General features: G+C 35.3%; 42 protein-coding genes, 1 tRNA gene and 2 pseudogenes. 12 read left to right on the forward strand and 33 right to left on the reverse strand.

Annotated features, from left to right (window positions below; translation table 11 throughout):
• Window positions 1-109 precede the first annotated feature (109 nt).
• The 7 genes from ADJ83_RS01130 to ADJ83_RS01160 all read right to left on the reverse strand — a co-directional run bounded on the left by ADJ83_RS01130 (window position 110) and on the right by ADJ83_RS01160 (window position 7,585).
• Entirely contained in the window at window positions 110-889 is a 780-nt protein-coding gene (locus ADJ83_RS01130; protein WP_048716540.1) for a LamB/YcsF family protein, read from the reverse strand.
• Window positions 890-1,113: 224 nt separating this feature from the next.
• Window positions 1,114-2,562 carry an N-acetylglucosamine-specific PTS transporter subunit IIBC gene (nagE, locus tag ADJ83_RS01135; RefSeq protein WP_031536832.1) on the reverse strand — a complete coding sequence of 483 codons (1,449 nt, stop codon included), beginning with the start codon at window positions 2,560-2,562 and terminating at the stop codon, window positions 1,114-1,116.
• Between the two features lie 124 nt (window positions 2,563-2,686).
• Entirely contained in the window at window positions 2,687-3,592 is a 906-nt protein-coding gene (gene murQ, locus ADJ83_RS01140; protein ID WP_048716543.1) for an N-acetylmuramic acid 6-phosphate etherase, read from the reverse strand.
• The gene (locus ADJ83_RS01145; protein ID WP_048716545.1) at window positions 3,589-4,314 is read right to left on the reverse strand and encodes a GntR family transcriptional regulator; all 726 of its coding nucleotides are present in this window, start codon (window positions 4,312-4,314) and stop codon (window positions 3,589-3,591) included. Before ADJ83_RS01145 ends, murQ begins: the two co-directional genes overlap by 4 nt.
• Window positions 4,311-5,063: a glucosamine-6-phosphate deaminase gene (gene nagB, locus ADJ83_RS01150; RefSeq protein ID WP_048716548.1), complete on the reverse strand. Its 753-nt coding sequence runs from the start codon at window positions 5,061-5,063 to the stop codon at window positions 4,311-4,313. The genes ADJ83_RS01145 and nagB overlap by 4 nt, the downstream gene beginning before the upstream one ends.
• Window positions 5,060-6,268 carry an N-acetylglucosamine-6-phosphate deacetylase gene (gene nagA / locus ADJ83_RS01155; protein ID WP_048716551.1) on the reverse strand — a complete coding sequence of 403 codons (1,209 nt, stop codon included), beginning with the start codon at window positions 6,266-6,268 and terminating at the stop codon, window positions 5,060-5,062. The genes nagB and nagA overlap by 4 nt, the downstream gene beginning before the upstream one ends.
• A gap of 336 nt (window positions 6,269-6,604) precedes the next feature.
• On the reverse strand, window positions 6,605-7,585 hold the full coding sequence (locus ADJ83_RS01160; protein ID WP_048716553.1) for a LacI family DNA-binding transcriptional regulator: 981 nt from the start codon (window positions 7,583-7,585) through the stop codon (window positions 6,605-6,607).
• A gap of 277 nt (window positions 7,586-7,862) precedes the next feature.
• On the opposite strand from ADJ83_RS01160, the gene ADJ83_RS01165 reads away from it, so the two are divergent.
• The gene (locus ADJ83_RS01165) at window positions 7,863-9,410 is read left to right on the forward strand and encodes a glycosyltransferase family 2 protein (protein ID WP_065429043.1); all 1,548 of its coding nucleotides are present in this window, start codon (window positions 7,863-7,865) and stop codon (window positions 9,408-9,410) included.
• 111 nt (window positions 9,411-9,521) lie between these two features.
• Here ADJ83_RS01165 and galT read toward each other — a convergent pair whose 3' ends face one another.
• From galT to ADJ83_RS01180, 3 genes are read right to left on the reverse strand one after another with little or no spacing between them, the layout of a single operon-like run.
• The gene (gene galT / locus ADJ83_RS01170; RefSeq protein WP_048716558.1) at window positions 9,522-11,051 is read right to left on the reverse strand and encodes a UDP-glucose--hexose-1-phosphate uridylyltransferase; all 1,530 of its coding nucleotides are present in this window, start codon (window positions 11,049-11,051) and stop codon (window positions 9,522-9,524) included.
• A 34-nt stretch (window positions 11,052-11,085) separates the two neighbouring features.
• Complete coding sequence (galE, locus tag ADJ83_RS01175; protein ID WP_031536823.1) at window positions 11,086-12,078, reverse strand: UDP-glucose 4-epimerase GalE; 993 nt, start codon at window positions 12,076-12,078, stop codon at window positions 11,086-11,088.
• Window positions 12,079-12,106: 28 nt separating this feature from the next.
• Complete coding sequence (locus ADJ83_RS01180) at window positions 12,107-13,282, reverse strand: galactokinase (RefSeq protein WP_031536822.1); 1,176 nt, start codon at window positions 13,280-13,282, stop codon at window positions 12,107-12,109.
• Window positions 13,283-13,530: 248 nt separating this feature from the next.
• Between ADJ83_RS01180 and ADJ83_RS01185 the strand changes: the two genes are divergently transcribed.
• Window positions 13,531-14,400 (forward strand): AraC family transcriptional regulator, encoded by an 870-nt coding sequence (locus tag ADJ83_RS01185; RefSeq protein WP_031536821.1) that lies wholly within the window; start codon window positions 13,531-13,533, stop codon window positions 14,398-14,400.
• A 3-nt stretch (window positions 14,401-14,403) separates the two neighbouring features.
• Here the strand turns inward: ADJ83_RS01185 and ADJ83_RS01190 are convergent, their stop codons facing one another.
• Window positions 14,404-14,655, reverse strand: coding sequence for a hypothetical protein (locus tag ADJ83_RS01190; protein WP_031536820.1), 252 nt, complete (start codon window positions 14,653-14,655; stop codon window positions 14,404-14,406).
• A 274-nt stretch (window positions 14,656-14,929) separates the two neighbouring features.
• Here ADJ83_RS01190 and gntK point away from each other — a divergent pair, with 274 nt between their 5' ends.
• Window positions 14,930-16,474, forward strand: a complete 1,545-nt coding sequence (gene gntK / locus ADJ83_RS01195) for a gluconokinase (protein WP_031536819.1) — start codon at window positions 14,930-14,932, stop codon at window positions 16,472-16,474.
• Between the two features lie 460 nt (window positions 16,475-16,934).
• Here gntK and ADJ83_RS01200 read toward each other — a convergent pair whose 3' ends face one another.
• Both ADJ83_RS01200 and gnd read right to left on the reverse strand, forming a co-directional pair.
• Window positions 16,935-17,969, reverse strand: coding sequence for a C45 family autoproteolytic acyltransferase/hydolase (locus tag ADJ83_RS01200; protein WP_031536818.1), 1,035 nt, complete (start codon window positions 17,967-17,969; stop codon window positions 16,935-16,937).
• Window positions 17,970-18,142: 173 nt separating this feature from the next.
• Window positions 18,143-19,039, reverse strand: a complete 897-nt coding sequence (gene gnd / locus ADJ83_RS01205) for a phosphogluconate dehydrogenase (NAD(+)-dependent, decarboxylating) (RefSeq protein WP_031536817.1) — start codon at window positions 19,037-19,039, stop codon at window positions 18,143-18,145.
• A gap of 180 nt (window positions 19,040-19,219) precedes the next feature.
• Between gnd and ADJ83_RS01210 the strand changes: the two genes are divergently transcribed.
• Window positions 19,220-20,065 carry a MurR/RpiR family transcriptional regulator gene (locus tag ADJ83_RS01210; RefSeq protein WP_031536815.1) on the forward strand — a complete coding sequence of 282 codons (846 nt, stop codon included), beginning with the start codon at window positions 19,220-19,222 and terminating at the stop codon, window positions 20,063-20,065.
• A gap of 100 nt (window positions 20,066-20,165) precedes the next feature.
• Here the strand turns inward: ADJ83_RS01210 and ADJ83_RS01215 are convergent, their stop codons facing one another.
• Together ADJ83_RS01215 and ADJ83_RS01220 are read right to left on the reverse strand one after the other, a co-directional pair.
• On the reverse strand, window positions 20,166-21,215 hold the full coding sequence (locus ADJ83_RS01215; protein ID WP_031536814.1) for a C45 family autoproteolytic acyltransferase/hydolase: 1,050 nt from the start codon (window positions 21,213-21,215) through the stop codon (window positions 20,166-20,168).
• 358 nt (window positions 21,216-21,573) lie between these two features.
• Window positions 21,574-22,905: a gluconate:H+ symporter gene (locus tag ADJ83_RS01220; RefSeq protein WP_031536813.1), complete on the reverse strand. Its 1,332-nt coding sequence runs from the start codon at window positions 22,903-22,905 to the stop codon at window positions 21,574-21,576.
• Between the two features lie 425 nt (window positions 22,906-23,330).
• Here ADJ83_RS01220 and ADJ83_RS01225 point away from each other — a divergent pair, with 425 nt between their 5' ends.
• Window positions 23,331-23,558, forward strand: a complete 228-nt coding sequence (locus tag ADJ83_RS01225) for a hypothetical protein (RefSeq protein ID WP_031536812.1) — start codon at window positions 23,331-23,333, stop codon at window positions 23,556-23,558.
• A 203-nt stretch (window positions 23,559-23,761) separates the two neighbouring features.
• On the opposite strand, the gene ADJ83_RS01230 is transcribed toward ADJ83_RS01225, so the two are convergent.
• Together ADJ83_RS01230 and ssuE are read right to left on the reverse strand one after the other, a co-directional pair.
• Window positions 23,762-23,833 (reverse strand) — tRNA-Val (locus ADJ83_RS01230).
• A 103-nt stretch (window positions 23,834-23,936) separates the two neighbouring features.
• Entirely contained in the window at window positions 23,937-24,464 is a 528-nt protein-coding gene (gene ssuE / locus ADJ83_RS01235) for an NADPH-dependent FMN reductase (RefSeq protein ID WP_031536811.1), read from the reverse strand.
• Between the two features lie 272 nt (window positions 24,465-24,736).
• On the opposite strand from ssuE, the gene ADJ83_RS01240 reads away from it, so the two are divergent.
• Complete coding sequence (locus ADJ83_RS01240) at window positions 24,737-25,267, forward strand: DoxX family protein (protein WP_031536810.1); 531 nt, start codon at window positions 24,737-24,739, stop codon at window positions 25,265-25,267.
• A gap of 45 nt (window positions 25,268-25,312) precedes the next feature.
• On the opposite strand, the gene nrdG is transcribed toward ADJ83_RS01240, so the two are convergent.
• The 5 genes and pseudogenes from nrdG to nrdD (ADJ83_RS01265) all read right to left on the reverse strand — a co-directional run.
• Window positions 25,313-25,801 carry an anaerobic ribonucleoside-triphosphate reductase activating protein gene (nrdG, locus tag ADJ83_RS01245; RefSeq protein WP_031536809.1) on the reverse strand — a complete coding sequence of 163 codons (489 nt, stop codon included), beginning with the start codon at window positions 25,799-25,801 and terminating at the stop codon, window positions 25,313-25,315.
• Between the two features lie 278 nt (window positions 25,802-26,079).
• Window positions 26,080-28,017: a group II intron reverse transcriptase/maturase gene (gene ltrA, locus ADJ83_RS01250; protein WP_109768565.1), complete on the reverse strand. Its 1,938-nt coding sequence runs from the start codon at window positions 28,015-28,017 to the stop codon at window positions 26,080-26,082.
• 726 nt (window positions 28,018-28,743) lie between these two features.
• Window positions 28,744-29,970, reverse strand: a pseudogene (nrdD, locus tag ADJ83_RS01255) (anaerobic ribonucleoside-triphosphate reductase); the annotation flags it as partial.
• Between the two features lie 88 nt (window positions 29,971-30,058).
• A complete protein-coding gene (ltrA, locus tag ADJ83_RS01260) occupies window positions 30,059-31,918 on the reverse strand; it encodes a group II intron reverse transcriptase/maturase (RefSeq protein WP_031536806.1) in 1,860 nt (619 codons plus the stop codon).
• A 693-nt stretch (window positions 31,919-32,611) separates the two neighbouring features.
• Window positions 32,612-33,187: pseudogene (gene nrdD, locus ADJ83_RS01265) on the reverse strand (anaerobic ribonucleoside-triphosphate reductase); the annotation flags it as partial.
• Window positions 33,188-33,398: 211 nt separating this feature from the next.
• Between nrdD (ADJ83_RS01265) and ADJ83_RS01270 the strand changes: the two are divergent.
• From ADJ83_RS01270 to ADJ83_RS01285, 4 genes are all read left to right on the forward strand, one after another.
• The gene (locus ADJ83_RS01270) at window positions 33,399-34,121 is read left to right on the forward strand and encodes an alpha/beta hydrolase (RefSeq protein ID WP_031536804.1); all 723 of its coding nucleotides are present in this window, start codon (window positions 33,399-33,401) and stop codon (window positions 34,119-34,121) included.
• A 227-nt stretch (window positions 34,122-34,348) separates the two neighbouring features.
• Window positions 34,349-34,861 carry a 2'-5' RNA ligase family protein gene (locus tag ADJ83_RS01275; RefSeq protein ID WP_031536803.1) on the forward strand — a complete coding sequence of 171 codons (513 nt, stop codon included), beginning with the start codon at window positions 34,349-34,351 and terminating at the stop codon, window positions 34,859-34,861.
• A gap of 4 nt (window positions 34,862-34,865) precedes the next feature.
• Window positions 34,866-35,291, forward strand: a complete 426-nt coding sequence (locus tag ADJ83_RS01280) for a GNAT family N-acetyltransferase (RefSeq protein ID WP_031536802.1) — start codon at window positions 34,866-34,868, stop codon at window positions 35,289-35,291.
• Between the two features lie 150 nt (window positions 35,292-35,441).
• On the forward strand, window positions 35,442-36,125 hold the full coding sequence (locus ADJ83_RS01285) for a YetF domain-containing protein (protein WP_031536801.1): 684 nt from the start codon (window positions 35,442-35,444) through the stop codon (window positions 36,123-36,125).
• Window positions 36,126-36,131: 6 nt separating this feature from the next.
• Here ADJ83_RS01285 and ADJ83_RS01290 read toward each other — a convergent pair whose 3' ends face one another.
• The gene (locus ADJ83_RS01290; RefSeq protein ID WP_031536800.1) at window positions 36,132-36,389 is read right to left on the reverse strand and encodes a hypothetical protein; all 258 of its coding nucleotides are present in this window, start codon (window positions 36,387-36,389) and stop codon (window positions 36,132-36,134) included.
• Window positions 36,390-36,549: 160 nt separating this feature from the next.
• Here ADJ83_RS01290 and ADJ83_RS01295 point away from each other — a divergent pair, with 160 nt between their 5' ends.
• Window positions 36,550-38,868: an ATP-dependent helicase gene (locus tag ADJ83_RS01295; protein ID WP_031536799.1), complete on the forward strand. Its 2,319-nt coding sequence runs from the start codon at window positions 36,550-36,552 to the stop codon at window positions 38,866-38,868.
• 92 nt (window positions 38,869-38,960) lie between these two features.
• Here ADJ83_RS01295 and ADJ83_RS01300 read toward each other — a convergent pair whose 3' ends face one another.
• The 7 genes from ADJ83_RS01300 to ADJ83_RS01325 all read right to left on the reverse strand — a co-directional run bounded on the left by ADJ83_RS01300 (window position 38,961) and on the right by ADJ83_RS01325 (window position 42,866).
• A complete protein-coding gene (locus ADJ83_RS01300) occupies window positions 38,961-39,215 on the reverse strand; it encodes a stage VI sporulation protein F (RefSeq protein ID WP_031536798.1) in 255 nt (84 codons plus the stop codon).
• 187 nt (window positions 39,216-39,402) lie between these two features.
• On the reverse strand, window positions 39,403-39,522 hold the full coding sequence (locus tag ADJ83_RS24685; RefSeq protein WP_081836596.1) for a YjcZ family sporulation protein: 120 nt from the start codon (window positions 39,520-39,522) through the stop codon (window positions 39,403-39,405).
• Window positions 39,523-39,713: 191 nt separating this feature from the next.
• Complete coding sequence (spoVAE, locus tag ADJ83_RS01305; RefSeq protein ID WP_031536797.1) at window positions 39,714-40,070, reverse strand: stage V sporulation protein AE; 357 nt, start codon at window positions 40,068-40,070, stop codon at window positions 39,714-39,716.
• A gap of 71 nt (window positions 40,071-40,141) precedes the next feature.
• Complete coding sequence (gene spoVAD / locus ADJ83_RS01310) at window positions 40,142-41,152, reverse strand: stage V sporulation protein AD (protein WP_031536796.1); 1,011 nt, start codon at window positions 41,150-41,152, stop codon at window positions 40,142-40,144.
• Window positions 41,152-41,634 (reverse strand): stage V sporulation protein AC, encoded by a 483-nt coding sequence (spoVAC, locus tag ADJ83_RS01315; RefSeq protein ID WP_031536795.1) that lies wholly within the window; start codon window positions 41,632-41,634, stop codon window positions 41,152-41,154. The genes spoVAD and spoVAC overlap by 1 nt, the downstream gene beginning before the upstream one ends.
• Window positions 41,635-41,646: 12 nt before the next feature.
• Window positions 41,647-42,129, reverse strand: coding sequence for a YhcN/YlaJ family sporulation lipoprotein (locus ADJ83_RS01320; protein ID WP_031536794.1), 483 nt, complete (start codon window positions 42,127-42,129; stop codon window positions 41,647-41,649).
• A 380-nt stretch (window positions 42,130-42,509) separates the two neighbouring features.
• A complete protein-coding gene (locus ADJ83_RS01325; protein ID WP_031536793.1) occupies window positions 42,510-42,866 on the reverse strand; it encodes a DUF1360 domain-containing protein in 357 nt (118 codons plus the stop codon).
• A 160-nt stretch (window positions 42,867-43,026) separates the two neighbouring features.
• Between ADJ83_RS01325 and ADJ83_RS01330 the strand changes: the two genes are divergently transcribed.
• Complete coding sequence (locus ADJ83_RS01330; RefSeq protein WP_031536792.1) at window positions 43,027-43,515, forward strand: CotY/CotZ family spore coat protein; 489 nt, start codon at window positions 43,027-43,029, stop codon at window positions 43,513-43,515.
• A gap of 394 nt (window positions 43,516-43,909) precedes the next feature.
• Here ADJ83_RS01330 and ADJ83_RS01340 read toward each other — a convergent pair whose 3' ends face one another.
• The 3 genes from ADJ83_RS01340 to fabI all read right to left on the reverse strand — a co-directional run bounded on the left by ADJ83_RS01340 (window position 43,910) and on the right by fabI (window position 45,971).
• Window positions 43,910-44,203 (reverse strand): RNA polymerase alpha subunit C-terminal domain-containing protein, encoded by a 294-nt coding sequence (locus tag ADJ83_RS01340; protein ID WP_031536791.1) that lies wholly within the window; start codon window positions 44,201-44,203, stop codon window positions 43,910-43,912.
• A gap of 305 nt (window positions 44,204-44,508) precedes the next feature.
• The gene (locus ADJ83_RS01345; protein WP_031536790.1) at window positions 44,509-45,018 is read right to left on the reverse strand and encodes a CotO family spore coat protein; all 510 of its coding nucleotides are present in this window, start codon (window positions 45,016-45,018) and stop codon (window positions 44,509-44,511) included.
• A gap of 179 nt (window positions 45,019-45,197) precedes the next feature.
• Window positions 45,198-45,971 (reverse strand): enoyl-ACP reductase FabI, encoded by a 774-nt coding sequence (fabI, locus tag ADJ83_RS01350; RefSeq protein WP_031536789.1) that lies wholly within the window; start codon window positions 45,969-45,971, stop codon window positions 45,198-45,200.
• Between the last annotated feature and the right edge of the window lie 226 nt (window positions 45,972-46,197).

Raw genomic sequence — 46,197 nt, forward strand, 5'->3', positions numbered from 1 at the left:
GTCCTCCGCTCCATTTCACTTCGTTTTTAAACCTTTTTCTAAAATAATAAACACGATCATTTATACAATAAATTACGTAAGTGTTCGTTTTTATTGTTAGTAGAAATACTTATATCCCAGCCTCTTCCGACTGTTTGAAATTTTGAATGCTTATATTAGACTGAAGGAGCGTTTTTCTGATTGTTTTTACGATAGATAAGCCCTCATTTGAATCTCCGTGAATACAAATTGTATCTGCTTGAATCGGTATCTCTTCTTCTTGAACTGAAACAACCTTTTTCTCCTTGACCATATGAAGTATTTGCTTTGCTGCATAATTTGGATCATGGATAAGCGCTTGTTCCTGTGTACGTGGAGTTAAGCTACCATCTGACTGATAGGTGCGGTCTGCAAATACCTCATTAGCAACATTTAAGCCATATCGCTTACCTGCCCTGATTATTTCACTATTCGCTAATCCAAAAAGGATATATTCAGGATTCACCTTATAAACCGCTTTAGCAATAGCCTCTGCTAAGTGGATATCCTTTGCTGCCATATTGTATAATGCACCATGGGGTTTTACGTGCTGCATGGCTCCCCCTTCTGATTTCACAATTGCCTCTAATGCCCCTATTTGATAAACAACAAGATCATAAATTTCATTAGGTGATATATTTATTTCTCTTCTTCCAAAGCCTAGTACATCATTAAAGCCTGGATGTGCTCCAATCGCAACTTTATTCTCAAGCGCAAGCTTTACCGTTTTTCTCATGGTCGTTGGATCTCCAGCATGAAAGCCACAGGCAATATTAACACTTGTCACAAATGGTATAATCCCTTCATCATTCCCAATACGATAAGCACCATAGCTTTCTCCTAAATCACAATTAATATCAATAGACGACATAATGGCTCGCTCCTTCCACTTTTATATTCAACATTTAATGTATTTTCCTATCTATGGTGATTCTAGATAACCGACAGTTAAACCTGCTAATTTCTCAGTTTTCTTAAGTCTACAAAAAATGCGGTAGTCCTAAAAAAGAGGGACCACCGCATTTGAATTTCCATTAGAAGATTCTTCTTTAGACTATTATTTTCAACTAGGGCTGTTTCACCTTCTAATGTTTATTACTCTCTAATCTTTTCAATCTCATCTGCAACAAATTGAACTTGTGTTCCTACAATTACTTGAATGCTTGTTTTTCCCACTATATTGATCCCTGGTACACCGGTTGCTTTAATTTTCTGTTGATCAACAGCATCCATGTCCTTCACTTCAACCCGTAAACGTGTTACACAATTATCAACAGAAGTGACATTATTGTCGCCACCAAGACCTTTATAAATTTCAGAAGCCATCACAGCAAATTTATTATCTGTAGTCACTGCAACCTGATCTAATGATTCATTCACTAACTCATCATCTTCTCTACCAGGTGTTTTAAAATTAAATTTAGTAATAAGAAAACGGAATAATGTATAGTAGATAACGGCAAATACTAGTCCTTGAACCATTAGCATATATGGATTATTTGCTAGCGGCAAACGTGAACTTAAGAAGAAATCAATAAATCCACCACTAAATCCGAAGCCTGCTGTCCAATGAAAACTTGCGGCAATAAAAAGAGAGAGACCTGTTAATGCTGCATGAACTACATAAAGGGCAGGTGCTGCAAACATAAATGCAAATTCAATTGGTTCTGTAACTCCTGTTATAAACGCTGCTACCCCTGCTGCAAGCATCAAGGAAGCCACTTGTTTTTTTCTTTTTGTTTTTGCAGTATGATACATAGCAAGCGCTGCTGCTGGAAGTCCAAACATCATCACTGGGAAGAAGCCAGCTTGATACATACCAGTTACACCTTTTACCCCATTATTAGACCAGAAATTATTAATATCGTTAATTCCTGCAATATCAAACCAGAATACAGCATTTAAGGCATGATGCAACCCTGTTGGAATAAGTAGACGGTTAAAGAAACCATATATACCAGCACCTACTGCTCCAAGCTTACTAATTGCTTCACCAAAAGAAACAAGCCCTGAAAAAATTGCTGGCCAAACAAATAATAAAATGACGGAAATGATTAGCATCGAAACAGCACTAAGTATAGGAACAAGCCTTTTTCCGCTAAAGAAGGCAAATGCTGTCGGGAGCTGTGTCTTACTAAAACGATTATATAAAGCTGCAGCAACAGCACCTGCTAATATACCGATAAATGCATTTTCAATTTTAGAGAAAGCCAAGTTCACCTCTTCTACAGGAATCCCTTGTAACATTGCTACAGAGGCAGGAGATAGCAAAGTTTTCACAACCAAATAGGAAACTAAACCACTCATAGCAGATGCGCCATCTTTATCTTTTGATAACCCTAGTGCAACACCTATTGCAAATAAGATTGCTATATTATCTAATATGGACGAACCAGCTTTAATAAAAAAGGAAGCAATTGGGCTTTCGGCTCCCCATCCACTTGGATCAATTGCATAACCAATACCCATTAATAACGCTGCTGCTGGTAAAACAGCCACTGGCAGCATTAATGCACGCCCGAGCTTTTGTAAGTATGATTTCATTTAACTTCCCCCTAAAAAATAATTAAATAAGTTAAAATAATGCCACCAACTACTGCAGTTTTATAAGATTAAATCTCTCGATTACTTTCTCTTTTTAGGCATCCCTCCTTTAAATAGTCATTCTCTAATTTTTTTGATAATACAATTGAATAGCATGCTTAATATGCCCGTCAGCTTCACCAAGATAATGAAGCGAATCCTCCTTTGTTCCACCTGTTAAAACACGAAAAATAGATACTTTCAAATTGTGATCATTCTCTTTTAGTATTCTTGCAGCATCTGCCTCACTAAGATCTGTCGCATTCATCAATGTTTGTACAGCCCGATATACAAGCTTATTATTAATGAGCTTCATATCCACCATTTCATTGCGGTATACCTTCCCTACTCTCACCATTGACGCGGTTGATAGCATATTCAACACCATTTTTTGAGCTGTTCCCGCTTTTAAACGTGTAGATCCTCTAATAACTTCTGGACCTGTTATCGCTTCAATTCCATAATCACAAATAGAGGAGAGCTTTGTATTTTCATTATTGCTTATCCCGATTGTCAATCCATTTCTTTCTTTTCCATAATGAATGGCTGCAAGGACAAACGGTGTGGACCCACTAGCGGTCACACCAATTAATACATCTCTCTCTGAAAAATCATGATTTTCCAAGGTTGATTGTATAAGCTGTTCGTCATCTTCTGTCTCTTCTAAAGAGGTCCACATTGCCTCATAACCACCTGCTAAGATTCCTATCCATCGATCCTCTTCAATCGAAAAAGTAGGAACAAGCTCAACAGCGTCTACTACTCCTAACCTTCCACTAGTACCTGCACCAATCACAAAAATTCTCCCGCCAAGCTTCCATCGATCTACCATTCCATCAACAGCTAAGGCAATCATTGGCAATGCTTCTTTTACCGCATTTGTAATTCCGTCATCTTCTTGGTTCATAAACTGAACAATTTCAAAAGAACTCCATTCATCTAATAACAGGCTTTTTTCATTACTGGTTTCTGTCGTTCTATGCTTCTTCATGATTGGGACCTCTTCATATCAATCACAAATTTATAACGATCGCCACGATAAATAGATTTAACATATTCAAAAGGCGTACCATTTTCCAAATAACTATATCGTTCCATCAATAATGCAGGTGCTCCTTCTTTAATCCCAAGAGGTATACTTTCATTTTTTTGAGACAAGGTTGACTCTATTGTCTGGGTGGCATGACTAATCTTTAATTGTAAAGTCTTTTCCACATACTCATAAATAGAACCATGCAAAGTTTCTTCCTGAAGCTCTTTAATCAAAGCTGTCGGAATATACGAGGTTTCAAGTGCCATAGGAATTTCATCTGCTATTCGCAAGCGACTAAACTCATAGACCATCTCTTCCTCTTCTATCCTTAATTTAGAAGCAACCCTTCTTGGACAAGGTATCGTCTTAAAATCTAAAATTTTTGTTTTCGGAGTTAATCCTCTTGAACGCATATCTTCTGAAAAACTTGTCAGCCCAGAAAGCTCCTGTTCTACTTTAGGAGTAGCAACAAAAGTTCCTTTTCCTCTTTGACGAACAAGAACACCTTCTGCTACTAAATTATTTATTGCTTGACGTACCGTCATCCTGCTAATCCCGTATTTTTCCGAAAATTCCCGTTCTGAACTAATCGGATCCCCTGGTGTTAATTCTTTAATGATTTCTTTTATTTCCATCTCTAATTGATAATAAATGGGGATATGCGAATCTTTTATGATCAACTAAACACACTCCCTTTTTTTTCTTTTAAAATCGAAAGTGCTTCCTGATCAGCAATTACCGTAACATCCGGATGTTTTTTCAAAATAGATGCAGGTAGATTCTCGTTCACATCTGTTTGGAATAACTGATTTAAAATTGGAGCTTTTTTCACTCCGGAAACAAGTAACACGATTTGTCGACTTTTCATGATGGTGGATATCCCCATAGAGATGGCATGTGTTGGCACGTCTTCCATTTTAGTAAAATAGCGTGCATTTGCTTCTCTTGTAGAGTCAGCTAGTTTTACAATACCTGTAGTAGAAGAAAAAGAAGTCCCCGGCTCATTAAAACCGATATGCCCATTCTCCCCAATTCCTAAAATTTGCATATCTATTCCACCTACTGATTCAATAAGCTTTTCATAATTTCTACCTGCCTCTTCATCGTGAACACTTTTAGCAGATGGCAAGTATGTTTGATTTTCTGGAATATTAATATGGTTAAATAAGTGCTCTTTCATAAAATAGCTATAGCTTTGTGGATTGTCCTTGTCCAACCCAATATATTCATCTAAATTGAGCGTAATAACTTGCTCATAAGAAGTTTTATTTTGGGTGAAATCCTTCATTAAATATTGATACATACCTACCGGAGTACCACCAGTTGCAAGTCCTAAAACACTATTTGTCTTCGTTTGGACTTGCTCAATAATTATTTCCGCAGCTAATTTGCTCATTTCATCATAATTTTGTACTTCAATTAGTTTCATGCTGTTACTCCTCCATTTGAATAAACGATTTGTCCATTGCAAATTGTTAATGCAACTTGATTATTTTCATCTAATACGACTAAATCTGCATCCTTGCCTTTTGCAATACTTCCTTTTCTATCTAAAATTCCTATTTGCTTAGCTGGATTATAAGAAGCCATCTTTACTACATCCTGTAATGTACATCCTGTAAAATTCATCATATTATTGATAGCATCATTCATTTTTAGAGTACTTCCAGCAAGGGCACCATTTTCCAATAAAGCCTTCCCATCCTTCACAATTACCTTTTGTCCGCCTAATGAGGAAATACCATCGTCAAGCCATTTTGCACGCATACTATCTGTAATTAGAATGATATGATTAACACCCTTTTGGAAAAAAGCAAGCTTAACGATTTCTGGATGAATATGTACACCATCAACAATCATTTCTGCCACTAACTCTGAATGAAGCAAAGCTGCACCTGCAACTCCAGGATCACGATGATGGAGGCCTCTCATGCCATTAAAAAGATGTGTAACATGATTAACTCCCGCTTGAATGCTTGATAGTACTTGATCGTAAACAGCATCTGAATGCCCCATTGATGGGACAATATTTTCACCCTTTAAATAGCGAACAAGTTCGAAGTTTTCATCTTCCTCAGGTGCCATTGTAACAAGCTTGATGTGATTTTGGGCTAGTCTTTGCCATTTTTTAAAGAGGGCTACATCAGGCTTTTTAACAGACTGGATTGGCTGCGCTCCTACTCTTTTTTCTGAGATAAACGGACCTTCCAAATGAATTCCGATTATTTCTGCTTTTCCAGTTTGATTAGCAGATCCGAGATACTGAGCAATAGTAGACAGCGCCTTTTCGATACTTTCTGCATCTTGCGTCATCGTCGTTGCTAAAAAGCTTGTTGTCCCTTCCTTTGGTAAAGTATCGGCCATTCTTTCTAAGGCATTACATGAACCATCCATCGCATCCGCATCATTTGCTCCATGGATATGGATATCAATGAATCCTGGAATTAAATTCATCCCCATAGGGAAATCTATTATTCGCATATTACTCCAGTCTTCTTCATGAAAGGATTCCATTAAGCCTATCGTATCGATTTTTCCCCCCTTTATTACCATATACCCTTTTGGAAAAATTTCTGATTCTGTGTAAATGCATAAGTTTTTTAAAACTAGTTCCTGTTGTTCATCTGTTTTCATGATTTCATTAATCCCTTCTAAAATTGATTTATCAACTATATATCTAGATGTCTAGACCAGTTATTCCGTTCCTTTATCATTATCACATATACTACTAAAAGTATGCCTAGAAATCTCTAAACTTGTCAGGAAATTTAACAAACTTTTTTTATTTTTAATAAACACACTGATTAGTAATCGCTTTCATAACGAATTATAATTTATTTCTTTTTCCCGAGTCAACCTTCATTTGTTCTTAAAAGGATAACCGCCGAAGCATAATGTTGCAAACTTCAGCTGTTATCACCTATTTTATCCTTATTATATTCATACAGCTTACCTGAACGATAGGCATTCCTAAACCTGCCTTACACTTTCCCTATAAATGATTTCAAAACCAGATACTGTTTTCAATGGGGTATCCTCTCCTCTTATTAGACTAAGCATCTTCCTAGCGGCAAGGTTTCCAGCATCTTCATAAAAAAACTTAGCAGTGGTTAAGCCAGGATGAATCATTTCTGTCATTTCGTATCCTCCAAAACCAGTAATGGATAGATCATTCGGAATAGAAATCCCCATCGAATAAACCGCTTTCATTGCACCGATTGCAAAATTATCTGTAGCACAAACAATGATACTAGGACAGAATGTATTCATTATGTCATAAACAACGGAAGACGCTTCTACATTATTTCTATTTATTTCAAAAAATCTTACATCTATATCTGCTATATCCTCCAAACTTTTTTTAAAACCTTCTTTTCGATCAATTCCTACCGCAACATTTTTTTCATTGACTCCAAGAAATGCAATTCTTTTATGTCCCTGAGATAGAATATATTTCCCTACTTCATAGGCTGCTTCATAATCATTATGAATTAAACTATGAATCTCCTTATGCTGTTGACCGACAATTAGCACAGGAATATCTCCTTCCTTTATTTTCGATAAGTGACGGTCCGTTATTTCCGTCGCTAATAAAATAATCCCTGCAACCTTTTGCCTTACTAATGAGTGAATATTTTCAATTTCTCGTTCTAAATCTAGATTGGAATGAGAAATAAGCATTTGATAATTCATGGTCTTTAATTCTTCATCTATTCCAATTAAGGTGCGCGAAGAAGCATATGAATCTAATCTAGGAACAATAGTCCCAATAATATTTGGTTTCTTTGCCTTTAAGCTTTGAGCAAATGCATTAGGCGAATAGCCCGTTTCTTTAATAATATGCTGTATTTTCCGTTTTGTTGCTTCACTTACAGAACCATCATTTAAATAACGAGATACCGTACTTTTCGCTACACCTGCAAGTCTTGCAATATCCCCAATTGTTGTCACCAATAAACCTCCTTATCTCTTACAAACCTTATTAATTAATCCCCTTACTTTTCCAATTAATACTATAGAAAGCTCTTTCATTTTATTACACTTATGTACTTGATTACATCTAGCTAGTTTCACTTTGGTCCCTTTTCTTTTCTACCTTTATTATACAGGATAATAATACAAACGTATTAACTATTTTTTCTATTTAGACGTATACTCTCCTGCTTGTTGATTCATAATGATTGCTAGTAGGAGTTTCTTTTAGGTTAATATGAAGGTAGGGAAACCAATGAAAAAGATATCATCTCTTCACAAAAATAAATATAACTTTGATTTATATCAAAGTGAAAACTATTTAAATCAGCCCCTTATCTCTGTCATTACACCCGTATATAATAATGAAAAAACAATCAAGCATACAATTGAATCTGTTTTAAATCAATCTATTATGCCGCAGATTGAATATATAATTGTTGACGATGGCTCTAAAGATCAGACTCGTTCTATCTTAAAAACGTTCGTTAAAGAACATCCCAATATTAAACTCGCCTTTCTTGCAAAAAACAGCGGTACCCCTGCTTATCCTAGAAATTTGGGAATCGAACTTTCAACTGCCCCCTATCTAACTTTTTTAGATGCGGATGATTGGTTTGAAAAAACTGGCTTAGAAAAGCTTTATAGTGTATTAAATGAAACAGATGATGACTATGTAGTGGGAAAAACAATTAGAGTTACTTCCAATAAAAGTGCCATTGTAGCAGAACATGAATCTTGGAAAGAAAGGAGAAGTATTCCCCCAACGAGTATCCCACATATTTTTCATCATTTAGGACCGAGAGCAAGATTAATGAAAGCCAGTATTGTTAAAGATAATCAAATTAAATTCCCTGAGATGAAATATGCGGAGGACAAGCAATTTTTCATGGAATTACTAACGAATTGCAAGAAAATCTCGACCACGAAAGCGATTATTTATTATTTAAATCGTTTAGATGAAAATAATGAGTCTTTGACTAAGCAAACAAATGTTTTAAATAAAATGCATTGTAATAGAAAAGTCATTCACTATTTTAAAAAGAAGGAGATGGATGCAGAATTAAAGAAAATGATTTTTAATCGACTTTATGAATTTGATTGCTTTAATGGTTTTATGAATCGATATCATACGCTAGGAAACGAGAACACTCAAACATTTAAGGGAAAAATAGATGAATTTTTAAAAAGAAAAGCATATATAGCAACCATGAAAAAAATATTACGTACGACTTCTTCCTTTGATTATGAAATCAGCGATCATTTTCATCATCCTTATAATGTTGTTTGTTATCAATTATTTCAGCAAAAGCGCTATAAAGATATTGAAACATTATTTAAATGGATGAACCAAGAAAAAAACAAAAAACATATTGTAAAAAAAGGTACAGCTTATTGGGCAACCCCTTTAAGTCAGCCCTATAACTATATTAAAGTTCCCATGTATGCAGAATTAGTAAATTGTGAATATACGAATGGTTTCTTCCGGTTCGATATTGGTATAGCCGGCGATTACCCGGAAGACATGGAACAGATACTTTTCCGTGACCGAAATAATATGCATAGACAGTATTTCTTTCAGATTGAACCATATGAAGGAGCTTTAAAAAGAATTATGATACCTGAAGCATTCTTTGCTTCTTTTGGGAAATCGGTCTATACCATTTATTTATCGTATCGAGATTATCATAAAGTACAGTTGCATATTCCCAATCCAAAACTTAGGCTAAAAAAACGCCAAACAGATAAGCATCATTTTTACAAAACGATTCATAATCATTTGGCGTTAAAGGTTCTTGGATAGACAAAATTAGTTTGATCCTAGTCGTCCACTCGCTTTCCATCAGGCGAGCGGGCGACTATCCAAAATTCTAATTTCCTTCTATAAAAACGGGAAGGAAATAGTCCATTATTTTCACTTTGTTTTTTGCAATGTTGCTACAAATCGTTGAAATGCTTTCTTTCCTTTGTCATCTCTTTTAAATACACCTGCATGATGCAAAATGGTCTCAAACACTATCCCTATTTCTTTTTGTAAGATGGAGTGTACATTTTTTCTTGTCATTTGCGGATTTTTTTCTTTAACAACCTTTGCCCAATTTAGATGTTTTATAATAGCAGGCTCGTCTTTGATGTTCACTTCGAAATCTGCTTGTAAAATTTTGTCTGCAAGCATGCTCATCTCTTCTTTTAAGCGACCTGGCAAGACTGCTAAGCCCATCACTTCAATGAGACCGATATTTTCCTGTTTAATTGCATGGACTTCCTCATGTGGATGAAAGATGCCATGTGGATGCTCTTCACATGTGCGGTTATTGCGGAGCACTAAGTCTATTTCAAAGAATCCATTTCGCATTCTAGCAATCGGTGTAATCGTGTTATGGCGAGTATCTGCTGTGTATGCAATAATATCTACCGTTTCATCACTATAACCCATCCATTGTTTTAATATATAATCAGATGCCTCTACTAATTCTTGTCTATCTGTTCCTTGTAATCGAAGAACAGACATCGGCCATTTGACAATACCTGCTTGAATAGAAGGAAACCGGTCCATTGTAAACGCTGTTTCTACTTCCGCCTTTGCCATCGGAAATTCATGAAATCCTCCTTGAAAATGCTCATGGGTCAAAATCGATCCTCCAACAATTGGTAGGTCTGCATTGGAACCTATAAAATAATGAGGGTATTGTTTGACAAAGCCTAGTAATCTAGCAAATGTATGTTTAGAAATTGTCATTGGTTCATGCTTCTCGGAAAAACATATAGCATGTTCCTTGTAATACACATATGGCGAAAACTGCAGAAACCACTGTTCCTCTTCTAACGTTACAGGTATAATGCGATGATTTTGTCTTGCAGGATGATTTACTCTTCCCGCATAACCAGCATTTTCTTTACATAGCAAACATTTTGGATAGGAGCCTTGCTTTACTTTTTTGGCAGCTGCAATTTCTTTCGGGTCTTTCTCTGGTTTTGATAAATTAATCGTAATCTCTAAATCCCCATAACCCGTTTCTGCCAGCCATTCTTCATTTTTGGCAATTCGATCGGTTCGGATATAATCCACCTTTTTCGAAAAATCATAAAACCAGCTCGTTGCTTGCTCTGCTCCCTTTTCTTTATAAAGCCTTTCAAATCTATTATTTATTTCAGATGGCAATGGAACAAAGCAACCCATTAATTTTGTATCCAATAAATCGCGGTAGGTAATCGTCGACTCTAGTAAGCGATTATTTTCTGCTGCCCAATCTAAAATTTCATCTAAAATAATTCGCAAATCTGTATCTGCTACTTCATTTTTTTCAGATGGAACAAAATCATCCAATTCTAGTATTTCGAGTAATTTATTTCGTACTACATCTATATCCCATTTATTTAATAACCCTGATTTTAGTCCATAATGAAGCAATTGTTCTACATGATGATAAATAGTTGTTGTCATCTACTATTGCTCCTTTCTTCTTAGTCATTCCCCATTATCTATCTTGATAGCCTTCTGGATTTTCCTGGAACCATCTCCATGCACTACCAATCATTTTTTCTAAAGAAGTATACTGTGGATTCCAGCCTAATTCTTCTTTTGCCTTTTCTGAAGAAGCAACTAATCGGGCAGGATCTCCTGCTCTTCTAGGTGCAAGCACAGTTGGGATAGGATGGCCGGTTACCTTTCTTGCTGCTTCCATTACCTCTTTCACAGTAAATCCAGTTCCGCTACCTAAATTGTATATCCCACTTGTCCCCTCTTTTTCCAATTTATCCAAAGCAAGTATATGAGCATTCGCTAAATCAGTGACATGAATATAATCTCTTATACATGTTCCGTCATGCGTATCATAATCATCGCCAAAGATGCTAATTGCTTCTCTACTTCCTAATGCCACTTGTAAAATAATCGGAATCAGATGTGTTTCAGGAAAATGATCTTCTCCTAATTTACCATCCATATGTGCTCCTGCAACATTAAAGTATCTTAGAGCAACAAAATGAATCCCATACGCCTCTTCCGTCCACTTTAACATTTTCTCAATCGCAAGCTTTGTCTCACCATATGGATTCGTCGGAGTAGTAGGATCACTTTCTTGTATCGGAAAATTCTTCGCTTCCCCATACGTTGCAGCAGTTGACGAGAATACCATTTTCTTCACACCATTTGACTGCATTGCCTTTAAAAGCGACATCGCACCATATACATTATTGTCATAGTACTTCAATGGATTGTTTACACTTTCTCCTACTAAGGAGTCGGCAGCAAAATGGACAACCGCATCAATCGAATGTTTCTTAAACACAGCATCTAGGAATTGTGCATCTCGCAAATCACCAATATAAAGTGCTGCATTTTCTAATACGGCTGCTTTATGTCCTGTTTGGAGATTATCGACAACAACTACTTCTTCCCCTCTGTCTAATAGTTCAGACACCATATGACTTCCAATATACCCAGCACCACCACATACTAGAATTGCCATTTCTTACTCCTCCTCTTATTATTAGCTTCTATTCTTCCACCATTTCTTTTGCACCATCACCAACTTGAACAACATAAAAGTCTGCCTTTAATCCTGTCTGCTCCTCGTATTTCGCCCCTACCGTTTCGATGAAGGCATCAATATATTTGTTGTTCACAATGCTGATTGTACAACCACCAAAGCCTGCACCTGTCATACGAGAACCTATGACACCTTCTTGTTCCCATGCTGCCTCCACTAAAGCATCCAATTCTTTCCCAGTAACTTCATAATCATCCCTTAAGGAGACATGGGATGCGTTCATCAATTGTCCAAATCCCGCAATATCGCCTTCTTGTAGTTTCTTTACCGCCATAATTGTTCTGGCATTTTCATATACAGCATGCTTTGCTCTTAATCGATCAATATCTTGCTTAATGAAATGAGCATTTGCATCAAATTCCTCCTTAGTTAACTCTCCAAGCGAACGAATATCTAGCTCTTCTTGCAAGTCTTTTAGTGCTCTCTCACATTCCCCTCGTCTCTCATTATATTTAGAATCAGCAAGCCCCCTGCGCTTATTGGTATTTGCAATAATTAGCGACGCATCCTCTAAATCGAGTGGACTGTAGGTATAATCAAGCGTATCGCAATCTAGTAAAATGGCATGTTTTTCTTTTCCCATTCCAATTGCGAATTGATCCATGATGCCACAGCTTACACCAATAAACTCATTCTCTGCCTGCTGACACATTTTCACTAGCGAAATTCGATCAATCGCAAAAGAGTAGAGCTCATTTATCATGATAGCTGTTACTACTTCAATAGAAGCAGAGGACGATAGGCCCGCACCATTTGGTATTGCTCCTTCATATAAAACATCAAATCCAGAATCTAGTTTATATCCATGTTGTGCAAGTATTGCAATAACTCCTTTTGGGTAATTCGCCCAATCATCTCCTTGATCGTAGACTAGATTATCTAAGGATATCTTTATCACACCTAAATTGGAAAAATTGGTAGAATAGAAGTGAATCATTCTATCATATCTTTTTCGAACAATTGCTGTTGTTCCAATGGATAAGGCACAAGGAAAGACATGCCCTCCATTATAATCTGTATGTTCTCCTATTAAATTCACACGTCCTGGTGCAAAAAAAGTACGTATTCTTGTTTCCCCTTCGTTAAAAATATCAGTAAAAGTTGTATATAGGTTATTTGCCATTTGTGTCTCTCCTTTATATATGAACGATTATTTTCCCTCTCGTTATCAATAATTTATTGAACCGTTTACATTTTTATTTTATGCTTCAAACCGTTCTCTCTCAATGGTAAAATAAGAAAGGGAAAAGGGTAATATTTTGCTATTCAGCAGAAAAATTTCTGATAAAATTAATATTAGCTCAAATTACCATTCATCTATACAGGCAAGTATCTACCTATGTTATCTCGACTTAGAAAGGGGCTTTCTCATTGCCTAAAAAAGATAATAATGTATTTGCATACAGATTTACGGAAAAAATTACAAAAGAGGTTGCCCAAATTTGGTCGATTGGATGGGAAAATCAAACATCTTATCTTTATAATTGGAAAGGAAAAAAGCGTAAAGAGGATAGCATGTATATTTTCCAATATACTATTTCTGGAATGGGAGCAATTGAAGTTGGAGGAAAAGATCATCGATTAACCGCTGGAAAAGCATTTCTGATTGATATTTCAGAGGAATACAGATATTATCTACCACAAAATAGCGAGCAATGGGAATTCATTTTTATTACTTTATATGGGGAATCGGTAAAAAAATGCTGGCATTCCTTCACAGAGAATAATCAATTCATTATCCAATTAGCTTCTGATTCTAGACCCATACAGCAGCTTCTTCACATTTATCAATTAGCAAATGAGAAGAATATAACGAATGCGTACCAAGCATCTAGTCTTGCTTATTCCTTTATAATGGAAGTGTATCAATACAAGAAGAATATGGGAGACATTCCATTGCCTGAAAGTATATTAAATGCAACATTATTTGCGCAAAATCACTATGATAAACCAATTGGTCCTGATGATATGGCTGAGGCAGCCAAACTTTCCCGCTTCCATTTTACCCGTTTATTTAAAAAAGTGCTTGGGATTACACCTATCCAATACTTAACAAATATCCGGATAATAAAAGGGGCAGAGCTATTATATCAAACCAAATATTCCATTGAGGATATTTCCGTTCAGGTAGGCTTTGCAAATGCAAACTATTTTACGAAGGTGTTTCGAAAATCAACGGGCATGACACCTGGAGAATTTCGAAAGAAGAATATTCGTCCAAGCGAAGATATTCTTCTTTAATACTTATTTTTCATCAAACATTTCCAGGCTGAACATTCCTTTTTCATAAATGAAGTTCAGTTTCTTCCCTGGTGTTAGCATATTTTCCAGAATATCTTTTGAAGCTTGGAGAGCAATAGACATTCGATTAAACTGTTCTTGCTCCTCTTCTTGCAATGTATCCGAATTTTGACATAAAATTGCTTCCAGTTGGTTTTGATAATGGAGTATTTGATTATAAATAGTCTCATACATCGTTTCCATTTCGTTATTCATTCAAACAGCTCCTTACACTTAGGATGGTTTCATCTTAGCATATTTTTGCTTTGTTTTTACACTATTTAGAGCAAAAATGTATAGCTAACCCTTATATATAGACAATCAAATTCAACCAGCCTCTAAAGGAAAGCAAATTAATTTAAAATAATACATGAAAACAGTTTCAAAATTAATATATATCCTTTAAAATATAGATAAAGAAATTTTTTTCTATATAAAATGTTTTCTATGAAATATTTTTTACACTTTTCCATATAAAGGAGTTTTTATAATGAGTTCAACATCCCTATATTTAGGTGTAGACATTGGCACAACAAGTACAAAATCTGTTCTATTTGCTGAAGCTGGCAAAGTCTTAAGCATGCATCATGTAGAATATCCACTACACAGCCCTGCACCTGCAATTGCCGAACAGGATCCTGAACAAATTTTTCAGGCTGTATTAGAAACAATGAGTACAGCTATTCAAAAAGCCAAAGTGGATGCAAAGAACCTAAAATTAGTTTCCTTCAGCTCTGCCATGCATAGCGTTATTGCATTAGGCGAAAATGGAAAACCATTAACACGCTGTATTACGTGGGCAGATAGCCGTGCTTCTACTTGGGCGAAAAAAATCAAAGAGGAGCATAATGGCTTAGACATATATCGCAGAACGGGAACACCAATTCACCCTATGTCTCCTTTAGCCAAATTAACATGGCTAAGAAATGATCAACCAGACATTTTTACAAAAGCAACTAAATTTATTGGCATAAAGGAATATATATTCTATCGCTTATTTGATGAGTTTGTTATCGATTATTCTATTGCTTCTGCGACTGGAATGTTTAATCTTGAACAGTTAAATTGGGATCAGGAAGCTTTAGAAGTTGCTGGTGTAACTCCTGAGCAGTTGGCGAAGCCAGTTCCTACTACTCATTATTTAACAGGGCTTAAGGATAAATATGCTAAAGAGATTGGAATTCCTGCAGAAACTCCATTTGTTGTTGGGGCAAGTGATGGTGTTCTTTCTAATCTGGGAGTAAATGCTATTGACCCTGGTGTAGTTGCAGTGACAATTGGTACAAGCGGAGCGATTCGGACTGTAACCGATAAACCAGTCACAGATCCTAAAGGAAGAATCTTTTGCTATTGCTTAACAGAAGATCACTGGGTAGTTGGCGGACCTGTTAATAATGGTGGAATGACTTTCCGTTGGGTTCGTGATGAATTGGCCTCTTCGGAAGTTGAAACGGCAAAAAGACTTGGAATTGATCCATATGAAGTTTTAACAAAGATTGCTTCCCGGGTCACACCTGGTGCGGATGGTTTATTATTCCATCCATATCTAGCTGGAGAAAGAGCGCCTTTGTGGAATTCCAATGCAAGAGGATCTTTCTTTGGACTCGGATTACATCATAAAAAAGAACATATGGTAAGAGCTGTATTAGAGGGAGTTATCTTAAATCTTTATACGGTTATGCTTGCCCTTCAAGAAGTTATTGGAGCACCAAAGCAAATTCAAGCAACAGGTGGATTTGCCCGTTCTGAACTATGGAGACAAATGATGGCAGATATTTTTGATCAAGAAGTAGTCGTTCCAGAAAGCTTTGAAAGCTCTTGTCTTGGTGCTATCGTTTTAGGCATGTATGCATTAGGGGAAATTGACGACTTTTCCATTATGAAACAATTAGTCGGTAGTACACATTCCCATCAGCCAATTCAAGAAAATGTTGACATTTATCAAGATTTAACAGCTATTTATATCCGTATATCTCGAGCATTAGAGCAAGAATATGATGCAATCGCATCGTTTCAAAATAAATGGGTGAAATAACCTTTGAAAAAGATGTCTACAGTTAGTAAGTAGCTAAAGGAACTGGGAGAAAAGATTACATTGTAGTCTTTTCTCTTACAATATTATTTGTACACCAAATGACATGGCAAAACGCTCGGACCTCCAATCATTTTGCCGTTTTTTTACATGCTACTCACCTAAAAAAAGGCACAATATCCTTATGAGGTTCCATGTGCTAGTTCGTTTATGTGTCTTTCTCTTCTACTCCCATATTTTATTCATTAATAATACGGGTATAATTCAATCTATTGTTGAAAATTAAAGATCTTCAATTAATAGTTTCATTGCTAATCCACTAAACTCCGATAGTTATGAGTCCCTTCTTTTTAATTGAACTACCCGTCAACTTCTAGATTAATCCTTCTTAAACTTAATTACGATATAAATAAAAAAGCCTTATCCCTTATATATCAAGGTTTTAGACATTAACTAGCATACATCATTTAAACGAATTACTTTTCTCGATTAAACCAGTCATTTTATTGCTGGCAATATCTTTCCCATTCACCCAATTATTAAAATTAAAATCCAAAGCTTCCTTCCCTTGAGCTATAGAAGTAATAATTCTCGATTTATTAAAGGAATAGGAAAAGGTATGAAGTGTTCCAAATAGGTTTTCATAATCTGTAAAAAATACAGGGGAGCGTTTATTTGCGAAAATTTTAAACATCTCGTCTTGTGTTAGTTTATCTCCATAAAATGATTGTAAATAATTATTTCTTTTGATCGAACCATCAATAGATAATCTATTTTTTTCTTGGAGTTCCTGCGTTTGAAAATGATTAACACATGATAAAAGGGAATCATCATTTCTGATACAAATTTTTTCCGGGGTTGCTTCAATAACCGCAATGTTGCCTTTTTTATCACCCAAGGAAAAATTATAACACGCTGAATGCGGTAATTCTTTTAGCAGAGCAAATGCATCATCGACTGTGGAGCAAGTATCCAATGCCATCCTGATTGCTGTCCAAGGTGAAATACCTTTTGTATATCCATTATAACTTACAAAGTTTAGTCCCATTACTAATCCTTCCTGATTAGCTCCATCGTGTCTCCCTAAAATTTGGAGATTATATCCTGCTGTGGCAAGTGCTGTCTTTGATTGGACTAAACTAAAAATACCATCATAAAAATCGGGGGAAAAATCATAGTTCCTAACATAATATTGATCTGTAAGTATAGCCGTGCACCCCATCGCATCTATCTTTGGAACATCATAACCACTAAACATGGATGCAGCTCTAATAGATGAAATTCCCAATCCTTGTGCTAGTCCTTCCAACTCTTCTAGTAGATGGGGAGTATAGGATGAAAATATGGAGCGCATATTTTTATAGTCAATGTCATGCTCGAAAATCTTATTCCACATCGGAACAAGAGAACTATCCAGTATGTGCTGTCCTGTTTTCATCCCAATATTAAAAGAACTATCTTCTCTAATTTGAACTATCTTCACCTCAAATTTCTTCATAACTAGTACCTCCAACTTTTAGTTCTGGTTTATTTTCATATGAATCTCACCTCCATGATACTTGCAATTAAAGATAATTTCCTGTCAATGGCTGCTCTTTTTAGTCTGTTCTAGTTGTCCATTTTTTCAAAAAAGTCCTTCAGCAAAACATACTTGCTAAAGGACTTTTCGTTTTATTTAGATTCTACACTATGGCCGCCAAATTCATTTCGTAAAGACGCAACAACTTTACCTGAAAATGTATCTTCATCTAATGAACGATAGCGCATCATTAAAGATAATGCTGTAACTGGCATAGCCGTTTGTAAATCTAATGCTGTTTCCAGTGTCCATTTTCCTTCACCAGAAGAATGCATTACACCTTTAATACCTTCAAGCTTTGGATCTTTAGAAAAAGCATTTTGCGTTAATTCCATTAACCAAGAACGAATGACAGAACCGTTATTCCAAACCTTTGCCACACCTTCGTTATCAAAATCATACTCACTTTTTTCCAGTAGCTCAAAACCTTCTGCAATGGATTGCATCATGCCATACTCAATTCCATTATGAACCATTTTCAGAAAATGGCCGCTTCCAGATACACCAGCATACGTATAGCCATTTTCCACACATAAATCCTTAAACAATTCTTCAACCTTATCAAATATTTCTTTATTGCCGCCAATCATCATACAAGCGCCATTTCGAGCCCCGTCTACACCGCCACTTGTACCAACATCTAAATAGAAAACGCCAAGTTCTTCTAAATCAAGCCCTCTTCTTTTCGAGTCTTTATAATGAGAATTACCACCATCAATAATAATATCCCCTGTTTCCACATACTTCTTTACTTCGCACAACACATTTTCTGTCACTTCTCCGGCAGGAACCATTAGCCAAATTACTCTTGGTGTAGGCAGATTTTTCACTAAATCCTCAATTGTATTTACTCCTGTTACATTTTTATGAGAAATTTCTTTTACAGCGCTTTCATTTATATCAAAAGCTGTTACACTATACTTATGATCCACCATATTTAAAGCTAAGTTATATCCCATTTTTCCTAAACCAATAAGACCGATGTTCATTCGTTATTCTCTCCTTTTGAAAAAATATTTCTCTATATAAATTATTATACGAAATTTTTTTCGAAAATAATACCCCTTTACGAATATTTTTCGAAAAAAAATGTTATAATAAGAAAAATTTTTTCAAGAGACTAATTGTGTTATACTACAACTATATTAATTTGGAAAGGATAGAAGTCTATGGCGCAAAATTGTCTTGGGAAAATTCGTTCCTATTACGCTAGACTAAGTGAAAAAGAAAAAAAAATCGCTGATTACATTCTTGAGAATCCTGAAAAAATCATTCATTCCACCATCAATGAATTAGCAGAAGATTTAGGCGTTGCGGACGCAACGGTTTTTCGGTTCTGTAAGCGGATTGGTTTTAAAGGCTATCAAGCAATGAAAATAGCTTTAGCTTCTGAAGTAATTGAACCAATTCAGCAAATTCATGAGGAAATTAGCGAAAATGATAGTGTCAAAACCGTTACTGAAAAAGTATTTAAATCCAATGTACGAACACTTGAAAATACATTGGAAATACTAAACGGCCATTCTATTCAAAAAGCAGTTGAATTATTATTACATGCAAAACGAGTAGAGTTTTATGGTACAGGTGGTTCAGCTGTTATTGCAATGGATGCTTTCCATAAATTTGTACGAACTGGAATTAAAGCGTTTTCATTCATAGACTCTCATTTTCAGCTAATGTCTTCTTCTCAACTATCAGAACAGGACGTCGCTGTCATTATTTCACACTCTGGTACTAACAAAGATACTATTAGCATAATGAAAACAGCTAAAAGTAATGGTGCTAAAACCATTGGAATTACTGGGTATCCCAGATCACCAATCGGTCAGAATTCAGATGTAGCTCTATTCACAAGCTCTGAGGAAACGGAATACCGTTCGGAAGCTTTATCTTCAAGAATTGGTCAGCTTAGTTTAATTGATGCATTATATGTAAATGTGATGATTTTAAATAAAAATATTGCAAATCAATCATTAGAAAGAATCAGAAATGCTATATCTGATACAAGAATATAAGGAAACGAACGATTCTTACTACTTACGTGTTTTAACAAAGCTAAAAAAGGGAGTTAGTTATGGTTAATCCATAATTAGCTCCCTTTATCTATTCAAACTATTATAATATCTCCATATTAATAAAAGGAGTATCAAATTCAAGCTGTCCTTTAATTCTTTTTAAATTTAGTTTTTCTCCCTTCAAAAAGGAATCCAAATCAATGATTAGAGGCATTCGATCACTACCAATCGCAAACCATGCTTTTTTCTCATGAGGGAGATATGCTGCGGTGTGAAGCGTTCCAGACCAAGCATTATACTTATTTGAAAACACTTCTTTATCCTTATCATTCAATATGCGAAAAGCTTCATATACATTGGAATAACTGCCTTGTTGTCCTTCTATTATCTGCTTTCTTCTTATGGAGTCATCCATTTGATATTGGTTTTCTTCCTTTAAGATTTCGAAATGATTGGTACTTATATTCGATTTTCTAGCAATAACTGACCTTGGAGTTGCTTCTACCACGTATGCTTCTCCACAATTGTCTAATAATACATAGCTAAAAGAAGTTCGATGAGGAATTTCCTTTAATAAAGCAATTGATTCTTCCACATTTGCACATGTTTCTAAGATTATTCGACCAATCATATTACATATAAAACCATCCCCAGAACCAACTCGATTAATAAAATTATAGCCCATCACTAGACCTTTTTCATTCATGCCATCGATTCTTCCAGTTATTTGCATAGATGGACCAATAACAGCATAACCCGTATCAGTTGGCTGATATATCATGTAACGCCCTTCGTATGAACCAGGATGACTATCATAGTTTCTAATTAAGTAATTCGATCCTGCTAAGATCGAACAGCCACTTCTTGCATATTCGACGTAATGGCCACCAAATTCCCTTAATGCATCTTCGAGTTTCCAGTGGAGAGCGTCTGCTAGGCCATTGATTTCTGCTAGCATTCCCGGAATAAACTTATTAAGAAGCTGGATGGATTCTTTTTCATTTATGGTAAAATAACGTTTCCGCTTTGATGTCCAATGCTTTATTCGATTAGGCAAAATAGGAGATTCCTTCAATAATTGTCCTTGCACATATCCAAAATCATAATGATTTCCACGAAATTGAATGAAATCACTATATACTTGTTTCATCAACATTTCCCCTTTAATTGCTTCCATATGGAGAATATAACTATACTATATTTTTAGAGAATAACAAGTAAATTGCTTTTGGTAAATGTTTTTTCAAAATTGAGATATCTGTTTGCTTAAAATAAAAGAATATTCTAAATTTAAACTAAAAACATTTCCTGTTAATTAACATAAAGAGGGTACTCATCGCTCGCCCAATAGAAAGCATAGTGTTTTCATGTTGCGGATTAACACATACTTTTATTTAAACCTTCTTTAAAATAAAAACACGAAAAATTATACATGTTTTGTATAACTGTTCGTGTTTATCACTAGCGGGAATACTTATATCCCAGCTTCTTCCACTATAGGGATTCTATTAAACAATTAAATCTAATATTAACACTCCTGCAAATGCGACGAATGATAATACCGTTTCTAGAACTGTCCAAGTTTTAAATGTTTCTTCTACTGTTAACCCAAGGTATTCTTTTACCATCCAGAATCCAGCGTCATTTACATGAGAGAACATTAGAGAACCTGCACCTGTTGCGATAACCAACAGCTCCACATTTACTCCTGACATTCCAGCAATAATTGGGGAAACAATTCCTGCAGCTGTCGTTAAAGCAACTGTTGCTGAACCTGTAGCTATTCGAATTAATCCTGCAATTATGAAAGCTAATACTAGTGGTGATAAAGATAAGCTTTCCGACATTGTTCCAATCGTACTCCCTACTCCACTATCAATCAACACCTGTTTGAACGCTCCACCTGCTCCAATGATTAATAAAATGGAACCAACTGGTAAAAAACAGTCTTCTGTAAATTTTTTAATACTATCTTTATTCATTCCTTGACGTATACCAAGGAAATAGAAGGCAAAGAATACAGCAATTAATAGTGCTAATAATGGACTACCTAGAAAGGCAAGTACATTTCTTACCCCTTCTGAAAAGATCGTCAAATAAGGTGCAGCTGTTCCAATTATCATTAAAATAACAGGTAATAAAATAGATAAAAATGATACGCCAGTACTTGGCAATTTATCTTGTGCTATTGGTTCTGCAGTGATAAGAGAAGATTCTCCCTTTGGAAAAACACGCTTATTAATCCACTTCGCAAATAATGGTCCACCAATGATTCCAGCAGGTAACGCAATAATCAGTGAATATAATAATACAGTTCCTAAATTAGCATCAAAAATTCCGATTGCCGCAATCGCACCAGGGTGTGGCGGAACAAGGCCATGGACGATTGACAATCCAGCAATACCAGGCAATGCTATCAATAGAATATTCTTCTTTGTTGCTTTTTGAATAGATATAACTAATGGCAATAATATTAAAATACCAACCTCAAAAAATACGGGAATTCCGATAATAAAGCCAGAGAAAAACATTGCCCATGGTAATTTCTTTTCCCCAAAAACGTTTACAAAAAAGTTAGCAATTTTTAATCCTGCTCCAGATTCTGAAAGCATTTTCCCCAAAATAGTCCCTAATGCTAATATTCCTACTAAGTGACCTAAAACGCCGCCTACACCAGTTTCATAAGCGCTTACAATCTTGTCAAAAGATAATCCTGAAAAAATGGCTAGAAATAAACTTGCTACTGTTAAACTGATAAAAGCATGCCACTTTAATAGTGAAACTCCTAAAATAACAATAACTATGGAAAGTAATGCAATAATTAATAAATAGGCATCCATCTTTGTACCCCTTTTCCCTTACGTTTGAAAGTGTTTTCATTTGATGTTTTTATTATACGAAAAATTTTTTCTTTTATCAACCCATTATTAAAGAAAATTTTTTATTCTTAATATTTCTGAAAAATTGAGTTTTCTACTTTTCATTCTTTTCACCTTTAAGTGGGGAACTTTAAAAAAATTTCATTAAAGACTAAAGAATACCACCGCCTATTTCGCCATATATAATGGAGAATCAACTTATATACTACTAGCTGCTAAGCTAATTGATGGCACTAGTTAAGACTATATAAACGGGTGAAGAATCTTCGAGTGCACCAAAATTTTTTTGATGCTTTTTAATTACAACAATTACCTATTTCATATTGGACAACCAACTAATGAAAGGATTTTACATATTATAAAGGAAAAATGAAGGAGCTTCACTTATGCAGCCAACGGTCATTACAGGACTTAACGGCGTGATTTATCAAAACTTTCCTCAGCCAGCATATGGAGCTTGGAATCAACAGCTGTTAGGAAATAAAGATAATTATTACTACATGATTGGAGGCCAACTTTATAAGATTGCTCCAAGACCACAAGGGACACAAGCATATTATCCATATTTAGGTCCCAATGTTCCTTTGAATAGAAGCAAAAGACAGTGGTATTAATTTTAAATTCCTTTTACCAAAAGATATGTAATTATTTCTGTTTTCTACATTACTTAATAAAAAATATTAGGTAGTCACTTTCGTTTAAATTGACATAGAATTACTTAAGAGTATGAGTGGAATAAAAGAACTTATTCCGTCTGTAAACATACAAAAAGCTCAAACCACTTAGTAAAAAGAGATTTGAGCCTTCCTAAAATTTATGACCTGTACTGGGTTCGAACCAGTGACCCCTTGCCTGTCAAGCAAGTGCTCTCCCACTGAGCTAACAAGTCATGTTAATTAGTATTTTTCATCTTAAGCCTATCATATCATGTCCTCTCTCCATTTTCTATAAAAAATAAAAAAGTGACGGCATCTCCATCACTTTTTTAACCCTTATTGCATTTCTCCAAGCAGCTGTTCTAATTGATTGGTAATCCTGTTTCCTGAATCTTCATCTAATAAATAGGTTTGATTGACTTGCTTTGTAATTTGATTATCGGTAACATAGGCTCCTGTTAAGATATTGGTTGCACCTAAATTTGCTAACACAGGTTTCAATGCGTAATCTATTACTAATAAATGAGCATAGCTTCCTCCAAGCATTAAAGGAAGTATCGTTTTATTTCGAAGACTCTTTTGTGGCAATAGATCTAGAAATGTCTTAATGATGCCTGAATAAGAAGCCTGAAATACAGGTGATAGGACAATCACTCCATCACTTTGTTCTACGTTTTGTCTTGCTTCCTTAATTTCTTTATTCATAAAATCAGCGGTAATTAAGGCAGCGCTTGGCAATTCATGTACTTGTATGACGTGGACTTCAACCTTCTCTTTTTCTAAAAAGTCAGCAGTATATTGTAAGATACCTGTTAATCTTGAGTCTATTTTGTGTCCACCAGCTATGATGGTTACTTTCGTCATTGATGTCTCCCCTTTATAAAAATCTTCTATGTGAATAACAGTTTTTTTCCTTGTGCAATTATTTTATCATGAATAACAGTTTATGTGCTTAAACCCTGTTTCTAAACAATTATGTTACATAAATCACTTTTCTTATCAAGAAAGTTCACATTTAAGACATATTCTTTTGAATGATTTGTGAATTGATTCACATTATTGTTTTATTTTAATAAGTATTTGATATATTTAACTTGTAAATAATAAAAACGAAAAATAAGAAAAGGATGATTCTTATGTTTATCGGATTTTTAAGAGAAAATAAAATTGCAGCTGGCATTTTAACCATTATTCGTTTATTCCTTGGCTATTCTTGGTTTACTTCTGGATTTGGTAAACTTACTGGTGGGGGTTTTGATGCTTCTGGATTTTTAACAAATGCAGTTACTAACCCAGTCATGGGTCCAGATGGCGGAGCAGTCTATGGCTGGTACACTAGTTTTGTAGAAGGATTTGCATTACCGAATGTAGGTTTATTTAATGTTCTCGTTCCTATTGGAGAAACATTAGTCGGTCTTGGGTTAATTTTAGGTTGTTTCACAACTGCTGCAGCATTCTTTGGAGTATTAATGAATTTCTGTTTCTTGCTTGCTGGCACCATTTCTCATAACCCAACAGATATCTTATTGGGCATGATTATCATGATTGCTGGAGCAAATGCAGGATATTACGGTCTTGATCGCTGGGTACTGCCTTATGTTAGAAAAGCAATCTTTAAAAATGAAGATGATAACAAAGAATTGAATAAAAAACCTCGTTTGACATAAATGAAAGTGCACTTACTAAAATAGTAAGTGCCTTTCTTTTCTGTTCTATTCGCCATATAAAACCAGTTTATGCTGCTTTAAACTTCTTTGACAATCTATCACTCGTTGGTTTTTACTTCCTTTATAAAGGAGACTTAAATCTCTTTGTTCGATTAGAAACCGGCCATCAACTAAAACATCTAAATATATACTTAATTCCGCAAACTCTTCCTTAAATTCTGTCACTAGCTCTTCCCAGAGAAATCCTGTATAGCACCAAATATTTTTATTATTTTCTTTGCATTTTTTAGCTAATCGTATAAGTTCTCTTATTTGTAGCATTGGCTCTCCACCACTAAAGGTAATATCATTTAATGGATTTCGATTCAATTGACTCATCATTTCGTCAATTGACATCTCGATTCCTCCATCTATTCGCCAGCTCTCTGGATTATGACACCCTCTACAATAATGAGTACACCCCGCAAAAAAAATAGTAGTTCTTAATCCTGGACCATCGACAACACTATCTTCAACTATTGATAATACTCTCAACGATGTTTAACCCTTTCCCGCTCTTCTGCACGCTTAGCTGTATTCCAACGATCAAGTGATCCAACAAATAGCGATAGGTAAGTCTTTGGTTCCTCCTGTTGTCAGGTTTTCCTCCGTAAACAATCATTTCAGATTGAACTTTTCCCCCGCTCCACACCGTACGTGAACCTTTCAGCTCATACGGCGTTCCATCGTTTTCACATTCTATTTGTTTTAAACATTACTTACACACTTCGAAGAAGATATATTTCACTGTATATTCGTTTCTTTACCCAACGCTAAATTTCTTCTACAATACTTTCTACTTTGGCTATTAATCTTAATTTGTTCAGTTTTCTTAGCTGTTTCTCATTTAATCCCAATATCTTTAGATATTTATTAAGTGTCTCTTTTTTTGTTGCGTGAATTAGTTTATGCACTGTTTCTGAGACAATTAATAAATTCGAGTAGTTGTCACTGCCTCCATATTGTTTCGGAACCTTATGATGACAATGTATATCATGCGCTTCTAACAATTCATTTGTCACTGCACATTTTCCATATTGTGCAGCATACAATGATATTCTATTATCTGCGTATTCTATAGACTGACCCTTTACTGGATTTCGCATTAACCATCTTAGTACGCCCGTATCAAACTTTAAATTTTGATGTTTTAATGCTCTTCCTTCTTTTGTATATCTATTAATCTTTCGAGTTCTTGACATTGGGATTTTATTTGAAACAAAACCTATCGGAAGAATATAGTGATTTCTCAGATATCTTAATCTTCTAGATTTACCATACCATTTTAGAACACTTGACTTGTATATACCGATATCTTTCATATTACCTTTTGGTTCTTTGCTTAAGCCTATTCTTGTTAGCCTATTCTTAAGCATATGACCTGTTCTCCATTCAATATTACGGCAATCTACTGATATATGTGTCGCTATACGATAATAATTATGAACACCCATTACTAATGCATTATATCTGCTTATTGCTTGATATTGTTTTTCTTTTTCTTGTGTGTTCTCAATTTTCTCGATTGCTTCTCTTATCTGTATTATGATTCTTTCCTTTGCCTTATCGCACATATAGGATCTAACAACCCATTTATTCTTTTTTGGGCTTAAGTGGACTTTTAGCTTATAACCAAGGAACTCTGAATATTTCTTACGAAGATTGACTATTTTCGATTTTTCTTTACATATGTCAAGTTTCAATCTTTCTTCTAGCCATTTCTTTGTTCCTTCAAAGGTTCTTATTGCTTCATTATAGCTTTTGCAAAAGATTTTAAAATCATCTGCATATCTTACTATAAATATTGGTTTTAACTTTGAGTCTTTTTTAAGCTTCGAATATTTTGCTGAGTTATCAACTGAACCATTTTTCCTTATATAAGGTTTGTATGGACTACGCATAGGAAAGCTTTCCCATTGTGATTCAATCCATTTATCTAGTTCATTTAATACTACATTTGCTAACAAAGGTGATAATATTCCACCTTGTGATGTTCCTTTTGTCGGATATATTACTTTTCCGTTTTCAAGTACCACAGGTGCTTTTAGCATTGCTTTAATTATTGATAACAACTTCTTATCTCTGACTCCTAGTGTCCAAAGTTGTTTTATTAATTTACTATGCCAAACATTATCAAAGAATCCTTTGATGTCCACATCTACCACGTAGTGCATGTTTGAATTTTGCATTAATTGCATAACTCTTGCTATTGCATTTTCAGCAGAACGGTCAGGTCTGAAACCATAGGAGTGATAATAAAATTTAGCTTCAACTATTGGTTCTATTACTTGCTTTATACATTGCTGTACAATGCGGTCAATAATGGTTGGTATTCCTAAAAGTCTTTTCTTACCATCCCTTTTTGGTATTTCTACCCTTCTTACTGTATTTGGTCGGTAATTACTGAACTTTCTATTGATTAATTTTAAGTAGTCTTCTTCATTTAGCTTTGATAAGTCATCAATTGTTCTACCATCTATTCCTGGAGTATTGCTTCCGTCATTCTTCTTTATATTTCTATATGCCAACATTATGTTCTCTGGTGTTGTTATCAACTCAATTAAACTGTTGAAATTTTTTCCTTTTGTGCTATCTTCATATAATCTATCAAATGTTGTTTGCATATCGTAATATTCCGAGTGACGTATTTGACTTATCTTCGGTAACTTCTTTTTCAGTGTTTTATTCTGCTTCGAAGTCAACACAGGCATCCCTCCTTTATTGGATGGATTTTCTTTGTCATACTCGAAGCTGTGTTTATAATGTTTTCAATTTAAAATGTAAATACGACTTGAGGCTATCCCTCCATGGATTATTATCTCCACTTCAACGGTACTATGCCTCTGCTCTCACCAAGATTAAAGATAGTTATATCCTTATGAATTTCCTATCTAACGCTTCACTAGCCTACAACTGCCTCAACGTTCTTGGCTTTCCACGTTCCAACAATCCTATCATTTAAGTTCCTTAGGTGCTTCCTTTGAGCCTGATTGCTTGACATCGCCTTTAACGATGTAAGGATTTTCGTGGTTACCGTGCTACTCATCCTCACAATCTCCAATTACCATGGAGCCATACATTTCTGTATGGTATCACTAAGACCCTTTCATTCGGAAGTTCGTCAGTACCTTTCTTATGAAGCTTGTACATTCTCACCATAGAACTTGACACCCGACCTATCATTTACAACCTCCACCTCTGGAGATATTTCCTCATCAAACTTATATTGTTTATGTTAGGGTAAACTTCAGTCGACTTCACCGAGCTTCTGACCAATCATTTGTTGTACGATTCTTAGCCAGTCGGAGTATCAGTGGGGACATTTCAGGGCGTTACTCCATCATTCTATCCCTTAGATTGTCAGTTCTCCAAAGTTTGTCTCATTACTTAATGTAATAATTCAACTTCGTGCTTAACCTTTTCAGTTAAGAACGTGTCACACGATATCCAGTAATTCTTCGTATCCGTTCAATCTTTGTCTCTTCCTTTTCTCCACACTTAGGACATTCGTTATCAATAATCCCTTTATAGCCACAGCTTATGCAACGATCCACTGGATGATTAATACTTCCATAGCCAATCCCTGATTCTTTCATTGTCCGGACGATTTTCTCCATCGCATCCATATTTTTACTAGCATCACCATCTAGTTCGACATATGTTATATGACCCGCATTCGTTAAAGAATGAAATGGTGCTTCCCGTTTAATTTTTTCATAAATAGATATTGGATAATAGACGGGGATATGAAAACTATTAGTAAAATAATCTCTATCCGTCACTCCTCTAATAATTCCAAACTTCTTTCTAGTTGCCCGTAATGCTTTTCCCGCAAAGGATTCCGCAGGTGTTGCAAGCAGTGAATAGTTCAGCTGATATTTTTCCATTGCTTGATCCGCTTTTTGGCGCATAAACTGAACAATGCGCAAACCAAGCTCATACGCCTTTTCGCTTTCTCCATGGTGAAAACCAAGCAAAGAAACTAAACACTCTGCTAAACCAACAAACCCAATCGATAATGTTCCTTGCTTTAAAAGTTCATCTAGTTGAGCATCCATCTGTAGCTCTTCTCCACCTTGCCAAACTCCTTGTCCATATAAAAATTTAAAATTTGCTACTTTTTTCTTTCCTTGGTAATGATATCTTTCTAGCAGTTGTTCAATAACCAAGTCTATCGTTTCATTCAATTTATAAAAAAACGATTCTATTGTATTGGACTCTAAGCCAAGCAAAGGGAGATTAATACTTGTGAAAGATAAATTCCCTCTTCCAATTGTTTGTTCCCTTCCATGGATATTTCCCATTACTCTTGTTCGGCATCCCATTGTTGCAACTTCTGAATGAGGAGTACCGTCATAATACGCTAAATTAAATGGCGCATCGATAAAAACAAAGTTAGGAAATAATCTTTTACTTGTTGTCTCAATTGCTAAACGAAATAAATCATAGTTTGGATCTTCTTTTTGATAATTTATTCCATCCTTCACTTTAAATACGATGATAGGAAAAATTGCCGTTTCGCCAGCACCAAGACCTGCTTGTGTTGCGAGTAGCAAGTTCTTTGTTAACATTCTTCCTTCCCTCGATAGATCTGTCCCTAAATTTACTGAAACAAATGGAGTCTGCCCCCCACCTCTTGAATAGTGATAGGTAACATTTTGAAGTTATCACCATGTTTTCCCCCACTCTACACCGTACGTGAACCTTTCAGCTCATACGGCGTGCCATCGAAATAGTAAAATCAAAAATTTACTAAAAGGTAATGTTGTAATTTCCCACTAGCTTTCGGAGTTCGTTAATCTTTTTCATTTCCTCCTCCTGAAGGCTATATCTCTTAATGAGACGCTTCTGTGTCCTGTCATTATTAGTGTGTACTAGCAAGTGAATATTGGTAAGGAGATATACTAGGTTACTGTATTCATCCGTTCCACCTTTTTGTCTTGGTATTTTATGATGACATTCCATATCATTGATTGTTAGTTCTAATCCTGTAACAAAACATCTACCGTGTTGAGCAGAATATAGCGAAATTCGGTTATCATTATATTCAATACTTCGATAGACTATAGGATTTTCCATAATATGTTTAAGGACGAATTGGTTAATATTGATTAATTTATCATGAACAAGCTTTCTACCTTCATCTGTATAATTGGATATTCTTCTATTAAATAAGGTTGGTCGCCTGAACTTGATACCTGAGATTGGATATAATGCAATTTTATGCATAAAGTATTGTTTTCGATGAGCATATTGACCATAGTGCTTTTTGTATGTTTCAGAAAAATGCCCTCGATGTGAAACACATTTTTTCCATCTCTGTTTTAATCTGTATAACGTATCGTTCTCAATGTCACTGAAGTCCCTGTTAACGTTGGTTGCAATACTGTAGTAGTTGTGCACCCCAATAATAAGTGAGTTTAGCTTATACACTTCTTTTGGAGTGTTGCTATTTTCTATTTCGTCTATTTTCTTACGTATCTCTGATTTAATTCGAATTTTCTCTTCGTCAACCATATGTGATTTGATAACGTAGCGTTTTTTCTTCCTTTGTACTTTAATCTTAATGCCAAGGAACTCTGTATAGTTTTTCTTAAGATTTACAATACTTGATTTCCTTTCGTTAACTTCTAAGTTTAACCTTTCCTTAAGCCAGTTGATAGTTGCAATATAAAGCTTTTTGGCATTTTCATAGCTATTAGTTAGGATTCGGAAGTCATCTGCATATCGGACGAAAAAGCACTGTTTTAATTTGGTTCCGTTTCTAAGTGCATTCAATTTATTTGAATTATTTTTGTAAGGTAAATTTTTAAAGTTCCCCTTACCATTTCCTCCACAGCGCTGTTTTGCAGGAAATTCAATCCATTGTGAAGCAATCCACCAGTCAAGCTCATTTAGTACAATGTTTGACAGAAGTGGGGAGAGGATTCCTCCCTGAGGTACACCTTTTGATGATTTTCCCTCATTTTTCATTTCTGCTTTTAACATTTTACTAATTATTGAGATTAACTTTTTGTCTTGAATGCCTAAGCTCCAAATTTGTTTTAGAAGTTTTCCGTGATTAACATTATCGAAAAATCCTTTAATATCGACATCTACAGAGTATAAACATTTGGAGGAGTGAACATAGCTGTAAAATTTTGCAATTGCGTGTTGAGTACTCCTATTTGGTCTGAAACCATAGCTTTCATTAAAGAATTTAGCTTCACAGATAGGTTCCAAGACTTGTTTTATACATTGTTGGATAAGCCTGTCTTCAATTGTCGGAATTCCTAAAGGACGTAAATCCCCATTTGGTTTAGGAATCAATTTCCTTTTTACTGTTTGTGGTTGATAGTTGTTAAGCCTTCTTCTAACGTAAGAGATGACGTCGTTAACATTTTCCACACCAATATCTAAGATAGTTCGTCTGTTCGTACCACTAGTTTTACTCCCTCTATTTTTCTTAATGTTTCTGTATGCTAGTTTGATATTTTCCTCGCTAATAATAATTTCATAGAGGTTTTTGAACACATTGCCTTCATTAGATTCGAGATATAGCTGGTCATAGACTTCCTGAATATTGTAATATTCATTGTACCGTAGACTTTTCTTCTTTTTAGCCATAGTCATAAGTCGGTGTTACCACCTCTCTTAGTCATACTCGAACCTTATGATTATTACAAAAGAACCATGATTTTACTATTTCGACTAGAGGCTATCCCTCCACCATGTTTCCATGGCTTCAAAGGTACTGTGCCTCCGCTCTCACTCGGATTTAATACCTTATAACAAATTGCTTTTGAACCGTATTTACGCCTCATTGGTGGTTAATCCTCTGCGTTCCGAGCTTTCCCCGTTCCGATATTCTTATCCTTTCATATACCCTTAGGTTCCATCTATGAGCCTGCTTGAACGTCATCACCTTTAATGATGAAGGGTGTTTCATAATGCACCATTTTACTAAACCCCTCAAGCACCTAACAATGTAGGCATATGCATTTCTACATATCACACTATAGACTCTTTAGGTCAATGGTTCGTCGGTGGTTTGCCAACCACATTCTAACCATAGGTATTTTATGGACTCCCGGCATATGTGCTACGCTATTCACCTCTGAATAGGTTTCGAATCAAAAAGATTTTCGGTTGCTCTCTGCCGACTTCACCGAGCTTCGTACCATCAAATGTTAACCCATTATCAGGCACGTCGGAGTATCAGAGGAAGCATTTCAAGGCGTTACCCTATCATTCTACTTCTCAGAATATCAGTTCTAACAATAAAAAAATTGTTGTACCAGCTTTTCACTAGTAAACGGGTCACACATGCATCGAGTTACAATTATGTATAAATGCCTCACAAGCTTGGTAAGTTTCTCTTTCTGTCCATTTCCAAGCACTACGTTCCAACTCTTCACTGTCATCTATTAAGTCACTTAAACGAAGCTTATTTTGGCAGTATGTTTTATATACATATGGTGCTAGATCATAGTCTAACATTGGGATAGATTGTCCCCCGTGTTGCTGATTTTGGTTAGCTTGTAAAATGATGGATGTAAGCGCCATTGCACTCATAATAGATTTTGGCTCTCTCATAAATCCATGACCAGTATTAAACCCATTTTTTAAGAGTTTAGCTAATGGGATTTGACAGCAAGTTGTCGTACCAGAAGAAAAAAAATCAAGATCATGAATATGAATATATCCTTCTTGATGTGCCTCTCTCACCTCTTTCTTTAACAAATGCTCCATTGTATAATACTTGGAAGCAGTAGCAGCAAATTGCATCATATGACTCATCGGTGACATCCCATCAATATTTGCATTTTCTTGGATAAAGTCTTGATTATTGTTTTTCATTATTTCATCAAACTCACTTACTAATTGGACATTCTTGCCCATCTAACTCACTCCATTCATAAAGGAATCTTTACCCATTATAATGGCATTTCTTTTAATAAATCTATATATTGTGTTAAATTCACAAAATATACACAATATATAGATTAACTTAAGTTTCCCCTTCTGTGAACCTGACCTCCTACTATCCATGAAGAATTATTATTGATACACTATTGGTAAATTCAGTGACAAAGAAAGGATAAGGATAACGATGACTAAAGGGACAATAAAAGAGGAAACTTTATTTAGCAAAGAATTAGGCGAAGAAATAACATTACTAATCAATCTTCCTCCTGCCTTCTCCCCTCTTTATAAATACCATTTGCTAATCGCACAGGATGGGAAAGATTATTTTCAATTCGGTCGAATTGGAAGAGTGGCTGATGAATTACATGCAAATCATCAAATAGCGGAGACTATCATTGTTGGAGTCCCTTATTCGTCTGTCCATGATCGTCGGGAAAAATATCATCCAGATGGCCCTCAAAATACAGCATATATCCGCTTCTTGGCACATGAACTTGTTCCTTATCTAGATGAACAGTTTCCAACTTATCATATGGGATTAGGACGTGGGCTGATTGGAGATTCATTAGGCGCTACCGTATCCTTAATGACTGCATTAAAATATCCACATACCTTTGGCAAACTCTTGCTGCAATCTCCATTAGTAAATGAGAAGGTATTACAAGCCGTTCGCAAGTTCGATTCCTATCATTTACTAGAAATTGATCATATTATAGGTACAGGTGAAACTGCCGTAAAGACAACAATCCAAACAACAGAAGATTTCCTTACACCAAATAGAGAGATGGCGCATCATCTTAAATCAACAAACTCTGATTATACTTTTGAAGAATTTGATGGAGATCATACATGGAAGCATTGGCAACCATATATAGCCAAAATGCTAATAAGAATGTTTCCTTCCTAATTGGAAACTAATTTCGTTTAGCTTTTTTAAGCAATCGTGAAAGTCACTCCTCGTATAAAGACATGAGGGGTTGCTTGCTAAACATTAGATTTTTTCTGAAATCTTTGAACTTAAAAGAATAATTTTGTTATAATATCTTACATATAGAACATTGAAATCGTAATAATAGATAGTCCATTTTCTATATCTTTAAATAATGTTTTTATAATGAAATGGAGGTCCATCAAATGAAATATGGTATTGCTATTTTTCCTGGAAAAGACTTGCAGGATTTGGCCAATTCCCTTCGTAAACGATATGATCCGAAGTATGCTTTAATCCCGCCACATATTACATTAATTGGTGATTTTGAAGCGGGAAACGAAGAAATTGGAGAAGTAAGTAAGAAACTTGCAACGATTGCAAGTCATTATCATTCTATTCCTATAAAAGTATCAAAAGTAAGTTCTTTTAAACCCGTCAGCAATGTGGTCTATTTAAAGATTGAACCAAATTCTGATTTAGAACACCTTCATCAAGAGCTAATTAGTACATTGGGAGTTAGTCCAGAGCATCCATTTGTTCCACATATTACTCTTGGCCAAAATTTATCGAGTGATGAGCATTTGGATTTATACAGCAATTTACGGATGCAAAACTTTCATTTTGAGGAAAAATCAGACCGCTTCCATTTGCTTTATGAATTGGAAAATGGATCATGGACTGTTTATGAAACTTTTAGGTTAGGAAAGGAATCGTGAAAAAGTGGAAGTAATCGTCGTGAAAACAGATAAAGAATTAGAAGATGCATACTTTGTACGTAAAACAGTATTTGTAAAAGAACAACATGTACCAGTCGAAGAAGAAATAGATGAATTCGAACAGAACAGTACACATTTTGTACTTTATGATGACAATAAAAAACCAATAGGTGCTGGTCGCTATCGATCATTCGATGAGTATGGAAAAGTGGAAAGAATATGTATCCTATCTACCAATCGAAAAGGTGGCGCTGGGAAAGCGGTCATGAATAAAATAGAAGAATATGCCTTAAATAACGGTACTCCTGCTTTAAAGCTTAATGCTCAAACACATGCTATTCCATTTTATAGCAAACTAGGATATGAAGTTATTTCCGAGGAATTTTTAGATGCCGGTATTCCTCATAAAACAATGATAAAAAAATTATAATGTTATTTGGTTGTCCCAAGATGCAATCTTTCCTCTAAAAGGATATCGATTATAGCATCATAATTGGGCAGCCTTTTTATTTACAACCTAAAGCTTTAGGTTTAACTTTCATGGATTTGCCTAAAATAGATGTTGGAAAGGGTGGGTTGCATGGAATTCAAACATATATTTAGTGAACTTATTATCGGGTATTTTTTGTTGCTTCTTTTAACAAAAATCTTAGGAAAAACCCAAATCACTCAGATTACTACCTTTGACTTTGTTTCTGTTTTGGTACTAGGGGAGCTTGTAGGGAATGCTATGTATGATACAGAAACAGGAATTAAAGAAATTACCTATTCTATCCTGCTTTGGGGAGCTTTAATCTATGTTACAGAATTTATTACACAAAAATTCCGAAAAACTAGACAGCTATTCGAAGGAAAGCCATCTATTGTTATAAATAAAGGCAAAATTGATTTTCATGAACTTAAGAAAAACCATTTGGATATAAACCAGTTACAACATTTACTCCGTGCAAAAGATGTATTTTCGATTGCCGAGTGTGCTTATGCTATTTTAGAAACGGACGGCACCATAAGTGTATTAAAGAAATCTGCATATTCAAATCCGACTAAGCAAGATATGAAAATACCAATTGAAACCACTTCACTTCCGATAAGTGTCATTTTAGATGGTGAAATCATAAGAGAAAACTTACCTCGAATAGGCTGGTCCGAGGACCAATTAATGAAAGAATTAAACAGCCAAAATATTCCATCTTATAAAGATATCCTTTATGCAGAATGGCGCGAAGGCTCTCCCTTATATGTACAGAGCTATGATATGAAGTAATTTCCTTTATACTTGTGCATGAAAATAAGTACCCTTTCCAGTTAATTGAGCAATTAGCTGCTCATTGGCTACTTTTAATTCATGCATGTTGTTTTTTGGAGAAAAAGGCTTGGAAGAAGATTTCTCCTCTTGATTAGCTGGAAGATTAGCAATCTTGGCCACAGGATATGTAGCTTCTTTTTTATAGATTTTTGTTTTGCTGACAATATCTCTCACCGCATACTGCTCTGCTTGAAAATGAGTGATTGGTAAGATATATCCCATCTTAATCAGTCCTTTCCTTCTATATATAGAATCTTTTCCCTTCTTTCCCACATGTTAAACCATTTTTCTACACTTTAAACAATCCTTTGTTTTTGATATGATAGATATTATTTCACAACAGATATGGATAGATGTATTAAAAATAGATTCGAGGTTTCCTATGTTAACAGCTTTAAATTATGATAGATTCATTTCATTAAATACAATTGATAGACAAGAATTGCAGAAAGTTTATGAAGCTGGCAAAAATGGGCTTCTTGCCTGCACTGTATGTGGAGAGGCGGTAAAGCTTTATTTAGGAATAAAGAGTGCTCCCTATTTTTATCATTATTCTTCTAAACAACCATGTGCGACAGAAGACTTATCCAATGTTCAGGAAGAACAAGCTGCTACCATTGATATAGACGATGAAAAAACAAATGGATTTCGATTACCAAAGAGCAGAAGTATTTTAAAAATTGTTACCGAAAGCCCAACTTTTAAACCGCCTATGACTATTAAAGCAACGATTCATACATCTGAATTAGCGAATAGTCTACCAGTTACTTATCCAAAGGAATCTTATTTAAATATGCTCGCGCAAAACGGTTATTCAGTTGATGCTACCCAAAGTAAAGCTGTTACAATCGACGAGGGACCGATTCTTATTCTAGCAGGAGCAGGAAGTGGTAAGACGCGAGTATTAACAATGCGAGCCGCTTTTCTAATTCACGAGAAAAAAGTTGATCCGTCGACAATTATGCTCGTTACTTTCACCAATAAAGCCGCAAACGAAATGAAGGAACGATTATTACACTACCCAATGATGAACAAAAGTGTAGTACAAAAGATTGTTTCTGGAACTTTCCATAGTATTCTCTATCAAATATTGATTTTTCATGAACGAGAAAAATGGCAACGTAATAAACTACTAAGCAGTAATTGGCAAAGAGAGCTTTTATTAAAGGAAATAGCAAGGGAAGAGCAAATGGATGAGAAAGACTTCCCATTTGATGCAGCCCTTCAATTAATAAGCGCCTGGAAAAACAGCATGCTATCCCCCAATAATGTGGAGCCTGATAATGACTGGGAACAAAAAGTTGTACAGTTATATACCGGCTATGAGACGAAAAAACAACAACGAAATCTATATGATTTTGATGATATGCTTCTTGGCGGCTATCGTTTTTTTGTGGATAACCCAGCTATTTTAGCAACCTATCAAAAACGCTTTACTCATTTCTTATTAGATGAATTTCAAGACATAAATAAAGTGCAATATGAGTGGATAAAGCTAATGGCAGGTTCAGCTAAATCCATTTATGCAGTGGGTGATGATGATCAATCTATCTATTCTTTTCGAGGCAGTGATCCAAAATACCTGTTAGATTTTGAAAAAGATTATCCAAATTCACAGACAATTATTCTTGATTATAATTACCGCTCTTCACAAGAAATTGTGTCTGCAGCAAAATCAACCATTAGCAAAAATACAAAGAGACGTGCTAAAAAAATGATTACAGGATATTCAGGAAAGCCCCCAATTGGGTTCTATCCTTATGACGAAGAAGAAGAAGCGACGATGATTTTGACAGATATTCAGGAAAAGATAAAATTAGGTTATGAGCCAAAGGATTTTGCAATTCTCTTTCGTACAAACACGAATAGTCGTGCCATGTTTGAGCGATTAGCATCCTCTAGTTTACCATTTAGATTGGAACAGGATACTGGTTCCTTCTACCAAAGGTTTATCGTAAAAAGCATGTTGTCCTATTTAAAACTCATTGATGATCCAGATAACCAACAAGCTGTTGGTGATATCCTGCCTACTCTCTTTTTGAAAAAATCCGTTTTGCAGGATATTAAAGCAACGAGTATTTTAGAAGATTGCAGCTTTTTAGATTGCCTCCATTTTATTAAAACAGGGTTTGCCTTTCAAGAAAGCAAGCTAAAAAAAATTCCAAATACATTAAAGGGATTAATAAATCGTTCTCCGCTTGATGCCATTAATTATATAGAAAAAGAATTAGGCTTTCAGGAATTTATTAAAAAACGAGGAAATGAAGGGAATCAATGGGATAAAGGGTCTGACGATATTCGCGATTTAAAGGTCGTTGCACGAAAATTTAATTCCATTAAAGAATTTGTGCAATATACGGATCATATGATGGCGATGAATGAAGAATTACGCAAGCAATATAAAAATGAATCCAACGTAATTACCTTAAGTACTATTCATCGTGCAAAAGGATTAGAGTATAAAACCGTATATATACTCGGTGCGGTTGATGGGTCTATCCCTCATGACTTTGCATTAGAGTCATCCCGAAATAATAATATTTTCCCCCTTGAAGAAGAGCGTCGGCTTCTTTATGTTGCGATGACAAGGGCACAAAAAGAACTATTTCTGTCCATTCCTATGTATCTAAGAGGAAAAAAAGCTAAGGAATCACGTTTTTTATTGCCCTTGTCGATGTCTCCTTTTGTTCAATTAGATTAATTTTAAAAGCCATCGTAAAACACTATTGTTCATTGGACAAACAAAAAATAGGGTAACTTTTCAGAGATTTTGATCAGTTACCCGTTTTCCTCTTACTTTTTGTTAATCATTTTAGATAGCGTATTAAAATCCAGCTGCTTGCCGTCTTTTACAATAGATTCAACTATTTTATCCTCTGTTTGCTTTGGTACAGATTTACCAGCAATTTGTGATACTCTTCGAATAACACTTCTCACTGTTTTTTCATCTTTAAAATTTGCGTTTTGTAAGGAATTTGCTAGTTCCAAAATATCTTTCATATTTACGCCAGTTTTTGATTCTATGTTTTTAAAGAAATTATTGTTCATACACGTGTTTCCTCCTTAGGTGAGCTACTTTACATTGTATGAAGCAATAGAAAAAAGGTGAAAACCCGGTGAAGAGAAAAGGCAAAAATGATTAAGAAGCGTAGCAGATTATTGCTATTAAAAATCCATACTAAAATCCAAAAATATAAAAGGAGCTCTCTTTAAAAGAGAGCTCCTCTTCCCATGATTAGTTGTAGAAGCTAGCTCCTACGATTACTAACAAGATAAATAAAACAACGATTAAAGCAAAAGAAGAGATTCCTCCTCCGCTATAGCCGCCACCATAGCCATATCCGCCATAACACATTCCTACTTCACCTCGCTTCTCCTTGTACTCATTATCAGAATATGGAGAATTGAAGTTTATGTATAGGCAAGCTACTAATAACGAATAGAATGTACGATTGTCATGAGTGTCCCTTCCTTTACTTTCCATGCATAAGGAACTATCATAAATTTCCTACCATTAATCAAAAAGTAAAGAATTTTCACATATTCTTACCCTTTTGGTTTAAAAATTAGAGCACCGATAAAACCGAATATAATAGCCGCAGATATCCCTGAACTCGTTACTTCAAACATCCCTGTTAATACACCAACAATGCCATGCTTTTCAGCTTCTTGCATTGCTCCATGTACTAATGCATTTCCAAAACTCGTTATCGGAATGGTAGCACCTGCACCTGCAAAATCGGCAAATGGCTCATATAATCCAAATCCATCCAGTACCGCACCTACTACGACTAATGTTGTTAACGTATGTGCAGGAGTTAGCTTAGCAACATCAAACATAAGCTGTCCAATAACACAAATTATACCTCCTATAACAAAGGCCCAAAAAAACATTGGGAGCATCCCTATTCCTCCTTTTTCCTATATTTCTTCCATGCGACAATCAGTAGGAAAGAAATTATCCTACTGATTTATTAAATTTCAATCGATACAGCGTGAGCGATACAAGGTATCGTTTCATTTTGTTGCACGGTTAATGGGGAAAGAAGCGCACCTGTTGCGACTAGAAGAATCCTTTTGTAGGTGCCTTTTTTCATTTCATTTAATAAATGTCCATAGAACACAGTTGCTGAACATCCCGCTCCACTTCCTCCAGATTGGACCGGCTGATCTTTTGTATAAACCAATAACCCACAGTCTTTAAATTTATTTTCATCTATACTCAATCCTTTTTCTTTTAATAAAGCTATCGCGGTTTCTCTCCCGATTCTTCCTAAATCACCTGTGACAATTAAATCATAGTGAGAGGGATCAATTTTTAAATCTTGAAAGTGTGCAAGTATTGTATCTACAGCTGCTGGAGCCATTGCTCCCCCCATATTAAATGGATCTGCTAATCCCATATCAACCACTTTGCCAATTGTGGCAGAGGTTGTGTAAGGTAATTGCCCAACTGATTGTCTACTTGTCACTAACGCCACACCTGCACCAGTTACAGTCCATTGTGCTGTCGGTGGTTTTTGCCCACCATATTCAGTTGGATAACGAAACTGCTTTTCAACCGCTGCATTATGACTAGAGGCACCTGTTAATACATTCGTAGCACCCTGATAATTCACCATGAAGGAAGCAAGAGCAAGACCTTCCATAGATGTAGAGCAGGCACCAAATAAACCGAAATAAGGGATTTTCAAGTCTCTTGCCGCAAAGCTTGAAGGGGTAATTTGATTAATTAAATCACCAGCTAAAAAAAACTGGATATCTTTTGGCTTTACTTCCCCTTTTTTTAAAGCTGTCTGTGCAGCTTCCTCTAGTAAGATCCGATGAGCCTGTTCATAAGAGGTTTTCCCCATCCATAAATCATCATGTAAAATATCAAAATCATTAGCTAACCTTCCATTTGCTTCAAAGGGACCTCCTGATACGCCGGTAGCTTTTATTACTGGATGATTTTGAAATACCCAGGACTGTTTACCTTGAAGCATTAGAATCCCCCCGTCATTAGAATGAATATTGTTTTAATAAGCGCGACCACAAAGGCTGAAAATACACCGAATAAAATAACGGAACCAGCGAGCTTAAAAATATTTCCCCCAACTCCAAGTACAAATCCTTCTGTACGATGTTCAATCGCTGCTGAAATGATGCTATTACCAAATCCTGATACAGGTACAGCACTTCCTGCTCCTGCAAACTGGCCCAAACGATCATAAATACCAAAACCAGTTAATAACATCGAAAGAAATATGACTGTAGCTGTTGTAGGGTTGCTTGATGTTTGTTCTGTAAAATGGAAAAAGTAAATGTAGAAATAAGAAATAATCTGGCCAATCATACATATTAATCCGCCGACAAAAAATGCTTTTATGCAATTTTTTAAAACCGGCCGTTTTGTTTCATATTGTTGTTCAAATTTTTCATATTGCTGTTGCTCTGGTGTTTTGTTTTTTTTCTTACTGTCTGCCATTTTATCCCCTCCTTACGTTAACTCATTATTTAATTTAATAATTTCTTTCAAACGCTTGTCTGCTTTTTCTTCACTAAATTCCGAATCTTGGATTTTATCCCTTAAGCGCATTGTCTCTAAGAAAATTTTAAAGTCACTAGAAACCGTAAATTTCTCCTCTGGATATTTAGATTTCAGCTTTTCCGTTAATTCTTTTTCAATACTTTTCATTTTAAAACGAGCCATCTGTTTCACTTTATAGGCTACTAACGTATCCTTCTTGCCTTTAACTACTGCTACATCATAAATGGACGAAATGGTATTTGTTTCTTCCTTTATCCCTTGGACCAATTCTTTTTGACCTACTTCGTCGGATTCTGTATAGATAACAACTGGTTCTGGATCTACCTTTTTCAGCATAGACCATCTGCTATTCGGCGTTTCTTTCTCACAACCAGTTAAGAAAACACATAAGCTAAAAATCAATATCAAAAAAGCGTGCTTTTTATTCGTCATATTCTTCCCTTCCTATGTAAATGATGAATTGATGTTTATATTTTCTTCTTTTTAAGCTTTAATTATTAGAGGTTTCTCTAACAATTAAAATCCAATTTTTACAAACTCTTTTTTAAAATAAAAAATACCCGCTCAAAGTCGGGTATTCTCCTTATTTTGCAGATTTTTTTCCGCAATTACATCCTGATTTTTTCTTTTTTGTTTTAGTTGTTGCTTTCGGCTTTTCTGTCCCTTTTACTTTAAATACTTTTTTCTCCAGCAACTCAATCCCTCCAATAATAATATCTATACACGAATAAAAACACTGTTCTCAAACGTGCCTTAACACATTGTATGACGGAATGAAATGCATGTGTAAACAACTAGCCTACCTAATGCAGTTAATCAACAAACACTCTTTGTAAGATAGCTTCAATTAAGGAAGCTCCTCCTGCTATCGCAAAGACAAGCACAAAAGGTCCACAAATGCTTGGAAAGATATAATATAAAAGGGTAAGGAAGATTGCGACCCACACACCAGTACACCAATAGCAGCTAATTAACTCTCCAAAGAAACCACGGATTTTTCCAGATTTAGGAACTATATAAACTTCTGTTTGCCCATCATTATTCTGTTCCTCTACTTCATCTAAAAACAACTTACGGAAAGATTCTGTCATTCGATCAAAAACAATTAATCTCGTTAGACGAAAGCTTGCCAAAATTAATAAAAAAAACTCCATCCATTGGATATCCATCTAGATTCTCCCCTCCAATCGACCAAGAAATAGTAAACGGATAGTCAGATGCCCAAATTTTGAGAAAAAAGGCGTTTGTCCGTAACCCATAAGGCTCTTCGGCAATATGTTAGTAATGTAAGAAACATAAAGAAAGAAACAAACAAGGAGGAAAACAATTATGGGTTGTGGAAAAAAAGAAGATATTTACGGTACATCCAGCTGTGTTTGCGAAGTGGTTCGTGCCATTAAAGATATCCAAGATAACGCTGAAGACACTTGCGAATGCGAAACTAACTGTTTCTCAGAGCCACTAGGATCACTTGTATCTCCAACAAAGCGTAAAAAAGCTGATACTCGTGTATTCGTTTTAAGTTCTGCTGATGGCTCTCCATTCCATGCATTTTATACAGGTTCAGACTGCAACTGCGTTTCTATCTTTTTCCGAGTAGAGGATGTTTTTGATAACTGCTGTGCAGTATTAAGAGTACTTGCTCCAATCGGTAAAGACGGAGAAACACTTGATATCGTTGGACACAAAGGAATCGATTTAAGCAAAATTTGTGAATTAGAAGGTTTTGTTCGCACTTCAAGTTGCATTACAGTTGACTTAAAATGCTTCTGCGCAGTTCAATGTATCGCTGACGTTGACTTAAATGTTTGTGACTAATAACGATAAAATTTATATGCTTTACCCTCGGAGGACGTCTATCTGGCTCCTCCATTTTTATGTTTACTCCTTTCTTTTTTCCATTACATTTTATGCACGGAAAAGAGTTACCATGTTACCAGACAAACCTATTCATCGCGATTCACAAATTTGTTGAATATTGGACAATAAAAGGGGGGCCGCATAATAAGCAGTTTCGATTATGTGGTGAAATTTTTTTTAAAAAGAATTCAAAATTACATATTATCTCAAAGCAAAAACGCATTTCATTCCCCTCTCAGTATGATAAGCGGTGATTATAAAGCTAATCTTTTTCAAGAGAAGGCATCTATCATAGGGAGGAAAAAATACTGAATTTGTCAAAAACGCCTTGTTTGATTAGTAATCCTTGTGTTTAGTCTTTGAATGATAACCCGTTTTCTTTTAATACAGACCTAAGTTTTGGTAAAGAAGCTGGTCCCATTCCGTGAAATTGCAAAATATCTTTCTCGCTATATTTTGATAGCTCCTTCAGCGATGTTATCCCATTGTTTTCCAATGCACGTCTTGCTGGTGCCGATAGCAATGAAAGAAATCCATTATTAGGTTTGCGTTCTGTCTCACAAATCGGGCAGGTTGGACAATCGCTGCTTTTAAAGTATTTGTGTCCCTTATCGCATGTTCTTAAAATTTTTTTTGAAGTAGTCATAAAATGTCTCCCTTTTTGCTATTATTTTTTCCTTCAATATATCTAGTTAAAGAATTTAATTCATCCTTTTTTCCGCAGTTCTCAATCTACCAAAGTTTACCTAATTCAATACTTTTATATTCGTTTAATTTAATATTAACATTAAACTCCGAATGTTGATAAATTACCAAAAGAAAAAGGAGTTATTCCAAATCAATGAACGGTTATAAATATATCATTAGCAGTAACCAATTTCGTAGATTACTGTATGTAATATATTTATACACCATCTAATTTGAAATAACTCCATTAATGCGATGAATTAATTAAATACCAATCATTCTTACTTCTTGAATCACAGCTATTTTTAAGGTGACGATCGACTGATCCATTAGTTTTATATCAACATTTCCGTCTGTTAAACCAACTATAAATCCACGAATATTCTCATTAGCCGTTATAACAATACACGGGACTGGTGGCAACTGCTTAGGAAAATTAAGTAAGTACTCTAATTTCTCGACTATCTCCATCTCTTTAAAGCTTTTTAACCGTTTAAAGGCAGGTTTTCTTGGAGATTTTTCCACTTGCTGCTCCTGATAATTTTGCATTTGTTCCTGGGTATTCATTGTGGAGGCTTGCTTTTCCGCTCCTTCTTTTGAGAGCTCTTTTGTTTCTTTGATCTCTTGGAGCATTTCTTCTTTTTGCTTTTTCTCCATCAGTTCTTTGTATTGCTTCTGTTTAGCAATTTTTGCAGAATAGCTTACTTGCATATTGCCTTCCATCTTTTTGGTACCAGACTGAGAAAGATAAGGCTTACTATTCTCACTGTACACAATTTTCACCTCCTAAAACATTAACCATATTTTTTATAGGATTCATCCTAATGTATGCATGATTTGCCTAATACGTAACTTTAATTATCAAAAAATGAAAAGAAGTGTATGTGGAAAGACGAAGTGGTTTGGTCAAAAAATAAGACAACCCATCAGCTGATGAGTTGTCTTTAATTGAATTAACCAACAATGTGGAAACCTGAATCTACATGAATATTCTCTCCAGTTATTCCTCTTGCTAGATCACTAAACAAGAACAATGCTGTATCTCCTACTTCTTCTGGAGTTGTTGTTCTTCTAAGTGGAGAACGCTCCTCGATTTCTTTTAAAATGGAATTGAAATCACTAATTCCTTTTGCAGATAATGTGCGAATTGGCCCTGCGGAAATAGAGTTCACACGAATACCTTCTTTTCCTAAATCAGCAGCTAAATAACGAACGCTTGCATCCAAGGAAGCTTTTGCAACACCCATTACATTATAATTTCTAATTGCACGCTCTCCGCCTAAATAAGTTAATGTAACAATACTTCCGCCTTCTGTCATTAAGCCTTTTGCTTCTTTAGCAACCGCGGTTAATGAATAGGAACTAATATTGTGCGCAAGTAAAAAACCGTCTCTTGTTGTATTCATATAGTCGCCTTGTAATTCTTCTTTATGAGCAAAAGCGATGCAATGAGCAATCCCATGAATTACCCCAACTTCTTTTTTTATTGCTTCAAAGCAAGTGGCAATTTCTTGATCATTAGTAACATCACATGGTAACACAATACTATCTGATGAATCTAAAGTAGCAACAAGGTCACGAACGCTTTTTTCTAATCTTTCCCCTGCATAAGTGAAAATTAACCGAGCACCAGCTTTATGCAAGGAAGTCGCAATTCCCCATGCAATACTTCTTTTATTTGCAACACCCATGACAACATAGGTTTTGCCCTTTAATGAAAAAGTCATTCTTATTCCTCCTATATACTATTACAAGTTATTAGTACCTAGTACTAATTTTACTACAAAAAAATAAAAAAAGAAAGCACTCATACAATAGGCACTTTCGTCATTTTTGTCATTAGCATACCGTATCGTCGTTATTATCTGTTGCTTTTTTGGGATTTTAGCTTTGCATTTTTTGTTAAAAAGGGCTTAGAGGCGCTTTCTCTGTTACCCTTTCGTCCTTCTTTTT

The organism is Bacillus sp. 522_BSPC (genome assembly GCF_001076885.1).
Classification (GTDB): Bacteria; Bacillota; Bacilli; order Bacillales; family Cytobacillaceae; genus Niallia; species Niallia hominis.

Bases quoted from the DNA above. Each gene is read 5' to 3' on its own strand.
- ADJ83_RS01130 (WP_048716540.1), bottom strand. From the start codon at position 889: ATGTCGTCTATTGATATTAATTGTGATTTAGGAGAAAGCTATGGTGCT.
- nagE (WP_031536832.1), bottom strand. From the start codon at position 2,562: ATGAAATCATACTTACAAAAGCTCGGGCGTGCATTAATGCTGCCAGTG.
- murQ (WP_048716543.1), bottom strand. From the start codon at position 3,592: ATGAAGAAGCATAGAACGACAGAAACCAGTAATGAAAAAAGCCTGTTA.
- nagB (WP_048716548.1), bottom strand. From the start codon at position 5,063: ATGAAACTAATTGAAGTACAAAATTATGATGAAATGAGCAAATTAGCT.
- nagA (WP_048716551.1), bottom strand. From the start codon at position 6,268: ATGAAAACAGATGAACAACAGGAACTAGTTTTAAAAAACTTATGCATT.
- ADJ83_RS01165 (WP_065429043.1), top strand. From the start codon at position 7,863: ATGAAAAAGATATCATCTCTTCACAAAAATAAATATAACTTTGATTTA.
- galT (WP_048716558.1), bottom strand. From the start codon at position 11,051: ATGACAACAACTATTTATCATCATGTAGAACAATTGCTTCATTATGGA.
- galE (WP_031536823.1), bottom strand. From the start codon at position 12,078: ATGGCAATTCTAGTATGTGGTGGTGCTGGGTATATTGGAAGTCATATG.
- ADJ83_RS01180 (WP_031536822.1), bottom strand. From the start codon at position 13,282: ATGGCAAATAACCTATATACAACTTTTACTGATATTTTTAACGAAGGG.
- ADJ83_RS01190 (WP_031536820.1), bottom strand. From the start codon at position 14,655: ATGAATAACGAAATGGAAACGATGTATGAGACTATTTATAATCAAATA.
- gntK (WP_031536819.1), top strand. From the start codon at position 14,930: ATGAGTTCAACATCCCTATATTTAGGTGTAGACATTGGCACAACAAGT.
- ADJ83_RS01200 (WP_031536818.1), bottom strand. From the start codon at position 17,969: ATGAAGAAATTTGAGGTGAAGATAGTTCAAATTAGAGAAGATAGTTCT.
- gnd (WP_031536817.1), bottom strand. From the start codon at position 19,039: ATGAACATCGGTCTTATTGGTTTAGGAAAAATGGGATATAACTTAGCT.
- ADJ83_RS01210 (WP_031536815.1), top strand. From the start codon at position 19,220: ATGGCGCAAAATTGTCTTGGGAAAATTCGTTCCTATTACGCTAGACTA.
- ADJ83_RS01215 (WP_031536814.1), bottom strand. From the start codon at position 21,215: ATGAAACAAGTATATAGTGATTTCATTCAATTTCGTGGAAATCATTAT.
- ADJ83_RS01220 (WP_031536813.1), bottom strand. From the start codon at position 22,905: ATGGATGCCTATTTATTAATTATTGCATTACTTTCCATAGTTATTGTT.
- ADJ83_RS01225 (WP_031536812.1), top strand. From the start codon at position 23,331: ATGCAGCCAACGGTCATTACAGGACTTAACGGCGTGATTTATCAAAAC.
- ssuE (WP_031536811.1), bottom strand. From the start codon at position 24,464: ATGACGAAAGTAACCATCATAGCTGGTGGACACAAAATAGACTCAAGA.
- ADJ83_RS01240 (WP_031536810.1), top strand. From the start codon at position 24,737: ATGTTTATCGGATTTTTAAGAGAAAATAAAATTGCAGCTGGCATTTTA.
- ltrA (WP_109768565.1), bottom strand. From the start codon at position 28,017: ATGCCTGTGTTGACTTCGAAGCAGAATAAAACACTGAAAAAGAAGTTA.
- ltrA (WP_031536806.1), bottom strand. From the start codon at position 31,918: ATGACTATGGCTAAAAAGAAGAAAAGTCTACGGTACAATGAATATTAC.
- ADJ83_RS01270 (WP_031536804.1), top strand. From the start codon at position 33,399: ATGACTAAAGGGACAATAAAAGAGGAAACTTTATTTAGCAAAGAATTA.
- ADJ83_RS01275 (WP_031536803.1), top strand. From the start codon at position 34,349: ATGAAATATGGTATTGCTATTTTTCCTGGAAAAGACTTGCAGGATTTG.
- ADJ83_RS01285 (WP_031536801.1), top strand. From the start codon at position 35,442: ATGGAATTCAAACATATATTTAGTGAACTTATTATCGGGTATTTTTTG.
- ADJ83_RS01290 (WP_031536800.1), bottom strand. From the start codon at position 36,389: ATGGGATATATCTTACCAATCACTCATTTTCAAGCAGAGCAGTATGCG.
- ADJ83_RS01295 (WP_031536799.1), top strand. From the start codon at position 36,550: ATGTTAACAGCTTTAAATTATGATAGATTCATTTCATTAAATACAATT.
- ADJ83_RS01300 (WP_031536798.1), bottom strand. From the start codon at position 39,215: ATGAACAATAATTTCTTTAAAAACATAGAATCAAAAACTGGCGTAAAT.
- ADJ83_RS24685 (WP_081836596.1), bottom strand. From the start codon at position 39,522: ATGTGTTATGGCGGATATGGCTATGGTGGCGGCTATAGCGGAGGAGGA.
- spoVAE (WP_031536797.1), bottom strand. From the start codon at position 40,070: ATGCTCCCAATGTTTTTTTGGGCCTTTGTTATAGGAGGTATAATTTGT.
- spoVAD (WP_031536796.1), bottom strand. From the start codon at position 41,152: ATGCTTCAAGGTAAACAGTCCTGGGTATTTCAAAATCATCCAGTAATA.
- spoVAC (WP_031536795.1), bottom strand. From the start codon at position 41,634: ATGGCAGACAGTAAGAAAAAAAACAAAACACCAGAGCAACAGCAATAT.
- ADJ83_RS01320 (WP_031536794.1), bottom strand. From the start codon at position 42,129: ATGACGAATAAAAAGCACGCTTTTTTGATATTGATTTTTAGCTTATGT.
- ADJ83_RS01325 (WP_031536793.1), bottom strand. From the start codon at position 42,866: ATGGATATCCAATGGATGGAGTTTTTTTTATTAATTTTGGCAAGCTTT.
- ADJ83_RS01330 (WP_031536792.1), top strand. From the start codon at position 43,027: ATGGGTTGTGGAAAAAAAGAAGATATTTACGGTACATCCAGCTGTGTT.
- ADJ83_RS01340 (WP_031536791.1), bottom strand. From the start codon at position 44,203: ATGACTACTTCAAAAAAAATTTTAAGAACATGCGATAAGGGACACAAA.
- fabI (WP_031536789.1), bottom strand. From the start codon at position 45,971: ATGACTTTTTCATTAAAGGGCAAAACCTATGTTGTCATGGGTGTTGCA.